Raw genomic sequence first — 56424 nt, forward strand, 5'->3', positions numbered from 1 at the left:
CCATAGCTGTACTATAATTGGAAAAAATCAGCCGAGTCAATGACTCATCGCCATTATTTGAAGGTAAATGCTAAGTATATGGATAATATCAGTCAATTTGTAGATCCGAACGCGAATTTCGATGAAAACAATCCGCTGCGCGAAGACGCCGTGCATTACACCGCTATCAATGCCCGCGGCAAGACGTGTGAGCTGGTTGATAACACAGGAGAAGATCTCGACCCAGCTGAGTGCCGGGATATCCTCAACGGCTTGCTGGAAAACGACATATTCGGTTTCCGCACCCTGTCTGCCAATGGCGGTGACACCATCAGCCTGGATCGACGCGAGTCCACCCATGTGCAAGTCGGCGACGACCTGTACCGTCTCGTCGTATTCCGTTATCAGGCTCGCATCGAGTTGTTTTAATGGCCTATCTGCTCGACTACATCAAATCGCGCTGGGCGCCCAAAGGCAGTGTCGTCACTGCCGGTGTACCGCCCGAGCAGCGGGTGGATCAGGTACCGGTCACCCCTGATCTCATCGCGCGCCATCTGGCAGGTGCGCCATCGTTGCCGCAAAACGATGCGGCGCGAACCATGCTCTACGCCGCCTTGTCCGACCCTCTGTTTATCCAGATTGGCCCGCGCCCGCTGGCTCAACAGCTTATCGCCCGCGGACTGGATGCCGAACTGGAAACGCTGGTCAAATGGCTTACCGTCCTCACGCTGGAAGTTACCCGGGAAATGTACATCAATGCAGCCCGCCATCGCGAGGGCGCCGTAGGTATCCGCTTGTTTCCGGTTGCCACCCAGCCGCAAGCAGATATTGCCGCGCTGTGCAGCGCCGACTCGTACGGACTGGGTGCCGGCATATACCCGTTCGATGCCGTGCCTGCCAATCCCACTCCAGGCCAGACTTGCGGGTTCTATGTTCGTGTCGTGCTCGAAGATTAGCCGTATCGGTTCAATTTCGCTATAATTCGCGCACTTTGTCAGGTGCTGTACGCGTCAAAAGCGCACAGTTAAACGGGAAACTGGTACAAAGCCAGTGCTGCCCCCGCAACGGTAAGCAAGTGTGGGCGCGTCATCAAGCCACTGTGTTATCACAACATGGGAAGGCGGCGCGTCAAATCTTGCGAGCCCGGATACCGGCCTGATAATGAACCGAAACATTGCGGGGAGGCAATGATGACGTGCATCCTCACCGCGCCAGCCGCATGAAGACTCACTGACTGATTTAACTCTCCCGCTGTTTCATTTATCCACCGCAAGCGGGGAGCTTGCGTTTATTTCAGGAATCAACATGCAATCACGTTACACCCTGAGCGCTATTGCGCTCGCCGTCACCACTTATGCCCACGCCGACACCCCAGCTATGTACTGGATGATGTCATCGTCACTGCGACGCGCACGCCCATCACCGTACAACAGGCCACCAGTGACATCACTGTCATTAGCCAGGAACAAATCCGCAACGCCGGTCAATCAACCCTGGTTGAATTGCTGCAAGCGCAAACCGGTTTGGAGCTTTCGCAAAACGGTGGCGCCGGAACCAGCTCCAGCATCTATATCCGTGGCGCAAACGCAGCGCACACCCTGGTATTGATAGACGGTATTCGCGCAGGCTCCGTTACCCTCGGCACAACTCCATTGGAAACGGTTGCGCTGGATCAGATCGACCATATAGAAATTTTGCGTGGCCCTGCCAGCAGTTTATATGGCTCGGACGCGATAGGCGGCGTCATCCAGATTTTCACCAAAAAAGGCCAGGGTGCGCCTAAACTCAATGCCGCAGTGGGTTTGGGTAGCTACGGACGCAATCAGGCGCGCGTGGGCTACAATGGACAAGTCGGCGATACCCGTTTCAGTATGGGAGCAGGCTATGATAAAACCAATGGCGGCTTCTCGACACTACGTCCGGGCAGTTATGGCTACAACCCTGATAATGACGGCGACACAAAATACAGCGCGCATTTCAATCTCGATCAGGCCATCAACGCACAGAACAATATCGGTTTAATCACTTTATACAATCGCGACCGCGTTGAATACGATGCCAATGCAACTGCTTATGATGATGCCATCAATCAGGTTAATTCGGTATCCGGCTACTGGAAAAGCCAGTTCAATCCGATTTGGCAAAGCCGTGTTGTGGTGGGGCGAGGCGAAAACCTCAGCACCAGCTTCAAGAACAACAATGCTATCAATCACTACAATAGCAGCCAAACCCAATATCAATGGCAAAACGATTTCAAATTACCAGTGGGCTCACTCACCGCGATTGCCGAACGCAACGAGCAACAGGTCAATTCCAGCCAGACTTATACGCTGTACCACCGCAACATTGATGCCCTGCAACTCGCTTATCAGGCAAACATAGCTGCACACAGCATACAAGCGTCGATACGCCGCGATGATTATAGCGATTTGGGCGGCCACACCACGGGTACATTGGGTTACGGCTACGCCATCAATCCGAACTGGCGCGCCAGGGCATCTTATGGCACGGCATTCCATGCGCCGTCATTCAACGACATGTATTACCCCAATATCGGCTGGTACACGGGCAATCCCAATCTGCGCCCGGAACAATCGCGCCAGGCTGAATTGGGGCTACGCTACCAGGCCGGCATCAATCAATTTGGCATTACTGCATTCGAAAACCGGGTAAAAGACTTAATCATCTACGACAGCTCGGTTTACCCAAGCACCATGTCCAATATCAATACCGCAAAAATTCGCGGCATTGAGCTCTCCGGCGCTACCGAACTGGCCGGTGTACAGGTCAAAACAAACTACACCTGGCAAAACCCGGAAGACGGGACTACCGGAAATTTATTAGCGCGCCGTGCTCGTCAGCATGGCACTATCGATTTGGCTAAATCGGTGGGTGACTGGACATTCGGCGCACAAGCCATTGCATCAAGCATGCGTTACAACGATGCGGCCAACACCACCCGCCTGGGCGGCTATACCCTGGTCAATCTGCGTACCACTTACCAGGTCAACAAGGAATGGCGCGCCATTGCCAAATTAAACAATGCTTTCAACAAAGACTACCAAACCGTCAGTGGCTACAACACCCCGGGCGCAAATATTTTTGTTGGTTTAGAATGGCAACAGAAATAAGTTGATCCAGGGTTCCGGGTGGCAATGACACGCCACCCGGCCCTTTAACCACCAGGAGTCCATCATGCACCTCACTCACCGCCAGCAAATCAACATCGGCCTCATCCTCACACTCATCATGGCGCTCACACGCAGCCATCACTGGGCGACATTACATGCGTTACCCGATGCTTCCTGGGCGATTTTCTTTCTGGTAGGCGTGTATCTGCGGCCATTATGGATAGCGCCGGGTTTGATTGCAGCGGCAATGCTGATTGATTACATCGCCATTACCCAATTCGGCGTATCCGGTTTTTGTGTCTCCCCCGCTTACTGGCTACTGATACCGGCTTATGGCGCTCTGTTCATTGCGGGACGTGTGTACGCGCAACACTACAGCATGAGCCTGGCCACGCTGCCATGGCTGGCAGGCACGGCGTTAGTCGGTACGGTAACGGCTGAGCTGCTCTCCAGCGGCGGCTTTTATTTCTTCTCCGGGCGCTTCGCTGATCCTTCGCTGGCTGGATTCGTGCCGCGTTTCTTCGAATATTTCCCCACCATGCTGTCATCATTCACTCTGTATCTTGGCCTCGCGGCGATCATACATTTGCTGCTAGCCCCTCTACAGGAAAACACCGCAGCATGAGCCTGACTCCGGAACAAATCGCCGAAAAAAATGCCCGCCACGCTGCCCGCATGGTACGCAAAAAAGCGGTGATAGATGCCTCTATCGCCCGTGCCACGGAAGACCGCGGTTTGCTCATCGTCATCACCGGCAATGGCAAAGGCAAAAGCACCTCGGCTTTCGGCACCATGGCCCGTGCGCTTGGCTACGGCATGAAAGTCGGCGTTTGCCAGTTTATCAAAAGCCGTACCGACACCGGCGAAGAGGCTTTCTTCGGCAAGAATCCCAATGTTGAATGGCATGTTCTGGGCGATGGCTTTACCTGGGAAACCCAAAACCGCGAACAGGATATCGCTACTGCGGAACGCGGCTGGGCAGTTGCCACGCGCATGTTGAACGACCCCGGCTACCAGCTCGTGGTGCTCGACGAACTCACCTATTTGCTCAAGTACGACTATCTGGACAGTGACATGGTGCTGGATACCCTCGCTAACCGCCCCGACATGCAGCACGTCATCGTCACCGGACGCGGCGCACCGGACGCGCTCAATGAACTGGCCGATACCGTCTCCATCATCGCCGATGAAAAACATGCCTACCGTGCCGGGGTCAAAGCACAACGGGGTATCGATTTGTGAGTGCCGCTACTTGCCCCGCATTATTCATTGCCGCACCAGCATCCAATCAGGGCAAAACCACGGTTACTGCCGGCCTGGCGCGCTACCACCGTAATCTGGGACGAACTGTGCGCGTGTTCAAAACCGGGCCGGATTTTCTCGACCCGATGATACTGGCACGCGCCTCCGGTCACCCCGTTTACCAGCTTGATTTATTCATGGGCGGCGAGGCGCACTGCCGCCAGTTGCTCTGGCAAGCTGCGCAAACTGCCGATTTAATCCTGATTGAAGGTGTCATGGGCTTGTTCGACGGCGCGCCCTCATCGGCCGATTTGGCCGTGACATTCGGCATTCCGGTGTTGGCTGTCATCGATGCAGGGGCAATGGCACAAACCTTTGGCGCAATGGCGCACGGCTTGGCAAGCTACCGCACTGATTTGCCGTTTGCGGGTGTATTGGCGAACCGGGTTGCCAGCGCCGGCCACGCACACATGTTGCAAAATAGTGTGCGACAAGGCACCCGTTACTACGGCGCATTATTTCGCGATGATGCAATCACGCTGCCCGAACGTCACCTGGGTCTGGTGCAAGCCAACGAAATCGCTGATCTCGAAATCCGGCTTGATACCCTCGCCACCAAATTTGCCGATACTGAACTGGCGCAATTGCCACCTGCCGTCACATTTACCGAACCGCCTGCCGCACCGGCTACCCCTGTATTACTCAGCGGCGTGCGTATTGCGGTTGCACGTGACGATGCATTTGCTTTCATTTATCCCGCCAACCTCGACGTATTGCGCGAACTGGGTGCCACGGTCGAATTTTTTTCCCCGCTGACGGACAGTTCTTTACCAGATGCTGATGCGCTCTACTTGCCAGGCGGCTATCCTGAGCTACACCTGGATGCTTTGCAAAACAATACCGCCATGGGTGACGCAATCCGCCGGCATCATGCCGCGGGCAAACCCATCGTCGCCGAATGCGGCGGCATGCTGGCATTACTGGACAGTCTCAGCGACAAGCACGGCAAGCAGGCTTCCATGTTCGGGCTGCTGACAGGTGATGCGGTGATGCAGCCCCGCCTGACTGCACTGGCGTTGCAAAGCGTCGACCTGCCAGAAGGTACATTGCGGGGCCACACCTACCATCACTCGCGCCTGACTACTACGCTGACTCCGCTTGCCAAGGGTCTCTGTCCAAATGGCTACGCTACCTCTGAGGCTGTTTACCGGGTGGGACGGTTAACAGCCAGTTATATCCACACATATTTTCCCAGCAACCCACCGGCCATTGCTGCACTTTTTACGCCGTGAGCACGAACAAATTCAGCCAGGCTGAGTGTGATGCCGTATACCGCGTTATTCGCGAGCGGCGCGATATGCGTCATTTTCTGCCTGACCCGATCGATACCGACACCCTGCACCGCCTGCTTGCAGCCGCGCATCAGGCACCCAACGTCGGCCTGATGCAGCCCTGGCGTTTTATTCGCATTACCCAGCCGGTACTGCGTCGCAGCATCCATGCACTGGCCGAAACCGAACGTATGCGCACAGCCGAAGCACTCGGCGAACGCCACAATGAATTCATGCGCCTCAAGGTAGAAGGTATCCTCGATTGCGGCGAACTGCTGGTCGCCGCGCTGATGGATGGCCGCGAGCGTTATGTATTCGGCCGTCGCACCCTGCCGGAAATGGATCTGGCCTCAGTCGCCTGCGCGATACAAAATATGTGGCTAGCCGCAAGGGCAGAGGGATTGGGTTTGGGCTGGGTATCCCTGTTCGACCCTGATGCGCTGGCGCAATTGCTGACCATACCTGCAGGAGGAAAACCGGTTGCCATTTTGTGCCTGGGCCATGTCGCAGAATTTTATCCCGCCCCCATGCTGGAACTGGAAGGCTGGGACACACGTCGCGCGCTGGACAATATGCTGTTTGAAAACAATTGGGGAAACAAAACCCCATGACCGGCGACTGGCTGATGCCGCTAGGCGTACTGCTGGATGTTTTGCTGGGTGAGACGCGCCACTGGCACCCGCTGGTCGGCTTTGGCCGACTGGCGAATCACCTGGAATCGCGACTGAACCGGCAACAGCCACTGTTTTTCAATCGTCTGCTGGGTATTCTGGCACTGATGCTGGTAGTTATACCCTGGGTGTATCTGGCATATCTCCTGGCGGGGGTCCCCCTTTACGGCAACCTGTTCAGCGTGCTGATTCTCTATTTCACCCTGGGTTTGCACAGCCTGGCCGCACACACCCGCCCCATTGCCACCGCGCTAAGCGCTCATGATGTGCCCACAGCTCGCGAGCAATTGGCCCGTGTTGTCAGCCGCGACACCACCACGCTGGATGAAACCGGTATTGCCAAAGCAGCGGTTGAAACCGTGCTGGAAAACGGCAACGATGCAGTGTTTGCCGCCCTATTCTGGTTTGCCCTCGCCGGTGCGCCCGGTGCGCTGGCGTATCGGCTGGTCAACACGCTGGATGCCATGTGGGGCTACAAAACCCCGCGTTTTTACGCCTTTGGCTGGGCCGCCGCGCGGCTGGATGATGCGCTGAACTACCTGCCCGCCCGCTTGACGGCGCTGACGTACGCCCTGTTCGGCAAAACACGGCAAGCCCTTTCCTGCTGGCGCAAGCAAGCCCCGCAATGGGACAGTCCTAACGCTGGTCCGGTCATGGCAGCCGGAGCCGGGGCTTTGGGTGTGCAATTAGGCGGCGTAGCGGTCTATCACGGACAAGAAGAAATTCGCCCTCAACTCGGTGCCGGGCCAGCGCCTGTAGCAGCCGACATTGATCGTGCACTAACACTGATACACAAAGGGGTATGGCTTTGGCTGGTACTCCATGCGGCAATGGGGCTGTGGCATGCTTGAGCATGGCGGCCGCCTGCGCCTTGCCGCGAGCGAGTGGGGCATCGCCGTGGAAAGCTGGCTGGATTTATCCACCGGCATTAATCCCGATAGCTGGCCTGTGCCTCCGATCCCACCCCATCTCTGGCAGCGCCTGCCAGAAGACGACGATGGCCTATTAGTCGCCGCGCAACACTATTACCAAGCCCCCCATATTTTGCCCGTGGCCGGCTCGCAAGCGGCATTGCAGGCCTTGCCGGCACTGCGCGCCCCTGGCCGGGTGGGCATGTTTTTCCCAAGCTATGCCGAGCATGCACACGCGTGGGAAAAAGCCGGCCATACTGTCGTCCCCCTGACAGCCGATGCCATGCAACTGGACGACATCGACGTATTGCTGCTTATCCATCCAAACAACCCGACCGGAACCCGTTATGACAGCGCCCAGTTACTCGACTGGCACAGTCAGCTAGCCGCCCGTGGTGGCTGGCTGGTCGCGGATGAAGCCTACATCGACGTCGATCCCATGCACAGCCTGACACCTTACACTAATCGCAGCGGGCTTATCGTCATGCGCTCGCTGGGCAAGTTTTTTGGGCTGGCGGGTGCACGCGTCGGCTTTGTCATGGCGCAGGCCGAGTTATTGCAGCGTCTGCAAGCCGAGCTTGGTCCGTGGACCATTGCCCACCCCGCACGCTGGCTTGCCATACAGGCTTTGCAAGATAGCGCCTGGCAGGCATACAGCCGGGCTCAGCTTGGGCAATCAACGGAACGACTGGCTGGCCTGCTACAACAGCATAAACTCGCCGTGCACGGCCGCACAGCGTTATTTCACTGGCTCATTACCCCGCATGCCGCTCGGTTATACCAGCATCTCGCACAATGCGGCATATTGACGCGCCTTTTTACCGAACCCGTCAGCCTGCGTATTGGCCTGCCCGGTACAGAGGCTGACTGGCAGCGTCTGGAACAAGGATTAAGCACATGGCAACGCTAATGGTGCAAGGCACCACCTCCGACGCCGGCAAGAGCACACTGGTAACAGCGCTATGCCGCTGGCTGATGCGCCAGAACGTAGCCGTCGCCCCGTTCAAGCCGCAAAATATGGCCTTGAACAGCGCCGTAACCGCAGACGGCGGCGAGATCGGCCGCGCACAGGCCGCGCAAGCCCGCGCCTGTGGCCTGTTCCCGCATACCGACATGAACCCCGTGCTGCTCAAACCCAATTCAGATACCGGCGCGCAGGTCATCATTCACGGCCACAGCATCGGCAACATGGAAGCACTGGATTATCATGCCTACAAAGGCACCGCGCGCGCTGCGGTACTGGCTTCGTACCAGCGCCTGAACGCCCAATATCAGGCCGTTATCGTGGAAGGTGCCGGCAGCCCCGCTGAAATCAACCTGCGCGAAGGCGACATTGCCAACATGGGCTTTGCCGAAGCCGTGGATTGCCCGGTGATCCTGATTGCCGACATCGACCGCGGCGGCGTGTTCGCCCATCTGGTCGGCACGCTGGCATTGCTGTCCGCATCGGAACAGGCGCGCGTCAAAGGTTTTGTTATCAATCGTTTCCGTGGCGATTTGAGTTTATTGCAGCCCGGTCTGGACTGGCTGGAAGCCAAAACCGGCAAACCGATATTCGGCGTGTTGCCGTATTTGCCCGGCCTGAATCTGGAGGCGGAAGACGCACTGCCACACAAAGCCGAGCAGCCGCAGGGACAATTCAACATCATCGTCCCCGCCCTGCCGCACATCAGCAATCACACCGATTTTGATGCATTGCGCCTCAACCCATACGTCAATCTGCAATTCATTGCGCCCAACAGTTCACCCTCGCCCGCCGACCTCATCATCCTGCCCGGCTCAAAGTCCGTGCGCACCGATATCGCCTGGCTCAAACAAAAAGGCTGGGACAGCGCCATCGCCAGACACCTGCGCTACGGCGGCAAACTCATCGGCATCTGCGGCGGCCTGCAAATGCTGGGCACAGCCATCCACGACCCGCTGGGCATAGAAGGAGAAGCTGGCAGCAGCGCCGGACTGGGTCTGCTGGAACTGGAAACTACACTGGCGGCGAGCAAGCAGTTACGCAATGTCAGCGGCATCCTCAGCCTCAACCATGCCGCCATTGCCGGCTATGAAATCCACGCTGGCATCAGCCAGGGTGCAGCGCTGCAACATCCCGCGGCATGGCTGGACGGCAACCGTCCGGACGGCGCCATCTCGCCCGATAGGCAGATACTCGCTACCTATGTCCACGGCATTTTCGACATCCCCGCAAGCTGCGACGCGCTGCTGGCATGGGCCGGTTTGCATCAGGCACACAGCCCGGACCTGGATGCACTCTATGAAGCCAGCCTGGACAGACTCGCCGACAATGTCGAACAGCATCTGGACACCTCAAAATTGAAAGCCATGCTCAACCTATGACCCATCTCATCCTCGGCGGCGCCCGCTCCGGCAAAAGCCGCCATGCCGAACAACTCGCGATAGCCAGCCAGCGGACTGTCAGCGTCATCGTCACCGCCCAGGCGCAAGACGACGAAATGGCCCAGCGCATCGCCCACCACCAAGCCAACCGCCCCTCACACTGGCAAGTCATCGAAGCGCCGCTGAATCTGGCCGCGGCACTGCAAATTCACGCCCGCGACGGCCACTGCATCATCGTCGATTGCCTCACCCTCTGGCTCAGCAACCTGCTATGCCAGACACCCGAACAACTGCAACACGAACGCGACGCACTGCTGACCCTGCTCCCCACCCTGCCCGGCACCGTATTGCTGGTCAGCAACGAAGTCGGCATGGGCATCATCCCTCTAGGCGAACTCACCCGCCGCTTTGTCGATGAAGCAGGCTGGCTCAATCAGGCGGTAGCAGGAGTATGTGAGCGGGTGACGCTGGTGGCGGCAGGGTTGCCGCTGGTGTTGAAGCAAGAAATAACTAGTACAGACCATGCAAATAACCCCGAGACTGCCGGTTTTCGAGAATTGCCTCGACCCGACTTCCAGCGGTAGCAGCCTTGCGCAAAACCGCCCGGTTGCTAGATGGCTCATTCGGTAATCCCCTCACCCAATAGAAGCATTTACACAATCTAAATTTACAGCTTCCATAGCGTTATTTTTGTTGTTTTCTTACGTATTTACCGTCAGCAATAACTGCGTGACCAAAACCGCAACCGAAATTGTAATCATCTGTTTTTTCTTCAACTAAAACATATTTTTTTGTAAAAACCATCTTAATTTTGCAAGATGGGTCATCATCATGCGGTTCATAAATGGCTGTATTATTTTTGTAATTCAATGTGGAAATAAAAGAGCCTGAGTTATAACTAGAAAGTCCTTTGTTTACATCGAATTCAACGTGAACGCTCCCTTTGCTAATAAGTTTTGCTTTGATGTTCCCAGAATAACCATCAAAGCCGATTACTTTACCCTTTGAGGTTTTTATATACTTTGGTGGTGGTGTTAACTCATAAATTCCTGTCGGATTAACATATAATTTTTCTATGTTTGTGCTGGCGTTTACAGAGGATATTAATGACATCAAAACAAATGCTTTAATGAATACCTGAAATCGTTTAGTGATCTGCATCATAGCTTTCCCCCATAAACATGGTGGCTTCTTGCCTTCTTCTGCGTACATTTCCGTGACTAGCTCTATAACTTCTAATAAAATTAGGCATCTCAGTATAGTTTCCAGCATTCACAATGCTGATAATTTCTGGTGTATGCCCAATACCATTGTTAAATACTAAAGATACGAGTGAATCGTACTCGTATTGATGCAGTGGTACATGAACAGAGTTATTAACAGGCTCGATGTTAATAATGGGGGGGATTACCATTCATTGCCATGTAGTAGATAAAGCTTTCATGTTCTCCCACTCTTCTAAACTTAAATCTAAATTCTGCTTTTTATTAAGTCTTATCAATTTGATTTTAGTGGAAGTCCCTTTTTCTGAAAGGTAATAACCGTCTTTTTGAACCATTGTACCGATAACAGCATTAGAGGTTATTTTTCCTGAAAATTCAAGTAACTCTTTGGAAGGTCTGTCTTTCTTTATAATCCCAGGCACAGATTCAGAGCCAGCGGAAAGTTTTGCTTTAAATGATAAATAATGGCGTTTAGGCTCGTATTTAATATCGTATAGCACTCCAGATGCTGGCTCCTCCGATCCGTTAGCCATACCTATACGCCCGACAATTTCCTTATTGAACTTGTAGAGACCCAGATTGAAACCAGAAAGGCAATGAGGGTCTTCACCAGCATCCCAAAACATATTAGAGTATTCGCCAATTGAAACCGCTTTAGACTCATTTGCAAATGCACTGTTAACAGAGAGCAGCATAAACAACGAAAATATAAATAATTTCATCTTAGTGTCCTGTCGCTGACCAGTGTGGTCTATCTTGGGTACCGCCAACAAATTTTATGACTCCATAGCTACGTCCTACTTCTTTTAGTTGTAAATTCATTCCATCTCTTGGTGTTGTTGTGATTGTGACCATTGTTCCATCTTGTTTAGCTATACATAAATTACCACTCCATGAAATAGACATATCAATAGCTATGCGCTCCATATGCAAAGTATGCAATGAGGGTGGAGTATCTTGAGCTAAGATTTGTATGCCAAATCCATATACCATCTTACGGGCTGCTTCAACTGAGGCTTGATGAGTAGTGTGTACCCATTCTATATTTATATTATTCATGTGCGGTACGTTTGCCGGATTAAAACCATTCCGATAAATTTTATGCGCCCAATGCATTAAATAAGCTCTTTCTGGCGGTCGGTATGTCGAACTAATATTTTTATGTCCACCAGCTGCTTCAATCGCAGCAATAAAAGCATCGCAAGAAGCTTTAAACTCCGGTGTCAGTGTATTAGTTGAGTTACTTCCGGGAAATCGTGAACACCATTGAGGACCACTTAATTCATCGTGTACCTCAACAACCACAGGGTTCTGAATTGTTACAGGTGTTAGTTGTGCTGTCGTCATAATATGGAACCTCTATTTTTGCTATTTGGGCTGAGTTTGAAAAGACTTTTTCGGTATGCCCGTTTTCATCCGTAACACCTTCAAACTCACGTCCATCATCTAACGTTATTTTGTATCTGGCATTCGAGGCATTCCTTCCTGTTTTTGCGTATTTAGCATGAAAAAATAGATCGTACTTAATCCCCACATCATCTTCTTCAGCCACATAAGGACTGAACAAGGACGCAAACGCATCGCTGCTGTTATTGCTGCTCGCATTACCGCCGCCCATGTCCTTGTAGGTAGGTTGTTGGCTGGCAATCAGGACTGCTCCGCACGAAGTTTTGTAGCCATCCAGTGCTACGGGTGCGCCATCCACTATCATAGTGGGGTCACCCTCAATAATGCTGGTCGCCCTTTTGCAGTGCGGACAATAAACCTTATCCCCCAATCTTGCGATTCTGCGTCCGTTCGTCGTTGAGAATGCTGAACCCTCTAGTACCGTTCCGCCATGTGAGGTTTTGTCGCCTTCGACAATAAATGCTCTACCCATCTTGCCCCCAAAGTAAGTTATTTGCGTATCCGACAGGGCGGATACAGTTTTTAGTATGATTAAGAATAATGTTTGTGATTATTATGTCGCAATTTTCTTGCGTATAAGACGGCGTTTATCTTACATTATTTGGCGCAATGATTAAAGCCGAAAAAACATTGCAATGGGGATTGCCTAACTTCAGCTATTTGCTTTATACGGTTTTAGAAGAACTCCAACGCGTATATATCAAAGGTCGTACCGATACACCCCGCCACACTCTGACTGAAATGCAAAACTGTCCACCAGCGAAATATCATTTAGCAACGCATGCGCAACGCGTATCACCCCCGCATGGGTTACGACCACAACACGATCATGCTGTGCCATATCCTCCAGAAAAGCACCTACCCGCTGTGCCAGCTGTAGATACGATTCGCCCTGTGGCGGCTGCAGATTCACAAAGTCATTTGCCCAGACGCTGATGGCTGGTTCGCCGATAGCATCCCAGGTCATGCCTTCCCACATACCGAAGTCCATTTCGGCCAGACGAGGATCAATCTGCGCGTGCGACGCGAGGTGTTGCGCCAATACCTGACAGCGCTGCGCCGGGCTGGTGTAATACACCGCTTCGCCCATATCCGCCAGTTGCGCTTTGATCTGGCTAGCCTCGGCATCAAAACTGTCGGCCAGCGGTACGTTGATGCGCCCATAGCACACGCCCGCCACGGCAACACGGGTATGCCGCACCAGTATCAGTTCGGTAGTCATAGCAGGGCCACCACCCCCATATAAAACACGGTTTCGCTCAACTGTTGCGCCGCACCCAGCGCGTCGCCGGTGTAGCCGCCGAGCTTGCTGGAGAGGGTGCGCGCCAGCCACAGACGCAACAGTAGCAGTGGCGGTAACAGCCACACCATGCTGACGGGCAACCACAACAGCGGCAGCAATCCAATTAACAAAGCCAGCCCCAGCGCGGGCAGGCTCAAGCCCTGTGCCACCACCTGCACTTTGCCGCCGCTGCTGCGGGCGTAATCGTGGGTGTAGATGAAGCTCACGGCAAAGGCGCGGCTGAGGCCGTGACCGGCTATCAGTATTAACGGCACGGATGCCGACGGCGCACTCAGCAACGCGGTGAATTTCAGCCCGAGCACCGCCAGCAACGCCAGCACGCCATAGGTGCCAACACGTGAATCCTTCATGATTTCCAGTCGGCGCTCCACGGTCAGACCGCCGTAGACACCGTCGTAAAAATCGGCCAGCCCATCCTCATGAAACGCGCCAGTGAGCATCAAACCAAAAGCCAATGCCAAGAGTAACGCCAGTGCAGGCGGCCAGAATAATGTAGCCAGGCTATACACGCCCGCCAGCAGTGCGCCGACCAGCAAACCAATCAAGGGGAAATAGCGTACCGACTGGTTCAGCTGCGTGTCGACAAAGCCCACCCAGGCGGGAACGGGAATGCGCGTCAGAAAGGCCAGCGCAGTAAGGATGAGACGAAGCTGCTTAAATAACATGCCAGGTTAAACTGCTTCGTGTCCACGAAAAACACAACGATGGTTCACACCACTCCGTATCCGGCCGATATTTGCCAACAGCTCATAGCAGTGCATCAAATAATCTATTCCCGAATTCATTTTTCGTGCCTTTCGTGTTTTTCGTGGAAAAAACCTAAGCTTGCAAGTGCTCACTCACGCCCGCCGACTCAAATGTGGCCATATCGTTCAGAAAGGCAACGGCAGCCACCAGCAACGGATACGCCAGCGCAGCGCCGGTGCCTTCGCCCAGACGCAAACCCAGATCCAGCAGTGGACGCGCTTGTAAATGATTGAGCAGCTGGCGATGGCCATGCTCATCGGAACAATGGCTGAATACCGCATAATCGCGTAATGCCGGTTGCATCGCGCTGGCTGCCAGATAGGCTGCGCTGGCGATAAAGCCATCCACCAGCACGAGCATGCCGCGCTGGGCTGCGCCGAGCATGGCGCCTGCCATCATCGCGATTTCCAGCCCGCCATAACAGCGTAAGGTTTCCAGCGCATCAGCGGATTTGCCGTGCAAAGCGACCACATCAGTCAATATGCTTAATTTGCGCACCAGACCGGCATCGTCCAGCCCGGTACCGCGACCGACGCAATCGGCCAGCGGCAGACCGGTATAGACATGCGTGAGCAGAGCCGCCGAGCTGGTATTGGCGATGCCCATCTCGCCCAGCCCGAGCACGTTGCAGCCCTCGTCGGCCAGACCTTGCGCCAGCGCCGTACCGTGAGCCATAGCCTGCTCGCACTGCGCTGCGCTCATCGCCGGCTGCTCGGTCATGTTCGCGCTGCCCAGTGCTACCTTGCGGTCGATCAAACCCGCCACACCGCCAAAATCGGCATTCACGCCGGCATCGACCACACGCAAATCCAGACCATGAGCACGGCAGAACACATTGATCGCCGCGCCGCCACGCAAAAAATTAAGCACCATCTGTTCGGTGACTGCCTGAGGGTAAGCGCTCACCCCCGCATTGGCGATGCCATGATCGGCAGCGAATACCAGCATGGCCGGCTTGTGCAATTGCGGTGTGAGCGTGGCCTGCACCAGGCCGACTTGCAGCGCAAGCGCTTCCAGTTGTCCGAGTGCGCCCAGCGGTTTGGTCTTCTGGTCGATCTTGCTGCGCAGCGCTGCTGCCAGCCCGCGATCCAGAGAAGGAATAAAATTCGACATCATCGTCACGCAAAACTCATATTGTCGCATAATACGGGTTCACAGAATTCTTGAGGAATACCCCATGCCTAATCTATCGACCTCGCAACGCCTGAGCGTACTGCTCGCCCTGGTGGCCATGATCGCTTCGACGCGCATGAGCCATTTCGGCAGCGCCAATCTGCTCCCTGACGCTAGTCTGGCGATGTTCCTGCTCGGAGGCCTCATGCTCGGCGGCGTATCCGGCTTTATCGTACTGATGCTTGCTACATTCGGGCTGGATATCTACATGGCACAATCCTCCGCCGAAGCAGCCTGGTGCTTCAGCCCCGCTTACACCGGGCTCATCCCCACCTACGCCGTGCTCTGGCTCACCGGCATGGGACTGGCGCAGAAGCAACGCTTTGTCCGGCCGCTGCTTGCGCTCGCGGCCAGCAGCGCTGCAGTCGGCGTGGCTTTCATCGTGTCCAACGGCTTCTTCCTTGCGCTCAGCGGCACCGCTGCCCCGCTTAGCCTCGGCGAATTTGTGCTGGCCGTGGCGCCTTACTTCCCTGCCTATCTGGCGTCGGCCATGCTCTATCTGACCCCGGCACTGATAGCGGCGGCGCTGTGGCAGAAATCGCGGGCCATCGCAGAATAACGCAGATTTTACGAGCGATAACTAGCATCGGCCAAAATGGAATGCAATAGGATATATATTCGACAGAAAAGGTGTCAATTACTTATACAATACAAGCCATTAACTCATTAATCATAGCGCCGGGAGCTCACATTATGAATACCATCAGACGGCTGTCATCCGGGTATCTGCATCTGTGTCTCATGCTGTGTTTGTTGACCGCCGTATCGCCCAGTATTGCTGCCGCCCCGCTTCCCGGGGCGAAACAACAAAATGTAACCCTGGCTAACGGCACCGAGATTCCGGTCACGATGTTTCCGGGCCGCAGCAACGCCATCCTGCTCTGGCTGCCTTCTGAAAACGGCCTGGTTCCGGCCGAATTCAATGCCGCGAGTGAAATCGCCAAATCCGGTGTCGAAGTGTGGCTGGCAGATTTGCATGCCGCCTATTTCCTGCCAATAGTCCCAGCAGCCTGCAGCAGATACCGGTGGACAATGTTGCCCGGCTCATTGCTGCCAGCGCCCGCCGCAGCGGCAAGAAGATTTATCTGGTCAGCGAAGGTAATGGCGCCGCACTGGCACTGACAGCCGCGGCTGCATTGCACGATGACCGGCGCGACTTGCGCGGCGCGATCCTGCTATCGCCCAACCTCTATGTCGCTACCCCCGAGCCGGGTGAAGATGCACGGTATCTGCCGGTAACCACGGCCACTCACCTCCCGCTTGCCATCCTGCAGCCCGAACTCTCGCCCTGGCGCTGGCACCTCGATCAGCTCCAGACCCTGCTCAGCCGGGGCGGCGCAAGCGTCGCGATCAAACTGTTACCCAAGGTGCGCGACCGTTTTTATTTCCGCGACGATGCCTTGCCGGCGGAACAGGCACTCGCGCCATCCCTGCCGCAATTAATAATAAATGCCTATAAACAACTCGGAGGAAAGCAACCTTGAAGAATATCTGTCTATCAATCCTGCTCAGCCTGGCCCTGGCCACGAGCGTCGCCCAAGCGCGCGAACTCAAGCCTTATCAGGGCGGCGCTACCCCGCCGCTCGCGCTCAAGGATCTCGCCGGCAACACGCACAAGCTCGAGGACTACCGCGGGCGCGTGGTACTGGTTAATTTCTGGGCCAGCTGGTGCCCGCCCTGCCGCGCCGAGATGCCGTCGATGCAGCGCCTGAAGGAGAAGCTAGCCGGCAAGCCCTTCACCATCCTCGCCGTCGACATGGGTGAAACGCCCGATGTCGTCAGCGCCTATATCAAAACCGTCCATACCGACTTTACCGTGCTGCTCGACAGCGACGGCCATGCGCTCAAAAGCTGGAAAGTGTTCGCCTTCCCTACCAGCTACGTGATCGACGGCACCGGCAGGATACGCTATGCGCTGTTCGGCTCAACCGAATGGGATGAAGCGGAGACGCTGCAAAAGATCAACGACCTGCTGCCCTCCGCCACACCCTGATGAATGCACCCGCTCCTGCTGCTGAAATCAGCATAGTCGCTATCATCGCCGACCTTCCTGCGGCCCAGTGGGACGCGCTGACCGGCGGCAACCCGTTTCTGTGCCACGCATTCCTGGCGGCATTGCAGGAATCGGGCTGCGCGACCCAGCGCACGGGATGGCAGGCGCAATTTATCACGCTGTGGCAGGACGACCAACTGATCGGTGCGCTGCCGCTTTATCTCAAGCGCCACTCCTACGGCGAATATGTGTTCGATTGGGCCTGGGCGGAAGCGTACGAACGCCAGGGACTGGACTATTATCCCAAGCTGCTGTGCGCCGTGCCCTTCAGCCCGATTACCGGTCTGCGTGCACTTGGCGCGACAGCGGGGGTCCGTGCCACGCTGATTCAGGCCGCCCTGCAGATGGCGCAACAACTGGAGGTATCCTCTCTGCACTGCCTGTTCCCCGACGAGATGCAAGTCCGGGAATTTCAGCAGGCGGGCATGATGTTGCGCCAGGGTGTGCAGTTCCACTGGCAGAATCCGGGCTATGCCGATTTCGACGCCTATCTGGCGGCAATGAACAACGACAAGCGCAAGAAGATCAAGCAGGAACGCCGCCGCGTGCGCGATGCCGGCATCAGCTTTACCCATCACACCGGTCAGAACATTACGTCTGCGCACTGGGCGTTTTTCGTGCGCTGCTACGACAGCACTTATATCCAGCACCGCTCGACGCCGTATCTGAATCTGGATTTCTTCCAGCGCATCGGCATCACCATGCCGGACAATGTGCTGCTGATCATCGCCTGGCGCGACGGCCAGCCTATCGCCAGCGCGCTCAATATCTACACGCCGGACACTCTGTATGGCCGCTACTGGGGCGCGCTGGAATACCATCCCGGCCTGCATTTCGAGACCTGTTACTATCAGACGATAGAATTCTGCATCGCCGAAAAAATCGCGGTATTTGAAGGCGGCGCGCAAGGTGAACACAAGATTGCCCGCGGCTTTCTACCAGTCACCACCTGGTCAGCACATTGGCTGGCACACCCCCGATTCAGTCGCGCGGTGGAAGATTTTCTGGCGCGGGAAACCGAAGGCATGTCTCGTTACACCGATGAGCTCAATGAGCACAATCCGTTCAAGCAGCTGCCGTCAGACTGATTTGCGCCATGCCAGCAGCCGGTTGTTGGACGGCATCGCGATATCCTGCACCAGACTCAACCCTTGCGCCGCCGCCAGCTCGCACACAGCTTCAAAATCGCGGATGCCGATGTGCAAGTCACGCGCTTTCAGCCAAGCGTCAAAATCGGCATTGCTCGCCGATGTATAAGCACCGCCATAATTGAACGGCCCATACAGGCAGAGCACGCCGCCCGGCTGCAACACCCGGCCGATACCGGCGAACATGCGCTGCACCGCCGGCCACGACACGATATGCACGGTATTGGCGTTAAACACGGCATCTACGGCAATCACCGGCCACACGGCGTCATTCACGTCCAGCGCCAGCGGCGGCAGCACATTAGGCAATCGCGCCTCGGCCAGCCATACCCGGATACCCGCGTGATTGGCCGGCAGATCGCTGGTCTGCCAGCTCAGATGCGGCAACGCCCTGCCAAAATACACTGCGTGCTGGCCAGTGCCGCTGGCGATTTCCAGCACGTGGCGGCGCTCGGCAAACAGCATTTGCAACTGCTCGAGTATAGGCGCCTGATTGCGCTCGCAGGATTCGGAGTAAGGTTTCATTATTTCCAGTTTATCTCGTAAGCGGTTTTGGCGCCGATCACGCAGGCTGCCAGGCTTTTCGGCATAACCGCCCGCCTAGGTGCGACCGCAATGCGCCCGGCCATGATCTCCGCCAGTTTCTGCGGGTAACGGATGCCGTTTTCAGGCTCGGCAAAACCGTCAGGATATACCGGCTGCAGATTGCCATCGTATTTATCCGTAGCACCGAGGGTATGCAGCAGCTCATGGGCAATCACCACATTGTTCTGCCCATCCTGAGCGGGCCGCGCATAGGCATGGATCACGCCGAGCAGACCTTTCTGCATTCCCAGCGAATGTTCCAGCGGTATGCCGTCCTCGCCCTGATGGTAGACCACAAACAGTTTTATCCGCCCCAGACTGTGCCAGAACGAAGTGTTATGAAACACGTAATAACGCAGTCGCAAGCTCCACCACAGCGTATCCAGCATGCTGCCATTCACCGGCTGCGGCGGTGGTGCGCTCGCCACCACGTTGCCCAGCGTCATCTGCGGCAGTGGCAGCGGCTTGAGCCGATAACGCTCACTCTGGCTGCGCATGAATTCGGGAATCGCCCGGAACCGGTCCGCACTCAATCCCGCGATATATTCCGCAACCGCTTCCGTACCATCGCCGTTGACCGGATATATCACCACTTGCAGCGGCTGCTGCCACTGCGCCACCGACCACCGCTCCCAGAAAGTAACGGCCGTTATGGTGCCCAGCAGTGACAACAGGATTAATATGCGCAAACGGCGGAATGACAAGATCATCTTTCAAAATCAGGGGAAGGCAGGCTGGCTCATATTAGATCAGCGCAGCACGATTGACCAGCCTTGGCGTAACACAACTGCGGATAGCAGATGCGGTGACTCGCGTACACCGCCATGGAAACGGGCGCCTTGCAGACGCCCGCTTGCAGCAGATACCGCAGCATTTACTGCGAAATTGTCGACACATACGCCGCAACAGCCTTGATTTCATCCGGCGTGAGGTCATGAGTAATCACCTTCATCACTGCACCGGCAGGGCGCATTTCAGTGTCCTTGAACACCCGCAGCTGCTTGGCGACATAGTCTGCATGCTGTCCTGCGATACGCGGGAATATGCCATTGCCCTGACCGCGGGCACCGTGGCAAGTCTCACATGCCGGAATATTCTGGCTGGTCAGCCCCTTCATGAAGATCGCTCTGCCGTCCGCTTCCAGTCGGGGATAGACGGACTGATCGGCAGCTGGCTTCTGTTGCGCGAAATACGCGGCCAGCTGCTGGATTTGCGTATCGGTCAGATGCCGGGAAATGCCCCACATGTATTCCGAGCCTGCCGGATCGGAGCGCCCATGGCTTCTGAACTCGGTCAATTGCGCAATCAGGTAGGTTTCCTGCTGCCCTGCCAGCCTGGGGAAAGTAGGGTTAGTGGAATTACCATCAGCGCCGTGGCAGATCGAGCATACCTGCTGCGCCAATGCCTTGCCCGGGACAGCGGGATCGGCCAGATTGCGGGAACTCTGCGTCTGCGTCGTCGTGCAACCCGCTGCGATTGTGGTCAGCGCCAGGATGAAACCGATCGTGACTTTATGCATGATGCTATCTCCCATTTTCTGTTATTCATGTCAGGCCTGCGCCCTGCGACTTCAGCATTAATCAGCAGAAAGCGCCTAATATGCGCCCCATACATAGAACAGCAATGTGTTGTCATCGCTGGCTTTTCTGCCTGCCCCATCGGTGTTGGTGGATACGCCATTCACCTTGTCAAACAGGGTATATTGCACGCCGAGTCGCAGATACTGCAACGGCATCCAGAATATTTCCGGGGTCCAGCCTTGCGTGCCGGTTTGCGTCGCTCCGGCATTATTTACGCTATTGCTGACATCGAAGTAGGAAAGCGTCGCACCGTACTTGGCCTGATAGACATAAGATGCCTTCGCCCGGAACGAATCGACGCTCTCCGCCAGCGTCCCCAGTGTGCCGGAATCGATGGTTTCATGGATGCGGGTCACAGTTGCGGTGACCGTATGCGGATCGAGCAGATACTGATACTGGAAATCGATGCTGTTATCGCGATAGCGGTCGGTCGCTGTCGTCAGATTAGTCGGATCCGGGTATTGCTGCACATCCAGATGCGTCACTCCGAGCATCGCATTATGCGCTCCCCAGGCATGGGTCAGCGCCAGCCGCAGATAAGGGTTAGTGCCTTTGATTACCGTCTGCGTGCCGTTACCCTGAGTCATGAAGGAAAACACGCCATCGCCGGTACGGTAACCGGTCAGCTCCGCATAGACGGTCTGATTCCAGTACACATAAGCCCCTGCGCCGACCACTTGCTGTCCCAGCCCGCCATCCAGCATCGGCGTTGTCGCCGCACCTATGCCCGTGCTGCCAGGCACCACACCGTAACCCCAGGCCGGTGTGCTATTCCATACGTCCTGTACGCCAGGATTGTTATGCACCGTGACGCCGTAAATCAGATCGGTTTTGTTATCGACCAAACGGTCGGCATAGCGAAAATCCATGTTGTCCGCGCCGGTATGCCCGGAGAAACCGATTTTATCGGAAGGACTGGCGTAATTATCGTAAGTGATCTGGGCGAACACACCGGTCTTGTCGGTGATCTTGCCGGCGAGGAACAGGCTGCCGGTATTGAAGGTAAGCGTACCGTCCTGAGTGTGCCCGGCGGCGGAATCGGCCACTTTTACCCTATTCGAGGTAAACACGCCCATCACTGAAAGCGGCACGGTGCGCTCGCCGATGGTATAGCCGGTGAGCTTGAACATGCGTCCGTATGGCGTCAGCTCGGGAAACTGGCCGCCGGCATGACAAGCAAGGCAATTCTGCCCTGTTTGCCGCACAAAAGCGGGAACGGCCTCGGCATTGAATGACATAAGCGCCGTAAGGAAAGATAGCAACAGGGTGACCAACTGCATGGTCCTCATGGACTTGTATTCCAATATTTTCATACCACCCCCTTATAAGATATATTTATCTTGAATTCAGTCTAGGCTACTCAGCTTACAACACACTGACTGATTTCCGGCAGCACACCAGATTCAAGGATAGTTCAAACATCGGGAAATGGTAGAAATACTCGCAAGTCCGGAAAATAGCGTATCTCTGGCATAATGGCATCATGCCGACATACGCAGTTAAACAGGAAAAATAATGACCTACGAAGAATATCTGGACGAAGTAACGACACTTATCGCGGAAAGATACAAACTGATAGATGCGGCCGCGATCCGTCTAGTAATGCAGGCGCAGGAGGCTGATTTCTTTGTGGCCCACGATGAAAATTCCGCCTTGCGCACCAAACAGCAGGCGAAGCTGGATGCACGCACTATCTTTGAGCAACACCAGCAGCGCAGTTCATGAGTTAGCGCCAAGATAAACGGCGAACTCGTCCGCAGGCATCGGGCGGGCAAAATAATAGCCCTGTATCTCGTCACAATACTGCAGACGCAGCAACGAAAGCTGACGTTCATCTTCTACACCTTCGGCGATGGTCTTGAGATTGAGGCTCCTGGCCATCTGGATAATGGCTCTAACGATTGCTGCATCGTTGGGATCATCCGCCATGTCACGTATGAACGACTGATCGATTTTCAGTTTATCGACTTCAAAGCGCTTCAGATAGGACAGGCTGGAATAACCCGTACCGAAATCGTCAATGGACAGCTTGACGCCCAGCGCTTTCAGCCGCCGCAGCCTGCTCAACACCTTTTCTGCATCCTGAATCAGGATCGATTCGGTCAATTCCAACTCGAGCAACGCCGGATTCAGGCCGGATTCGGTCAGCGCCCGCGTCACACTTTGTTCCAGATCGCCACGTTTGAATTGTACCGCAGAGAGATTCACCGCAATGACCAGCTCCGGCAGACCCGCCTGCTGCCAGGCCATTGCCTGTCGGCAGGCTTCCTGCAATACCCAGTCGCCGATCGGCACGATAAGCCCGCTGTCCTCGGCTACCGAAATGAAGCGCCCCGGCGGCAACATGCCTAACTGCGGGTGCTGCCAGCGCAGCAATGCTTCTGCGCCGACGACTGCCCCGTTACTCAGGCTGATCTGGGGCTGGAAGTAGAGTGACAACCCGCCTTTTTCCAGCGCCTGGCGCAGGCCGTTACGTATCTGCAAATGATCGACCACATTGATGTTCATTTGCGCTGTATGGAAGCGATAGGCATTGCGCCCCGATTCCTTGGCCTGATACATCGCCGTGTCGGCTTTCTTCAGCAGGGTATCGAAATCATCGCCGTCGTTGGGATAGACGGCGATGCCAATCGACAGCGAAGTGGATAATTCGTAATGCTCGATATGGAAGGGCTGCGCCAGATTCTCCAGTATCTTCTCGGCTACGACCATGATCGCATCGTCGTCATGGATGTCGGTGAGCACGATCAAAAACTCGTCGCCGCCTTGCCGGCTCAGAATATCCGTGTCGCGCAGGCATTCCCGCAAGCGCGAGGCAACCTGCTTCAACAGCGCATCGCCGACCATATGGCCCAGCGAATCGTTGATGGTTTTAAAATTATCCAGATCCAGGAACAGTAACGCAGACTTGGTTTGCGTGCGATCGGCTGCCCGTATCGCGAGCTCCATGCGGTCCTTGGCAAGCAGCCGGTTAGGCAGCTGCGTCAGCGCATCGTGATAGGCCAGAAATTCGATCTGGGCTTGCGCCTGCTTTCTTTCCGTCACATCCAGCGCCATGCTCACAACATATCTGCGTCCGTCAGCCAGTTTACCGACGGGCGCCGCACTGATGTGCCAGATACGCGTACTGCCATCCTTGCAGGTAATCGTATTCTCACCGCGATCGGCCCGCTGCGTGGTCGCATACAATTTGGAGATGCTCTGCTGCACCAGCCACGCCTCTTCTCCATACGCCCTTTCAGTCCAGTGCCTGATGGTCGGAATGTCCGCATGGACATAACCGGTGACCTCCGCCCAGGCTTTATTGATCCCCAGCACCTCGCCATCTTCGGCATGGATAATCATCGGTAACGGCGCTTCCGCCATGACACTGCGAAAGCGATCTTCGCTCTGGCGTAATTTGTCCTCTATTTTTCGCGCGTGGCTAAGGTCATGCATACTCATCAGGATGCCGCTGGCGGCGCCGTGATCGTCGCGGATGATTTTGACGGTGATTTCGATAGGAAGACCGGGGGCAGGATTGTCCGGATGATCGGCTTCCATCGTGATCACCGCGTCCAGCTTTTCTTCCTGAGCCAGGCATACCGGGCAAGGGACGGGCTCACCGGATGGATGGGCCACATCGCGCATAAGCTTGCCTATCGCCTGTGCTGGCTCGATTCGCATCAGCGAATAGAATTTCTTGTTCGCCCTGACCAGGCGGCGATCGGCGTCCAGCAGACAAATGGCATCCTCGAAAGAATCCATCACCTGAGTCCATTCGGAGGCTTCGCGTTTCAGCGAGAGATCAGCCTGCCTGCGTTCGGCAATATTGCGAGCAATGACAATCACACTGGGTTGCAGTTGCTCTGCCTCCAGCAACTGCAGAATAAGCTCTACCGCAATGCTTCCCGCATGTTTGCAGCGCTGCAAGGTTTCCAGACGGATAGTGCGTACCGCGCCTTGAACCAGCGGCAGCAGCATTTGACGAAAACTCTCTTCATCAAATTCCGGCTTGATATCCAGCGGGGTCATTCCCAGCAATTCGGCTTGGGCATAACCTGTCTGACGGACGGCGCCATCATTCACATAACTGAAACGCAGCGAATCCAGCGCAAAAATAAACACGCCGTCCTCGATCACATCCAGTATGGGTAATGCTTGCTCAGATAACCGATTCACTTAAATCTCCAGACAGCCTGACTCCTGCGGATTAGATGGCTTAATCTCATTCAGGCTTATCAATGCCATCCTGAATTTTACGGGAGAAGCTGCGGAGTTAAACTGGTAGATTTGGCTAATCGGCACAGGAACAATCAACCACTGCCGGCTATACCGTAACGGTCATGTTGCGGCCTTGCGCTTTGGCTTGATACAACGCGTGGTTGACCCACGCAAAAAAAGCATCTATCGATTCTTCCGGCAGATACTACGCAATCCCTAGGCTCACCGTGACCGCTTCCTCGGTCTGATCGAAAGCAAAATCATGCGCAGATACCGCAAGACGCAATTGCTCGGCAACCCGCATGCCTGCTCCCGGTTACAGTCAGGGAACATGATCAGGAATTCCCCACCGCCCCAGCGCGCAATAACGTCGCCAGTGCGCACACAGCCATGCAGTTAATTTTGCTATGGTGCGGATTACGTCGTAGGAAAACCGATCAGCAGGATTCCACTGAGCCAGCCCGGAAGGCGGGGTTTTTCTGAAGCGAGAGGCATAAAACGGGATCCGGTTCAGGAATCAGGATGGTTGGAGGCGAACAATCTACCGCAACTCAATTCAACCGCACTCGGCATTCGCTCGGCGCTGATGCTGCAATTACGACTGCGACATCAACGCCTTTATACAGCACTGGCTCAGGCAGCAGGCTGACGCCACACCAGATCCAGCTCGCGGGCAGCCTTGACGTCGTCGAGGCGGCGCACCGGCTGGGTGTACGGCGCGCCCCTGACCAGCTCCGGCGTCGCGTAGGCTTCGGCCAGGATGGTCTTCATCGCGGCCACGAACGCATCCAGCGTTTCCCTGGATTCGGTTTCAGTCGGCTCAATCAGCAGGCATTCCGGCACCAGCATCGGGAAATACGTAGTCGGCGCATGGTAGCCGTAATCCAGCAGGCGCTTGGCAAAGTCCATCGCGGTGACGCCGGTTTCATCCTTGAGCTTCTTCAGGGTGACGATGAACTCGTGGCTGGCGCGACGCGTCGGGAACGCGATGTCGAATCCGGCTTTCTGCAACTCTGCCAGCAAATAGTTGGCATTCAGCGTGGCAAATTCGGCGACGCGATGCATACCTTCCGCACCCAGCATACGGGCATAGATGTAAGCGCGCAGCAGCACGCCAGCATTGCCATGATTGGCGCTCATGCGACCGATAGTGGCGGGAATGTCGCCTTCCACCAGCAAGCGGTACTGGCCATTTTCCCTGGTCACTACCGGCACCGGCATGTACGGCAGCAGACGTGCAGCCACACCCACCGGACCCGCACCTGGTCCGCCGCCGCCATGCGGAGTGGAGAAGGTCTTGTGCAGATTCATGTGGATAACGTCAAAGCCCATGTCGCCGGGTTTGACACGGCCGAGGATGGCGTTCAGATTGGCACCGTCGTAATACAGCAGGCCACCCGCATCGTGCACGATCTTCTGGATCTGCTGGATTTTCTTTTCAAACACGCCCAGCGTGGACGGGTTGGTCAGCATCAGCCCGGCGGTATGCGGCCCCACTGCAGCCTGCAATGCTTCCAGATCAACGTCGCCTTCCTTGTCGGTCGGGATCTCGCGCACGGTATAGCCGCACATCACTGCGGTAGCCGGATTGGTGCCGTGCGCTGCGTTCGGCACGATGATCTCGCGCCGCGCATCGTCGCCGCGGGCATCGTGATAAGCCCGGATCATCGCCACGCCGGCGAATTCACCTTGTGCGCCGGCCATCGGTGCCAGCGATACGCCGGCCATGCCGGTGACGTCCTTGAGCATTTCCTGCAGCTCGTACATCGACGCCAGAAAGCCCTGACCGGTCGTTGCCGGTGCGAACGGGTGCCGCGCCAGAAAACCCGGCAGCATCGCCAGACTATTGCAGGCACGCGGGTTGTATTTCATGGTGCAGGAACCCAGCGGGTAGAACTGCGTATCGATGGAAAAATTCTTCTGGCTCAGGCGCGTGTAATGGCGCACCACATCCATCTCCGAGGCTTGCGGCAGCAGCGGCTCGTCCTGACGCAGCAGACTGGCAGGCAGATCACTGATGTCGGCGGCATGAGCCGGCATTTGTGCATGGGCGGCACGATGAGGGCGGGAATGTTCAAATATCAGCATGGTCGTCTCTATGTTTATTTGCTCAGGATTTGGCTCAATTGCTGCGCATAGCGCTGCAGATCGGCGGCGGTCTTGGTTTCCGTGGCACAGATCAGCAGCGCATTACCCAGTTCCGGATAGTCCGCACTGAGATCATGCCCGCCCAGTATGCCCTGCGCCTGCAATGCAGCCAGCACCGGCGCGACCGGACGATCCAGCTGTACCACCGCTTCATGGAAATAATATCCGGCAAACGCCTGCTTCACACCGAGAATGGCGCTTAACTGAGCGAGCAGGCTGCGCATATTCGCATGCGAGCTTGCCGCTACCCGCTTCAAACCCTCCGGCCCCAGCAAGCTCATGTAAATGGTGGAGGCCGTCACCACCAGCCCCTGATTGGTACAGATGTTCGACGTGGCCTTGGAACGGCGTATATGCTGTTCGCGCGCCTGTAATGTCAGCGTGAAACCCTGCTTACCTTCCAGATCGACGGTGCGCCCGACGATGCGCCCCGGCATCTGCCGCACCAGCGCCTGTTTGCACGCCATGAAGCCGTAATACGGCCCGCCATTGGACAGCGGCGCGCCCAGCGGTTGGCCGTCGCCGGTGGCGATATCCGCACCTGCCGTACCCCATTGGCCGGGTGCCTTGAACAACGCCAGACTGGTCGGATTGGTGAGTGCAATCACGCGACCGCCATGAGCGTGCGCCCAGTCGGTCAGCGCATCGACATCTTCCAGCGCACCGAAAAAATTCGGCTGCGGGATAACCAACGCGGCAAAGTCGCCCATGTCGGCGCTCGGTACCGGCGTGGTGCCGCTGACAGGATCATAGTCCAGCTCCACCAGCTCGATGTGCTGATTCTTCACCATGCCACGCACCACCGCGCGATACAGCGGCGATACGGTTTTCGGCATCAGCACGCGCATCGCGCCCTTGTGTGCGCGCACCGCCATCAGCACCGCTTCGGCCAGTGCCGAACCGCCGTCATACAGCGACGCATTGGACACATCCATGCCGGTCAGGCTCGCCATCATGGTCTGGTATTCGTAAATCAGCTGCAGCGTGCCCTGCGAAGCCTCGGCCTGATACGGGGTATATGCGGAATAGAACTCGCCGCGCGTGGTAATTTGCCAAACCGCTGCCGGAATATGGTGCTCATACGCGCCGGCACCGATGAAATTCAACTGCCGTCCATCCAGCTCGGCGCGGTCCTGCATCAGCCGGCTGATTTCCATTTCGGTCATCGCCTCGGGCACTTGCGTCAGCTTGCCGCTGCGCAGCGCTTCGGGGATTTCATCAAACAAGGCGTCTATCGACGGTGCGCCGATAGCAGCGAGCATCTGGGTTACATCTTCATCGGTATGCGGAATAAATGGCATGGCGAGTCCTGTTATTATTCGATCTTAATGTGCTTCGGATTCAACCAGCGCCTGATAAGCCGCGGCATCCATCAAGCTGTTGACATCGGCGCTGTTGGCCGGTTTGAGCTTGAACATCCATGCCGCATAGGCATCCTGGTTAATAGCTTCCGGTGCAGCCTCGATGTCGGCGTTAGCGGCGACCACTTCGCCGGCGATAGGTGCGTACACATCGGACGCAGCTTTAACCGACTCCACCACAGCGCACTCTTCTCCAGCAGCCAGGGTACGGCCAACAGCCGGGTTTTCCACGAACACCATATCGCCCAATAAATCTTGCGCATGCGCGGTGATGCCTACGGTGACTGTGCCATCCGCATTAGTTTTAACCCACTCGTGGGAGGCGGTATATTTCAAATCTGCAGGGATACTCATGTGTGTTACTCCTAGGTTATCTGTCTAAATTCAGGAAATTAATGAATGGCCAGTACGCGCGAACGGGTAGCTTACCACTTTCGCTCTAAGCTGTTTGTCACGCACAGCCACCTCGACTTCTGCGCCCGGCGCAATGCCTAGCGGGATACGTGCCAGCGCGATAGATTGCTGTAATGTTGGGGAAAAAGTGCCGCTGGTGATTTCGCCTGCACCGTGTTTGGTCTGCACCACCTGGTGTGCGCGCAACACACCTTTGTCCAGCAGCACCAGGCCGACCAGTTGCAGATTGATGTCGCGCGACAGCAACGCGGCTTTACCGATGAAATCGCGCTCGCTTTTCAGATCGATGGTCCATGCCAGGCCGCATTCCAGGGGGTTGGTGGCTTCGTCCATATCCTGCCCGTACAGGTTCATCCCTGCCTCCAGACGCAAGGTGTCGCGCGCGCCTAATCCTATCGGTTTCACGCCCAGGCTGGCGAGCCGGTGCCACATCGCTTCGGCTTCTGCCACCGGCAGCATGATTTCGAAACCGTCTTCGCCGGTATAGCCGGTACGGGCAATAAAGTATTGCTGAAATTCCACCGCGTTAAACGGCTTCATCGCCTCACTCACTGCTTGCGCACCGGGGATGGCCTCCCACACCTTGGCACGTGCATTAGGGCCCTGCACAGCGATCATCGCCAAATCACGACGTGGCGTGACAGTAAGCGCTCGCCCCTCCGCCTGTTTAAGCATCCAGGCCACGTCTTTGTCTGCGGTACCGGCATTCACCACGATACGGAACCAGTCCTCAGTCATGAAATAAATGATCAGATCGTCAATAACGCCGCCTTCGGGATTGAGCATGCACGAATACAGCGCCTTGCCGCTCACCGTGAGCTTGTCCACATTATTGGCCACCAGCCCACGCAGGAAACCGCGTACGTCGCCACCCTTCACGTCCACTACCAGCATGTGGCACACGTCGAACATGCCGACGTCATTGCGCACCTGATGATGTTCTTCGATCTGCGAACCGTAATTGACCGGCATATCCCAGCCGCCGAAATCGACCATCTTTGCACCCATGTCACGGTGTGCTGCATTCAGTGGAGTCTGTTTTAACATGTGTATCCTGTCTGTAAAATTTCAGCGGTTAAATTGAGTGCTGCTGTATTTCTTCTGCATAGTAACTGCTGCGCACCAGCGGCCCGGCCTTGACCCAGTCGAAGCCCATGGCGCGCGCATCATTTTCGTATTCGGTAAAAGCGTCCGGGTGGATGTATTCGATCACCGGCAAATGATCCAGCGACGGCCGCAAATACTGCCCCAGCGACACCCGCGATACGCCAGCGTCACGCAGGTCGCGCAACACGGCCAGCACCTCGTCGCGGGTTTCGCCCAGGCCCAGCATCAATGCTGATTTGGCGGCGACGCCCGGCTGCTGGGCGGCCAGCGCCAGTAAACTTAATGAACGCTCATATTTGGAACCGCGGCGCGCGGTCTGATACAGGCGCGGCACCGTTTCCACATTATGCCCCCACACCAGATCGCGGCGCACAGCTTCAGGCAAATCAGCCAAGGTCGCCATCACCGTGGCAACTGCGTCACTCTGATTCTGGCGAAAGTCGGGGGTAAGAAATTCCACACCGATCTGGGCATCGCGCAAACGCAACTGGCGCAAAGTTTCCGCGAAGATGCCCGCGCCACCATCGGCCAGGTCATCCCGGTTTACCGAGGTCAGCACGATATAGCGCAATTGCAACTCCAGCACCGCCTCGGCGACGCGATTGGGTTCATCAGCATCCAGCCAGTCCGACTTGCCAGTTTTCACCGCGCAGAAGCCGCAGGCGCGCGTGCAGGTATCGCCCAGCAGCATGAAAGTTGCGGTGCCGCGACTCCAGCATTCGCCGCGATTCGGGCAGCGCGCCTCTTCGCATACGGTATGCAGGCGATGCGCATGCACGGCCGCATCGGTCTTGCCGTAATGCATATCCTGACCCAGATTCTGACGAATCCAGATCGGCATACGCACAGCATTGGGCTGACGGCCAGACTCGGAAATAATATTGATGGTATTGATAGTCATGGTCGGTAAATAAAAAAAGTGGTAACGATGTGCCATCATCACCCCCCTGTCCTATTTACCTGAGAGATTACAGCACGATGATCGCGCCGTGTGCCCCTTCGGTGGACGCTGTTCGCGTCGCTCTCCAGAGATGCCCTGTGATTTGCGGTTCGGGAGCCTGAGCGATTCTGGGTGAATTACGCCTTCGGCGGCTGTCGCTGACAATTTGGTCAACGATACGCACTCTCCCGCAAACACTGCGGACAAGCCCGGACTATACCTGAAATGCGCACAAAATAAAATACGCAGTCCCCTGTACCTGCCTTCATATTAGTGCAGCATTTGCCATTTAGAATCGCAATCTTTGATTGCACCGATACCGATGCCATGCCCCACAACCCGCAGCTTGTCTACTGCAAAACCGCAAAAGGCCACGAAGAAATTGCCGGTCGTCACCACGGCCTGCAATCCCGTCAGCGCAGCACCCTGATATTGATGGATTGCGCAAAAAGTCTGGGCATCATTGCTACCGCCATACCGCTGCCCGAGCTGGAAAAGACCATCCCCTTCCTGCTGCAAAGCGGATTCATCGTGTTAGCCGACGAACAGCGCGAACAGGCGACGCGGATTAACGCAATGCAGAATCGGGTGGTGACGAATGACATCAATCTGACGTCTGCCGCCCTCAAACCGGCCGTCATCACCCCATCCCCACAGCCCCGCTCACCTGCACTGACCCAGGATCCCGCCGTGATCGCAGAAGTGAAACACTTCATGACCACGACAGCCAATACCTATCTCGGGCTCATGGGTGCGGAAATAATCAGCCGCATCCAGCGTTGCCACAGTGCGGAACAGCTCATGGCCGCAGTTGCTCACTGGCACATGGCATTGCGCGATTCCAAGACCGGAGTTGCATTTGCCGCCGATTTTCTGGAACAGGTTCGATTCGAGCTGCATAACGGCAATTGAATCGACAGCTATCTGAAGCCGCAATTCCGCTATACAATCCGGCTAAATGTCATAAATATTCGTTAGCAGAGATGGTCATGGACACAGCCCCTGAAGATAAGAATGCCGAGCCCACTCGCACTGAAATCAATGCGCTGCAAGGGCCGGCTGTATTGGAATTCGGCGCCGCCTGGTGCGGACACTGCCGGGCAGCACAACCGCTGATCGCCCTGGCGTTTGCCGGACAACCACACATACGCCACATCAAAATCGAAGACGGCAAGGGACGCCGTCTGGGACGATCATTTACCGTCAAACTCTGGCCGACACTGATCTTTCTAAAGGATGGCCGGGAAGTAGCACGGCTGGTGCGCCCGGATGACGCGACATCCATTGCTGACGCGCTGAACAGGATAAGTATCCTGCGCAATTAAAGTCGTAAATAACGATTCCCATAACATATAAATTTATGACCTATAAATTTCAAACCAACCTTTGGTAAAGTCATAAATTCAACATTTTTAAATTACTTCAACCAAATCAGAATATCCTGCTAATAAGCTATCAGCCGTTACAAATTTAAGTGGCTCACTCAAAGCCTGGGCAAGCAACATTCGATCAAACGGGTCCTGATGCATGTCAGGAAGCAGCATAATTCTAGCAGCGTGTTTTGGCGTTATGTCTAACACTTGGTAACCATTTTTTTCTATTTCTTCACAATAAGTGTTCTGCACAATTAAAGTCGTAAATGACGAGTCCCATTTTATATGGGTTCCAGACCTACCAATTTCACACTAGCCTTTAGTAAAGTCGTAAATTCAACCCTGTATCTACTATGTCTATTTTACGACTCCGCGTAAATGCCCGATAACAACCCGATGCGGGCATTAATGCTTCTAGTTGAAACCATAAGGTGTAGTAGTCGCGATCTGATCTGACAGTTCCCCGGTTTGACAGATGCAGCTGTCAGTTCAGATTCAGTTGTTCAATGTGGTGATTTTATCGTGCCATGCCTCCTTTCCGTCAATAAGTGTTTGCGTCGGAGTGCGGCCGCAGCACATCTTGCCCTGATGGGTGCGGTCATTGTTGTAATAAACCAGCCATTCATCCAGATCCGTTTGCAGCTCCGCGATTGACCGGTAAATCTTGCGCCGGAACGCGACCTGATAGAACTCCTGCAGGATGGTCTTGTGGAAGCGTTCACAGATGCCGTTGGTCTGCGGATGATTGGCTTTGGTCCTGGTATGCTCGATGTCATTCAAGGCCAGATAGAGCTGATAGTCATGGGATTCCGGTTTGCCGCAATATTCGGTGCCGCGATCCGTCAGGATGCGTATCATCCCCATGTTCTGCTCGGCGAAGAATGGCAGCACCCGGTCATTAAGCAGATCGGCTGCGGTGATCGGCATTTTGGTCGTGTAGAGTTTGGCCGCTGCCCACTTCGAATAGGTGTCAACGAAGGTCTGCTGGTAAATCCGGCCGACGCCTTTGAGGGTGCCCACATAGAACGTATCCTGGCTGCCGAGATAGCCTGGGTGAGCCGTTTCAATCTCGCCATGCGCCACATCGTCGTCCTGTTTCTTTTCCAGGGCGCCTACTTGCGCTTCGGTCAGCACCTCGCCCGTTTCAGCAACATGCCGTTCCAGTGCAGTCAGGCGCTTCTTGAACGATTCGAGATCACGCCGCAGCCAAACAGAGCGTACACCAGAGGGAGAAACAAAGATGCCGCGTTTGCGCAGCTCATTGGATACGCGCACCTGACCAAATGCCGGTTGTTCCAGGGCGAAGGCGGCAACCGCTAATTCTGTGGCCTCTTCAACCCGGTTCTTGTGGTTCGGCTTTCTGCGATTAGCATCGATCAGGGCGTCGACACCACCGTTTTCCATAGCCGACTGATAACGGTAGAAGGTATCGCGGGAAAAGCCCATCACCTTGCAGGCGCGGGACACATTACCGAGTTCAGCAGCCAGATTCAGCAGGCCAACCTTGTGTTTGATAACGTTTTGGTGAAAACTGTTCATGGGGTTACTCCTTGGCGCTTGCGCGCTTTGTTTGATAAAGATTCGCACCTATATCAAACCGGGTAACCTCACCTTTGGCAAGGCCATACTGTCAGATCAAGTCGGAACTACTACACCTACACTATTAAGAAGGTCGTAGAAATTGTGCCGCCATCACGTCCAGAGCAATCGTGGTTGAACCTCTAACAATTCGTTGCAGGCACGACGACCCTAACGGGCCGTAACCTGAACTCAAACGTTGATTGTCTGTTTTCGAAATCCGCGAATGTCACTTATAAGTGACATTCGCGGATTTCGAAATGTTCAAATTGAGGGGCTGGCCGCCACGAAACGTGACCGGAGCCTAGAAAATTCAATAACCGCAGGCCGCAAAGAGAATGCATACGGCCAGTCCCTCTCGAATGCAGGGTTAGGCGCTGATGTGTGTAACTAGATTTGTGACCCACTGTTCTTTGTCCTTTTGCAGCGTGGGTAATGGATGGAAATATTTATTTTCTGTGCTTGGCTTCATCAGTCCAGTAAGCTCAAACGAGCTAGCCACCTTACTCAAACACCTTTCAATAAGCGGGTCTAAATCAGAGCTGACACCCCATGCGCAAACGATAGGTGCTTCTGGTTTCTTGTTCAGCTTGCGTCTTAATTCAACGGATCGGTTGTCAGCGAATAATGAATGAGCAGAAAACCCAGTTCGGTTTTCAATATCGTTATAGCGTTCAACAAAGCTCCCACTTTTTGGGTCCCTCATGTCTGAGATATTCAAGACTCTGACATGATGCCAGCCGCAATAGTGCATGACTCGCATTACTTGATACTGGGTGGTATCTGGTTTTGTTGGCACTAACGACACCTCAAGTTGATTTATCAAGCCCTCTGAAATGAAGTTATTTACTTCTACAAGCGGTCTCGATGAGCCTGGGTTCATCATGATAAAAATTGCGTCAGGGGAGTCGTCTAGCAACAAGCCAATATCCGATGGTTTTCTTTGACTTGATACGATTTCTAAAACACTTCGGCAATCAATTTTCTCGCCAGACTTCAAATCCACCGAATAGAAATGACCGAACACTTCAAAGTATTTCTTAAGTTGCTCGGCAGGTATGAATTCAAGCAATTTCTGATACCTCATGGAAGCCTAACGTCAGAGCTCAGGGGAAGCGCCGCTTGCGGCGCGTTCCCTGGAGCGCAGTGTTAGGGTCAAGGCGGACATAGGCTCTAGCCACTTGATAAACGACAGCAATGGCCTGCCTTGCCGATACCTCAAACCCTCCTTTCGCAAAAATATAGTCAGCCATCGAGAGAGCATCTGGCGCTCGGAGATAATGAGCTATATCGTTTCTAGTGGATTTCAGCCACGCAATTTCGTCTTTGATGTAGTCAAGCTGTTCATGAATCTCGTCTCGCGCCCCCTCATTCACATCCTGTAGGAAGAGTTCCACTATCGCGGCCGCGAAGACCACACAGGCAAGGTATGCGCCACTGCAATAGCTACGCTCCAACTCACGCTCGAGAACTTGAAATTTCTCAGGCGGGCTGTTCTTGCCAAGGCTGTCGTAGTACTTCACTCCCAGGCCGGTAACTACATCTCGACGAGCCATCCATTGCTCGTAGGTTGGCGGTGCAACACAGAACGCTTCGTTGAGTGCAATAGCGTGTTCAATGCTCATGACGGCTCTTCGCTGACCCTAACAGTTATTAGACGGACCCAGCGGTCAGCAATATTGTTAATAATGAGGCGAGTTGTTTTTTGATAAGTTGTTGATTCATATTCACTCCATCAATTTCTCTGTCCGTATAAGATGTAACAATACGGCAAATCAATGACGCTCGCCTGACTGGAATGGAACAGTGGGAATTCATCAGTCTGGTGGCTGCTGTTGCTCGCATTACTGACATTTGATGATTAGATTGTGACCGTCCGCTGTGGCCGAATAACGGATATTCGACATTTAGAATTAAAAAACGGTGCAACCAGGGATGCAATTCCAATCATGTTCGTAAGATATCAAAAATGAATTATGGCGAATTATTACAATTACAATAATTTATTATTTTTGGATAATTTAGCATAATTGCACACTATCAAATTGATTATAAATATATTTTTCTATTTATATCATCTGCAAAAAAGATTGGGTTAATAAATTTAAAATTATTGTTAATTATATCCACATGGATATAATTAACAACTCACATCAGTGTTTTTGATTAACCCAATGTGCCTGCAATAAACAAAGCATGAAACTGATTTCATAGTTAGCTAACATGGTTGTAGCCACGCAGAAAGTATATTGAAATGACTAAAATCGAACTAGGAAGCGATAACGTTTATGCTGATATTGGGATGCAAGATGCTGAAGCCATGCTGTTCAAAGCCAAGTTATCCAGCAAAATTACGGAAATCATAAAACAACGTAACCTGACACAAAACGAAGCTGGCGCTATTGTTGGAATGCCTCAATCAAAGCTATCAAACATACTTCGTGGACAGTTTAGAGGTATATCTGAATTCAAAATGCTTCATTGTCTAAACAAGCTTGGTCAAGACATAGAAATTGTGATTACAAAGGCTCCTCCGAATGAAACCATTGGGAAAACAAGTATCGTATTTGCGTAATGGCGTGCCCACCTAATTATGATAATGGAGTGGTTGGTTTCATTAGAATATGCAACATTTCAATATCAAATCAAATAATACTGACTGGTAAAATAGTTGAAATACCCTAAAAAGAAGAGAAGTGCATCGCAATGTCAAAATCGAAAAAAGAACAATTTGCAAAATTAAAACAAGCCGTAGCAGAGACGGCTTCATTGCGAGCACAGGAGGCGGTGAACAATGGCATTGTTTTTGAATACTTCAAAAAAATTGCTGATGATTCTGTTATACCAGAATCGGAGTCTGTTCTTGCAGGATACAAGAAGTGATCGTGAGTCTGATATTTTAAGGAACTCCGGGTTAGGTTATCCACCAATCCTTATGTGTAGTAGTTCCGACTTGATCTGACAGTATGGCCTTGCCAAAGGTGAGGTTACCCGGTTTGATATAGGTGCGAATCTTTATCAAACAAAGCGCGCAAGCGCCAAGGAGTAACCCCATGAACAGTTTTCACCAAAACGTTATCAAACACAAGGTTGGCCTGCTGAATCTGGCTGCTGAACTCGGTAATGTGTCCCGCGCCTGCAAGGTGATGGGCTTTTCCCGCGATACCTTCTACCGTTATCAGTCGGCTATGGAAAACGGTGGTGTCGACGCCCTGATCGATGCTAATCGCAGAAAGCCGAACCACAAGAACCGGGTTGAAGAGGCCACAGAATTAGCGGTTGCCGCCTTCGCCCTGGAACAACCGGCATTTGGTCAGGTGCGCGTATCCAATGAGCTGCGCAAACGCGGCATCTTTGTTTCTCCCTCTGGTGTACGCTCTGTTTGGCTGCGGCGTGATCTCGAATCGTTCAAGAAGCGCCTGACTGCACTGGAACGGCATGTTGCTGAAACGGGCGAGGTGCTGACCGAAGCGCAAGTAGGCGCCCTGGAAAAGAAACAGGACGACGATGTGGCGCATGGCGAGATTGAAACGGCTCACCCAGGCTATCTCGGCAGCCAGGATACGTTCTATGTGGGCACCCTCAAAGGCGTCGGCCGGATTTACCAGCAGACCTTCGTTGACACCTATTCGAAGTGGGCAGCGGCCAAACTCTACACGACCAAAATGCCGATCACCGCAGCCGATCTGCTTAATGACCGGGTGCTGCCATTCTTCGCCGAGCAGAACATGGGGATGATACGCATCCTGACGGATCGCGGCACCGAATATTGCGGCAAACCGGAATCCCATGACTATCAGCTCTATCTGGCCTTGAATGACATCGAGCATACCAGGACCAAAGCCAATCATCCGCAGACCAACGGCATCTGTGAACGCTTCCACAAGACCATCCTGCAGGAGTTCTATCAGGTCGCGTTCCGGCGCAAGATTTACCGGTCAATCGCGGAGCTGCAAACGGATCTGGATGAATGGCTGGTTTATTACAACAATGACCGCACCCATCAGGGCAAGATGTGCTGCGGCCGCACTCCGACGCAAACACTTATTGACGGAAAGGAGGCATGGCACGATAAAATCACCACATTGAACAACTGAATCTGAACTGACAGCTGCATCTGTCAAACCGGGGAACTGTCAGATCAGATCGCGACTACTACAACTAATGCGACCGATGCTGTCTGGCTTGTCTGCGGTTCATCCTAAAAATATCATCGTGTCTAGCATTCTGTCTGCAGAAATGGTAACAGCCACTCCTAGCGGCAAACTTACCAGCACTAATGCCTATAAAGCGGCAAAGCGCTTCCTGTCTGGCGACCACTCGCCAGTCAAAGGGCACCACTGCAAACGCTGTACATACATGACTATCTGCCCATCGAACCCAAGCTGAGTTCATAGTATCTGCACCGGCTCGGCTCGCACTCTCCTATCTTCACCACATAACTCCTCAACTGTTTTCCTTTTTCGTCAGTCATCTCGGTTAAGTAAGTATAAGGCCGTGGTGTACACGGTCACGAGAATGAAGGAGTTTTCCATGACGATCCAAATATTTTTGCAATCTGAGCTTTTAGCTGACATTGAGGTGATTGAATTGGCATTGAATGCCAGCGAAAAAGAACTCCGCGAGGCATGTCTTGCGAAGCTGCCTGAAGGTCATGAAGCAGAAGAATTTCATCTCTTCATTGAGGATGAAGATGACGACCAGCCGTTTCAAAAACTTCATGGCATACCTGGGGGGTTACGAGTACACCTGCACCGCCAGAAAGGTATCGATGTGATGGTGCGTTATGCTGGAAGCGACGTGCGGCGTTCATTCCGCCCAAGTTCCACGGTGGGACGCATCAAGCACTGGGCTACGCAAGAGTTGGGTATTGCAGCATCCGATGCGGCAGAACTGATGCTTCAGGTCAGCGGCACTGATTCCCGCCCTGATGCTGACATCCACATTGGAGCACTCGTCCATGAGCCTGCAAAGTCGCTGTCGTTTGATTTAGTTCCATCACCCCGTGTCAACGGCTAAAGGAGTTGGTATGTGTGACGGAAAAGCTGAGATCGAGGCTCATCTACGTTCTGGTCGATTCCTGTCTGGTGCAGCCAAGGGACGTTGGAGGCTCGTCGAACTGCAATGGCCACTGGCATTCATTGAGGTTGGCGCAAGAGATGGGCGTCGATTTACGTTGCGCTTCGATTGCATAGGTTATCCAGATCAACCAGTAACGGCGACCCTGTGGGACTTACCAGCGAAACGACAGTTGCCCACCGCCTTGTGGCCTAGTGGAGGGCGAGTGTCGCAGGTATTTAACCCGGGCTGGAAAGGTGGCTCCGCCTTGTATATCCCGTGTGATCGACAAAGCATCGAGGGGCATGCCAACTGGCTGTCGGAACACCCCTGGCTTATTTGGAATCCAACACGAGGCCTCCTCCAGTACATCGAAGCAGTCTGCGAAATATTACATAGCCATGAACTCAACTACCAAGCTGCTTGAATTTCGTCCAGGCGTATGGACAGCGCTCATAGCCGACCTGCGCAATAGGGGGAACGGATGCCGTGAGTCTGGCGCCTTTTTGCTGGGGAACATTGTAAATGGCATTAGGGTCGCGCAAACATGGTTGCCATATGACGAGCTAGATCCATTGTCTCTTAACTATGAGTACATTCGGCTTCGCTCAGAAGCGTTCTCCAAGCTTTGGGAGATTTGTGAGCAGCACCACATGCAGGTGGTAGCAGATGTGCACACTCATCCACGTGGGCCTGGTCAGAGCCCGTCAGATCGCGCTAATCCAATGATTGGGCTGGCCGGACACATGGCACTGATTATCCCGCGATTCGCGCAAGGAAATGTAACCCCTGCGGATGTAAGCGTAAACGTGTACTTGGGTGCAAAGAGGTGGGAAAGCCATTTTGGGCAGCAGGCTGTAGTGCTCATTAAATTACCTTCAGGAGAGATTTGATGGATGCAGATTCTTTTCATCGCCTAGCAAAAGTTTTAGCGGACAGCGGCGAAGCAATCAGTCTACAGGATATGGATGCCACTTTCAGCCGCTATGGAGTACGCATCCTGCTTGATGATTTATTCTCTTCCAATATCTGTGCACAGGTCATAGCTCTGACTGCGATTAATTCCGCAGCGCGCAGCTTTCGCGGCAATGTCGAAGTGATTGCACCGTTCAATTCTATACTAATAGCACCTGGCTTCGAGGGCATATCCTTGACCGAGTTCATGTCTTGGCTTGGAATCGGTGACATTGCAATGGAAACAGCGGCTTCCTGGCCGACGATAAATATAGGCAATCCGTCAGACGCAGGGCCTACGCCAACAATTAGGCCTTGGGCAGATGGTTGGTGTTTCGGTATAGGCAATAACGGAGCATGTACCACCAACTTCTTTGCTCCCGCATGTGTAGCCGCTGGAGGACTGGCAGTTAGTGAAGCCTTTTCCATACTGCGCCAAGACAATCCTTATGCCGGACGACGCAACATTACACTTTCGTTGTGGTCAGTTGCATCAGGTACTGCTGACGTGAATCCTCCTGAAGAGGAAGTGCCATCAGTATCCTCAGCATGGCTTGTGGGTTTGGGGCATCTCGGCCAAGCGTATGCCTGGATATTAGGATTCATGAGGCCAGCCCAGAATGCGACGCTTTATCTACAAGATATCGATGTAGTGACCAAGTCCACGCTTTCCACGTCCATGCTGTCCGTGACGAGTGATCTCAATAAGAGGAAGACGCGGATCGTGGCTAAATGGCTCGAACAGCGTGGATATTCCATAGCACTTGTCGAACGCAGATTTGATGGCGCTCAACGTGTTGGTTTGAACGAACCGCAACTGGCTTTATTTGGAGTAGACAATGCCGCTGCACGACGAATATTGGAAGGAGCTGGCTTACGTTTTGTGATCGACGCCGGACTTGGATCAGGTTACCGTGATTTTCGCGCCATTCGAGTGCGAACTTTTCCAGGGCCATCAGAAGCCGCACAAATTTGGGCTGCGGATAACGTTACAACGAACTCGTCACAGGCCATCGCCTACAAAACCTTGCTTGCGGCAGGAGCTGATCCGTGTGGTGTTACTACGCTCGCTACGCGCGCTGTCGGTGCGCCGTTTGTTGGTTGCGTTGCAGCAGCCTATGTCGTTGCTGAGTTCATACGTCACGAAATGGGCGTGAGGCCTGTTGGGTTTATTGACCTCAACTTACGAAATCCTCATGACATAGATGCGGGAACCGTACAGATTTTCGCGCCAATTAATTGATAGAAAGGATGTGACGTGTTGGAACGATTGGAAAACTATTTTTTAACTGAGCCGGAAAGACTTATTGAGCTGGGAAGAGCTTTAACTTTTATGGGCGTATGGCTTATCCTGCTCGGCTTCGTAGGCAACGTAGCAACGAGTGCAATAAACGGAATAGGAATTATCGGCGGCCATGCGGGCGCGACGAAAACACTGGCTGACATTTATCCATCCTTACCTACGTGGTGGGTGCCAGAGACTTTCGTCGGCGCATTACCAGCAATGGCGCTCATGTCCATTGGAGTCTGGTTCAACCTCGAAGGTAGGCGCATTCGGCGCTTTATGGGTAATTACAGATAGGGAGTACTCATCAGCAGTTTCATAAAGCGGACGCTCGCACTGCCCTTTATTCAACACCGCCATGGAATACTGAGTGACCGCAAGGGCCGAGCAGTTGACATCTGCGATAGCCGAACTATACGGCTTGCATACATTTTTTTGGGTACCGGAATATCGGGCGTTATGGGTGGCGTGTCTAGCCAGAATCCGTATTCGATTTTTGCCACGTGCAAAGGGGACAAACCTCGGTAGCAGGCGAATGCCGGCTATGAAATCTACCCCCTTCAATTTACGACTTTAATTGCGCGGAATAGATAGGCAGTTTCGAAGCCTATTTCGTCGTACTTTAATTTATGACTTTAATAACCTATTTACGACTTTATTAACCTATTTACGACTTTAATTGTGCAGAACAATAAGCGGCTAACGTTCGCTAACTACTCCACCGTCACCGACTTGGCCAGATTACGTGGTTTATCGACGTCCGTGCCTTTTTGCAACGCCGCATGATAGGACAACAGTTGCAGTGGAATGGTATGTAATATCGGCGACAACCAGCCGGCATTATCCGTAAGCTGTATCACATGCACTCCTTCGCTGGCGCTAATGTGGGTATCGGCATCGGCGAACACATACAGCTCCCCGCCGCGCGCGCGCACTTCCTGCAAGTTGGATTTGAGTTTCTCCAGCAATGCATCGTTAGGTGCGATGGCGACGACCGGCATGTCTTTGTCCACCAGCGCCAGCGGGCCGTGTTTGAGCTCCCCTGCCGGATAGGCTTCGGCGTGGATGTAGGATATCTCCTTGAGCTTGAGTGCACCTTCCATTGCGATCGGATAATGCATGCCGCGGCCGAGAAACAAGGCGTGCTGTTTGTCGGCAAAACGCTCGGCCCATTGCGCTACTGCAGGCTCCAACTCCAGCACGCGCTGGACTTCTGCGGGCAATGCACGCAATTCGGCGACATAGGCGGCTTCTGCCGCAGCAGTCAGGCGGCCGCGCTGTTTGGCGAGCAGCAAGGTAAGCAGGAACAGCGCGGCTAACTGCGTGGTAAAAGCTTTGGTCGATGCCACACCGATCTCGGGACCGGCACGGGTGAGAAAGCGCAGCTTCGATTGGCGCACCAGCGCAGATTCAGGAACGTTGCAGATCGACAGGGTATATTCATGCCCCAACGCTTGGGCATGATTCAGTGCAGCGAGCGTGTCGGCGGTTTCACCCGATTGCGACAGCGTTATCACCAGCGCATGCGAATTGGGCACGCTGTCGCGATAACGGTATTCGCTGGCGATCTCGGCTTGACAGGGAATGCCCGCCAGCGACTCTATCCAGTAGCTCGCCACTTTACCGGCGTGATAGCTGGTGCCACACGCGAGGATCGTGACGGCATTGATTTCGGCGAAGACCGCCGCTGCATCAAAACCGAACAATTCCGGCAATAAATGCTCTCCCATTACCGCATCATGCAAGGTATCGGCCAACGCGCGCGGCTGCTCATGGATCTCTTTTTGCATGAAGTGACGGTAATTGCCCAGCTCGGACATGTCCGACGACTGCTCGGAGATGAAAATATTGCGCTCGACACGCTGCCCGGCGGCGTCATAGATAGCGACTGCTAACAAGCCCAGGTCGGCGATATCGCCCTCTTCCAGATAAATGACTTTTTGCGTCACCGGCAGCAATGCTGATACGTCGGAAGCGATAAAGTTTTCTTCTATACCCAGACCGATCAGCAACGGGCTACCGCGCCGAGCGCAAATCAAACGCTGCGGTACATCGGCAGCAACCACGCCGATCGCAAACGCGCCTTGCAAATCGGCTACGGTTCTGCGCACCGCTGTCAGCAGATCGCCGTCTATCTTGTAATAATGGTGTATCAGGTGAGCGATGACTTCGGTATCGGTTTCTGACGTGAAGATGTAGCCCAGCTCACGCAGACGCTGGCGCAGTATTTCGTAGTTTTCGATAATGCCGTTATGCACTACAGCGATCAAATCATGACTCACGTGCGGATGCGCGTTAGCTTCATTGGGTGCGCCATGGGTTGCCCAGCGCGTGTGGGCGATGCCCCACTGACCCTGCACCCGCTGCTGTTGCACGGCTTCGGCCAGCGCCGCCACGCGACCGATGCTGCGCACGCGGTGCAGGCCATTATTAATCACCACCAGACCGGCCGAATCGTAGCCGCGATATTCCAGGCGACGCAGACCTTCGAGCAAAATGGGTACAACGTTACGTTGCGCTACCGCCCCTACGATGCCACACATGGCTATCCTTTCAACTTTTTGACCGGGCGCTGCCAGCCGGAAATGGTTAATTGTTTGCTGCGCGACAACGTCAGCTCCCCGGCTGGCGCATCCCTGGTGATGGTGGAACCGGCGCCGATGGTCGCGCCTTTGCCGACGGTGACCGGGGCCACCAGCTGGGTGTCGGAGCCGATGAAGGCATTATCTTCGATCACGGTACGGTGCTTGTTGGCACCGTCGTAATTGCAGGTAATCGTGCCGGCGCCGATATTCACCTGCTTGCCTACCGTGCTATCGCCGACATAGGACAGATGATTGATCTTGGAGCCGCTATCGACCTGACTGTTTTTAATCTCGACGAAGTTGCCCACATGCACGTCGGCGGCCAGTATCGTTCCGGGGCGCAGCCGTGCAAACGGGCCGATGTGGTTATCCGCACCCACAACGGCATCGGCCAGATGGGAAAACGGCGCGATTTGCGCGCCTGCCCCCACTTTTACGTTTTTCAGCACGCAGTGAGCGCCCACACTCACGTTATTGCCCAATTCCACGAGGCCTTCAAACACACAACCGACATCAATCATGACATCGCGCCCGCATTGCAGCGCGCCGCGCACGTCGATGCGTGCCGGGTCGAGCAGGGTCACGCCGTAAGCCATGAGCTGGTTGGCCAGCTCGCGCTGCTGCAGCCGTTCCAGTTCGGCTAGCTGCGCCTTGCTGTTGACTCCAAGGATTTCGCGATGATGCGCAGGCTGGCAGGCCTGCACTTCGATGCCATCGGCAACCGCCATCGCGATAATATCGGTCAGATAATATTCGCCCTGGGCATTGGCGTTACTCAAACGCGACAGCCAGCCTGCCAGTCTATGCGTGGGCAGCGCCATCAGCCCGGTATTCACTTCGGTAATCGCGCGTGTTTGCGCATCGGCATCCTTGTGCTCCACGATAGCGATAACCTTGCCTGCAGCATTACGCACAATACGCCCATAACCGGTGGGGTCGGCCATGCTCACCGTCAACAGAGCCAGCCTGTCCTGCACCGCAACCGTGGTCAATGCACGCATGGTGTCGGCCGTAGTCAGTGGCACATCGCCGTACAGGATCAGGGTCACGCCGAAATCCGCCAGATGCGGCAATGCCTGCTGCACGGCGTGTCCCGTGCCATGCTGTTCGGCTTGCAGCACCCAGGTGATGTCCGCTGCATTGATTGCTTGCGGCACCTGCTCGCCGCCGTAACCGTAGACCACGCAGATTTGCAGCGGGTCCAGACTGCGTGCGGTATCCAGCAAATGCGCCAGCATGGGTCTGCCTGCCAGCGGATGCAATACCTTGGGTAAATCGGACATCATGCGCGTGCCTCGCCCAGCGGCGAGGATGATTATGTTAAACGGGGAAATCATGGTGATTGTTATGCCTTATCGAGACTGCGCTAGTATAGCAAATCCATGTAATCAGCGGCCTAGCCTGTCATGATCTTCACGCCGGAATTCACCTTCGATCACATCGGATGGCGTCGGCGCTTGCGCCTTGCGCCCGAACAGTCCCGCCGGTATCAATAAAATCAGCACAGCCAGCACATCGCTAATGATGCCAGGAAAAATCAGCAGCGCGCCGGCGAGCATGGTGCGGCCGCTTTCAAACAGCGCGCGGAACGGCGAACCGCCGCCCTGCACCGTCATTATCATGCGCGCGAAAAATGCCAGCCGCTCTTCTGCGATCAGCATCGCGCCTGCCAGCGCCGAGATGGCCAATAACGCAATTACCCACCAGCCTATGGCTTGGTACACTTTTACCAGTGTATAAATTTCCAATGCGGGGAAACTCAACACTATAATGAAGCCTATTAGAAAACGCATGGTTACCCTTCGCTCTTACTGTGAACATTTTGATCCATGCCCTGTCCGACCACTACAGACACATAAACCATCTTAACCATATTGGTACGTAATGTATAACAACAAGCTCCCGGAGATTCCATTCATGCGTTTTTTTGCACTTCTCATGCTTTTTTTCAGCCATATTATGGCGATCCATGCCGATGATTTGCTTGAACCTGAACAGGCATTTAAGTTTTCTGCTCAATTAATCGATGCCGGGCACCTTGAAGTGCGCTATCAGATTGCAGACGGATACTATTTATACCGCAAAAAACTCAAATTCGATCTCAAAGGCGCGACCCTCGGCACGCCTCAATTTCCTGCCGGGACCATCAAGCAGGATCCGAATTTCGGCAGCGTTGAAATCTATCATCGCGAAGTGCGGATCAAGCTGCCATTCACCCGCACCGATGCGACCAGCATAACCCTCAAGAGTACGGCCCAAGGCTGCGCCGAGGCCGGGGTGTGCTATACCCCGATAGACAGCAGCGCCAGCTTTACGCTGCCTGCTGCTGCGCCAGCCCAGTCGGCGCCGACGGCGCTCAGCCCTCTCGGCGAGCTTAAACCTCAATCTGCGTCCGATTTCCTCTCGCCGGAACAAGCATTCAAGGCCAAGCTGAGTCTCACCAGTCCGACGACGGCGCAAGCCAATTTCACCATCGCTCCGCAATATTATTTATACCAGAACAAAATCCACTTTACCGTTAAAGCACCGGCAGATCTTACTATCAGCAAAACCGACTTCCCTGCTGCCGATACCAAGCAAGACCCCAATTTTGGCGAGATGAAAGTCTATCATCGCGATTTTGCTGCCAGCTTGACTTTAAGCCGCGTCCTCAAGCCCGATGAATCTGCCCAGATCACCGTTGAATATCAGGGTTGCAGCGAAAAAGGCATATGTTACCCGCCGCAAAACCAGGTGATCACGCTGGGCGCAGGATCGGCACAGCCGAGCATTGCTGCGACCACAGCTCCGGCAACCAGCGGTGACGAAGATTCGCAAATCAGACGCGCCCTGCAGGGCGGGCATTTCTGGGTAGTCGTGGCCACCTTCTTCGGCGCCGGTTTATTGCTGGCATTGACGCCGTGCGTATTCCCGATGATACCGATCCTGTCGGGCATCATTGCCGGCCAAAAGCAGGTCACGCGCTTATCCGGATTTCTGTTATCGCTGGCCTACGTACTGGGCATGGCCATCACCTATGCGCTGGCAGGGGTAGCCGCTGCGCTGTCCGGCACCCTCATCTCCAATGCTCTGCAAAACCCCATCGCGCTATCCGTAGGTGCCGGCATCTTCGTCGCACTGGCATTATCCATGTTCGGCTTCTTCGAATTGCAACTGCCGAGCTTCATCCAGAGCAAATTTTCTGATGCGAGCAACAAGGTCAAAGGCGGCAATTTTGTCGGCGTGTTTATCATGGGCGCATTGTCCGCCCTCATCGTCGGCCCTTGCGTCGCACCGCCGCTGGCCGCCGCACTGGCGTATATCGCGCAAACCGGCAACACCACTCTGGGCGGCTGGGCATTATTCTCCCTCGCCATTGGCATGGGCGTGCCGTTATTGCTGGTGGGATTATCCGCCGGGGCTTTGCTGCCGCGTGCAGGCGGCTGGATGAATGCGGTGAAAAATTTCTTCGGCGTACTGATGATTGCCATTGCGATCTGGCTGATTACGCCGTTAATCCCGATATGGACGCAAATGCTGCTATGGGCTGCATTACTGATTATCCCAGCCATTTATCTGCATGCACTCGATCCGCTGGCGCATAATGCTTCAGGCTGGCAGCGCCTGTGGAAAGGCATGGCCATCGTCATGCTGACCGCCGGCGTAGCATTGATTCTGGGCATGCTGGCCGGCGGCCGCGAATTACTGCAGCCGTTATCGGTGTTCAAGCCTGTGGCAAGCAGCGTCGCAGCTCCCAGCAAACTAACGTTTACCCGCGTACACAATCTTGCGGAACTGGATGCGAAAATCGCTCAGTCGGCCGGCAAAACGGTAATGCTGGATTTTTATGCGGACTGGTGCGTATCGTGCAAGGAAATGGAACACAATACCTTTAGCGATGCCGGTATCCAGCAACGTTTGGGAAACGTAGTATTGTTGCAGGCGGACATTACTGCCAACAGCGCGGATGACGACGCGTTGCGCAAGCGCTTTGGCGTATTCGGACCGCCGGCGATGATTTTCTTTGGTCCGGATGGCAAAGAAATCGCCGATCACGTGATCGGCTATCAAACCCCGGATCAATTCTCACGTTTACTGGATAGCCTGCTGGCGAAAAGCTGATGAAAAAGACATTATTAATAACCGCCATTATCGCCTTGCTAGGCGCAAGCTACTACGGCTATCAAAGCTATATCGGCCATGAACAGGCCTCCACGAATACGCCTGTAGCCGCATTGTCGTCCGAGTCCATTTTCAAGGCGCGCCTGCCGGATTTGGCGGGGGTCAGACAACCACTGGCCCAATGGCGCGGCAAGGTGCTGGTTGTCAATTTCTGGGCAACCTGGTGTCCGCCATGCCGTCAGGAGATTCCCGAGTTTATCCAGCTGCAAAAGCAATTTGGCGGACAAGGCTTGCAGTTCGTCGGCATCGCGCTTGATGAGAAGGCGAAAATTCAAAGTTATGTCGATGAGGTAGGAATCAACTATCCGATACTGGTTGGCGACCTGGAGGCAGTTGCGCTTTCGCAGGCCAGCGGTAACCGCATGGGCGGGTTGCCATACACGGTCATTATCGATCAGCAAGGCAAAATAATTGCAACAGAATTAGGCGGACTAAACAAGCAAAAGCTATCCGCGATTATCGAACCGTTGTTACAAAACCATTAAAGTCAAATCCGGCAATTTTCGTTAAACGTCTGGACAATACTACGTAATTTCGGCAAACTTGCGGCTATGAATGGCAAACCTACTGATTCGAAGCCTGGTAAACGCATCCTTGTGCTGCACGGCCCCAACCTTAATATGTTGGGAACGCGTGAACCGGCACATTATGGTCGCGACACGCTAACCGATATCAATACGCGGTTACAGTTGCGTGCAGACGCGACTAATGTGACATTGACCAGTTTCCAGAGCAATAGCGAAGCAGAGTTGATCAACCATATTCATGATGCCTATAACAACATTGATTTCATACTGATCAATCCGGCCGCGTTTACCCATACCAGTGTAGCGTTGCGCGATGCGCTTGCCGCTGTCGACATTCCATTTATAGAAATTCATTTATCCAATGTATTCGCTCGCGAAGCTTTCCGTCATCACTCTTATTTCAGTGATTTGGCAGTTGGCGTTATTAGCGGCTTAGGTGCACAAGGTTACGAACTTGCGCTCGAATACGCGCTTGCCCAACTCACCCACAAGGTTTAAATCATGGATCTGAGAAAACTTAAAAAACTAATCGACCTCGTACAAGAATCCGGCATTGCTGAGCTTGAAATTACTGAAGGTGAAGAAAAAGTCCGTATCGCCAGCATGTTGCAACATCAGCAGCAGCCATTCTACATGGCCTCGGCACCTGCCGTCGCTCCGGTTCAACCTGCCATTACGGTTGCAGTACCTGCCAGCACCGATCCTGCTGTCATTGAAGGACACATTCTCAAATCGCCTATGGTCGGTACTTTCTATCGTGCCTCCAGCCCTGGTGCAAAGGCTTTCGCTGAAGTTGGGCAAAGCGTCAATGCCGGCGATACCTTATGCATTATCGAAGCAATGAAATTGCTCAATGAAATTGAGTCAGATCATGCCGGCGTAATCAAGGCCATTTTGGTTGAGAACGGTCAGCCCGTTGAATACGGCGAACCTTTATTCATTATTGGCTAACCCACCCTCTCTATACACAGGTCGCTCATGTTTGAAAAAATCCTTATCGCCAATCGTGGCGAGATCGCCTTGCGGATTCAGCGGGCTTGTCGTGAGATGGGCATCAAAACAGTTGCCGTCCATTCCGAAGCAGACGCTGATGCAAAGTACGTCAAACTCGCCGACGAATCCGTCTGTATCGGACCCGCCGCATCATCATTAAGTTATCTGAATGTACCGGCCATTATTAGCGCCGCTGAATTGACCGATGCCGAAGCTATTCATCCGGGTTATGGTTTTCTTTCCGAGAATGCTGATTTTGCGGAACGTGTTGAATCTTCCGGCTTTGTCTTTATCGGTCCGCGCCCAGAAACCATACGGCTGATGGGCGACAAGGTTTCTGCAAAAGACGCCATGAAAGCTTCTGGTGTGCCGTGTGTACCGGGTTCGGATGGCGCACTACCGGATAATCCGGAAGAAATCCGCCGCATTGCGAAGGAAGTTGGCTATCCGATTATCATCAAAGCCGCAGGCGGTGGCGGCGGTCGCGGCATGCGGGTCGTGCATAGCGATGGCGCTTTGCTCAATGCAGTAGCCATGACCCAGGCTGAAGCGCAATCCGCATTCGGCAACCCGGTCGTGTACATGGAACGCTACTTGCAGAGGCCTCGCCATATCGAAATCCAGGTATTGGCTGATGAACATGGCAATGCCATTCATCTGGGCGAACGCGATTGTTCCATGCAGCGTCGCCACCAGAAAATTCTTGAAGAGGCGCCTGCGCCTGGTCTGGATTCAAAGCTGCGCGACAAGATTGGCGAACGCTGCGCTGCAGCCTGCCGCAAAATCGGCTACCGCGGTGCAGGTACCTTTGAATTCCTATATGAAGATGGCGAATTCTTCTTCATTGAAATGAATACCCGGGTGCAGGTTGAACATCCTGTCACCGAGCTCATCACCGGCGTCGATATCGTGCAGGAACAAATACATATTGCTGCCGGCGAGACGCTGCGCTACCGGCAGAAGGACATCGTGTTCCGCGGTCATGCCATCGAATGCCGGGTTAATGCGGAACATCCTTATACATTCATTCCATCGCCTGGCCGCATTACTGCCTATCATGTACCTGGCGGTCCCGGAATACGGGTGGATTCGCATGTCTATCAGAATTATTTTGTACCGCCACATTACGACTCCATGATCGGCAAGTTGCTGGCGCATGGCGCGACGCGGGAGCAGGCCGTTGCCAGGATGCGTACGGCTTTGATGGAAATGATCGTGGAAGGCGTCAACACCAATATTCCCCTGCATCAGGATTTAATGCAGGATGCTAATTTTATTCAGGGCGGTACCAGCATCCATTATCTCGAACAGAAACTGGCCAAACCCACTCATAATTAAGGATTTCCCATGCCATGGCAATCAGTCACGCTACCGGCTACCGCAGAGGAAGCAGATCGCTTATCTGATGCCTTAATGGTATTAGGTGCGATCTCCGTGAGTATCGAGGATGCCGCGGCGGGAACGGTGATTGAAACGCCCATTTTCGGTGAACCTGGCATGCCACCTGATGCACTGTGGCGTGACAATTATGTTGTTGCGCTGTTTGAACAACATGCCAATGTTGCGCAAATCATCCAGACAGCGGCAGCTGAAGTTGCTTATACCGTGCCGAACTACCAGATTGGCCATGTGGCAGAACAAGACTGGGTCAGATTGACTCAGGCCGAATTTGATCCGATACGAATATCAGATCGTCTTTGGATCATTCCAAGCTGGCACCAGGCGCCCGATGACAAGGCAATCAATCTCCGCCTCGATCCTGGCCTGGCTTTCGGTACCGGATCTCACCCCACTACCCGCTTATGCCTGCAATGGTTGGATCAAAATATCGTTGGCGGCGAATCGGTGCTGGATTATGGTTGTGGTTCCGGCATTCTGGCGATTGCCGCATTAAAATTTGGTGCAGTCAAAGCCTGGGGGATCGATATCGATCCGCAAGCAATTACTACTGCCAAAGGTAACGCCGCTAACAATCAAGTCCCGGATGATTTTTATTTGCCTGATGCCGATGTGGCTGCACGTGCAAACATTGTCGTTGCCAATATTTTGACCAATCCATTACTCGCGCTGGCTCCATTACTTGCGGAGCGCTGTTTGCCTCGTGGCAAACTGGTTTTGTCCGGCATCTTGGTTGAGCAGGCCGAAAAAGTGATCTCGGCCTATGCTGATTGGTTCGACATCACGGAATGGCGCTCAGAAGACGGATGGGTCTGTCTGATAGGCGATAAACGTACGTGACTTCACATACCACCTGCCCCATCTGCCATACCGTTTTCAGGATATCACCCTTATCCTTGGGTGAATCCAAAGGTATGGTGCAATGCGGGGTGTGCGGCATGGTATTTGATGCTCTGCAAAATTCCGATCACTCCGACGATATCGGCGACGCATCAAATCCGCCCGTTGAACAGACCGACATTTCTGTCGGCGACCTGGCTGCGCCATTAATTGAACCTTTATCCGAGGAGCCAACTGCTTCAAGCGAGCCCGCCAAACCTGTCGAGCAGTTACAGGAAATCAATCCAGTAAGCCTGCACTTGGATACAGTAGACTCAAATATCGAAGAATCCGTTGATGTGGATTTAAGTGATCTTGACATCGACACACGGCATGCTGATAGCAGCGATCCTCCCCAGCCAAACGTAACGCCTCGAGAGGTCAATTTCGTCACCAGACCGTCGCACCAGCGCCAATATTTATGGTTGATGACGTCATTTGTGTTATGCGTCTTGGTGGCCGCACAATTCACGATTTTATACAGGGATAAGCTTACAGCCAATTTTCCAGACGTTGCGCCGGCAATTGATGCGCTTTGCCATTTATCCAATTGCCAGGTACAACTACCAACAGATTTGAATCTGGTCAAGATTACATCAACAGCATTCGAAGCTGATACCGTTAACCCGAATTTGATTTCCATGCATATTGGACTGGAGAATCAGTCGGATATCCGTATCGCATTCCCGAGTCTGGCTTTATCGCTCACCAATGACGAGGATGAGATTGTGGTGAAAAGAAATTTTCGTCCCAGTGAATATCTATCCAGGCAGAATAATGTAACTGAGGGCATTGCAGCCCATGAGGAAGTTTCTGCACATCTAATTATTGATGTCGACGGCGTTTCGGTATCCGGTTATAAAATCTCAATTTTTTATAATCAACAATAAAAAGGCAATCCGAAGATTGCCTTTTTTGTAGTAGTTCCGACTTGATCTGACAGTATGGCCTTGCCAAAGGTGAGGTTACCCGGTTTGATATAGGTGCGAATCTTTATCAAACAAAGCGCGCAAGCGCCAAGGAGTAACCCCATGAACAGTTTTCACCAAAACGTTATCAAACACAAGGTTGGCCTGCTGAATCTGGCTGCTGAACTCGGTAATGTGTCCCGCGCCTGCAAGGTGATGGGCTTTTCCCGCGATACCTTCTACCGTTATCAGTCGGCTATGGAAAACGGTGGTGTCGACGCCCTGATCGATGCTAATCGCAGAAAGCCGAACCACAAGAACCGGGTTGAAGAGGCCACAGAATTAGCGGTTGCCGCCTTCGCCCTGGAACAACCGGCATTTGGTCAGGTGCGCGTATCCAATGAGCTGCGCAAACGCGGCATCTTTGTTTCTCCCTCTGGTGTACGCTCTGTTTGGCTGCGGCGTGATCTCGAATCGTTCAAGAAGCGCCTGACTGCACTGGAACGGCATGTTGCTGAAACGGGCGAGGTGCTGACCGAAGCGCAAGTAGGCGCCCTGGAAAAGAAACAGGACGACGATGTGGCGCATGGCGAGATTGAAACGGCTCACCCAGGCTATCTCGGCAGCCAGGATACGTTCTATGTGGGCACCCTCAAAGGCGTCGGCCGGATTTACCAGCAGACCTTCGTTGACACCTATTCGAAGTGGGCAGCGGCCAAACTCTACACGACCAAAATGCCGATCACCGCAGCCGATCTGCTTAATGACCGGGTGCTGCCATTCTTCGCCGAGCAGAACATGGGGATGATACGCATCCTGACGGATCGCGGCACCGAATATTGCGGCAAACCGGAATCCCATGACTATCAGCTCTATCTGGCCTTGAATGACATCGAGCATACCAGGACCAAAGCCAATCATCCGCAGACCAACGGCATCTGTGAACGCTTCCACAAGACCATCCTGCAGGAGTTCTATCAGGTCGCGTTCCGGCGCAAGATTTACCGGTCAATCGCGGAGCTGCAAACGGATCTGGATGAATGGCTGGTTTATTACAACAATGACCGCACCCATCAGGGCAAGATGTGCTGCGGCCGCACTCCGACGCAAACACTTATTGACGGAAAGGAGGCATGGCACGATAAAATCACCACATTGAACAACTGAATCTGAACTGACAGCTGCATCTGTCAAACCGGGGAACTGTCAGATCAGATCGCGACTACTACACCTTTTTATTGATAAGCATTTGCCAGTGGATCAAGTATGCTTCCTCAATTTCTGGATAGCTGCAATTTGCGCAACTGCCTCAGCGAGTTCAGCCTGAGCTTTAGCATATTCCATTTCAGAAGAATGATTCTTCATAGCTTCTTCCGCCTGACGCTTTGCCTCCAATGCGCGCGACTCATCCAAGTCCTTACCACGAATGGCGGTATCAGACAGAATCGTCACCACATTTGGCTGCACTTCAAGCATTCCACCCGATACGTAAATCAGCTCTTCCTCAGCAACATCGGGCTTCTTGATACGTACAGATCCAGGCTTGATTCGGGTAAGCATTTGCGTATGGCGTGGATATATACCAACCTCGCCCATTTCAGCCGGAACGATAACATATTCCGCTACACCCGAAAATAAAGCCGTTTCTGCACTCACTATATCTACATGTATGGTCATTGCCATAAATCTTTCTTCCCTGCGAACGGTCAGCGGACGTAACGCATATACATTACGCCCTAGCTGGGATTACTGGATGGTCTTGGCTTTCTCGACCGCTTCTTCAATGGTGCCGACCATATAAAATGCCTGCTCTGGCAAATGATCATATTCACCATTGACGATGGCTTTGAAGCCGCTGATAGTATCTTTGAGTGAAACATATTTACCCGGTGCTCCGGTAAACACTTCAGCAACGAAGAAAGGTTGTGACAGGAAGCGCTGGATTTTACGCGCACGTGCCACAGCCAATTTATCTTCCGGTGCCAACTCATCCATACCCAGAATTGCGATAATATCGCGCAATTCCTTATAACGCTGCAATACAGACTGAACACCACGAGCCACGCTGTAATGTTCTTCGCCCACGACCAATGGATCGAGCTGACGCGAAGTGGAATCCAGCGGATCCACCGCTGGGTAAATACCCAATTCAGCAACCTGGCGAGATAACACTACAGTCGCATCCAAGTGTGCAAAAGTCGTTGCAGGTGAAGGGTCGGTCAAGTCATCCGCAGGCACATAAACAGCCTGGATCGAAGTAATCGATCCTTTTTTGGTCGAGGTAATACGCTCTTGCAGACGCCCCATTTCTTCTGCCAGTGTAGGTTGATAACCCACAGCAGAAGGCATACGGCCTAACAATGCAGAAACTTCCGTACCGGCCAGGGTATAACGGTAGATATTATCTACGAACAGCAACACATCGCGACCCTCATCGCGGAAAAATTCCGCCATCGTCAAGCCGGTAAGCGCGACCCGCAGACGGTTACCAGGCGGCTCGTTCATCTGCCCGTAAACCAGAGCGACCTTATCCAGAACGCCGCCATCCTTCATTTCGTGGTAGAAATCGTTACCTTCGCGAGTACGCTCACCCACGCCGGCAAACACTGAATAACCGCTGTGCTCAACAGCGATGTTACGAATCAGCTCCATCATGTTAACGGTCTTACCCACACCAGCGCCACCGAACAGACCAACCTTACCGCCCTTGGCAAACGGGCAGATCAGATCGATCACTTTAATACCGGTTTCGAGTAATTCATTGGAAGCCGCCAACTCATCGAAAGCAGGTGCTTTACGGTGGATGCCCCAGGTCGTTTCATTACCGATTGGGCCCATTTCATCGATAGGGTTTCCCAATACATCCATGATACGGCCTAGTGTCTTAACGCCAACCGGCACCGAAATTGGTGCGCCTGTACCGCTCACCAACATGCCACGGCGCAAACCGTCAGTTGTACCCATAGCAATGGCGCGAACTACGCCATCGCCTAACTGCTGTTGAACTTCCAACGTCAGTTCAGGCGTTTCCATTTTTAGTGCATCATAAACCTTAGGCATTGCATCCCGTGGAAATTCCACGTCAACAACTGGCCCAATGATTTGTACGATTTTGCCTTGACTCATCGTCGTTCCTTGAAATATCAAAATTACTTAAACGGCCGCAGCACCCGCTACGATCTCGGAGAGTTCTTTGGTAATGGCTGCCTGACGTGTCTTGTTATAGACCAGCTTGAGTTCGCCAATTACGTTTTTAGCGTTATCGGAAGCAGCCTTCATTGCCACCATACGCGCGCTTTGCTCACAAGCCATATTTTCCGCCACAGCTTGATAAATCAGCGCCTCAATGTAGCGTGTCAACAAGGCATCCACAACCGACTTCGCCTCTGGCTCATAAATGTAATCCCAGTGATGTACGGGTTTATCATCTTTTGGCGCAGACAATGGCAATACCTGCTGTACCATTGGCTCTTGCTTCATGGTGTTTACAAAGCGGTTGTATACGATATGCAGCGCATCGATCTTGCCTTCCATATAAGCATCCAGCATGACCTTTACTGGCCCGATTAAACGCTCGATATGAGGAGTATCTCCCAGCGCCACTACATGCGAAACCACATTGCCGCCTGAGCGCTGCAAAAATCCCAAACCTTTATTGCCAATTGCAGTCAGGTCAACGCTCACGTTGGCTGCATCCCATTTTTTCATCTGGTTTACAACCA

At 53.8% G+C, this 56424-nt stretch carries 61 protein-coding genes and 2 riboswitches (2 of these 63 only partly in view); of the genes, 33 read left to right on the top strand and 28 right to left on the bottom strand.

All coding sequences use genetic code 11. From position 1 onward, the window contains the following. Positions 1 to 4, bottom strand: partial view of a hypothetical protein gene (locus CAP31_RS14100; protein WP_087448411.1) — the 5' portion only. Its footprint begins 197 nt before the window's first position; the window shows 4 of its 201 coding nt (coding positions 1-4); its start codon is at positions 2 to 4; its stop codon lies off the left edge, out of view. A gap of 74 nt (positions 5 to 78) precedes the next feature. Here CAP31_RS14100 and CAP31_RS14105 point away from each other — a divergent pair, with 74 nt between their 5' ends. The 11 genes from CAP31_RS14105 to cobU all read left to right on the top strand — a co-directional run bounded on the left by CAP31_RS14105 (position 79) and on the right by cobU (position 10195). Next, complete coding sequence (locus tag CAP31_RS14105) at positions 79 to 408, top strand: hypothetical protein (protein ID WP_157662764.1); 330 nt, start codon at positions 79 to 81, stop codon at positions 406 to 408. Then, a complete protein-coding gene (locus tag CAP31_RS14110) occupies positions 408 to 935 on the top strand; it encodes a hypothetical protein (protein ID WP_087448112.1) in 528 nt (175 codons plus the stop codon). Before CAP31_RS14105 ends, CAP31_RS14110 begins: the two co-directional genes overlap by 1 nt. 23 nt (positions 936 to 958) lie before the next feature. Beyond that, positions 959 to 1153, top strand: a riboswitch (cobalamin riboswitch). 244 nt (positions 1154 to 1397) lie between these two features. Further along, positions 1398 to 3110 carry a TonB-dependent receptor domain-containing protein gene (locus tag CAP31_RS14115; RefSeq protein ID WP_223247440.1) on the top strand — a complete coding sequence of 571 codons (1713 nt, stop codon included), beginning with the start codon at positions 1398 to 1400 and terminating at the stop codon, positions 3108 to 3110. A 64-nt stretch (positions 3111 to 3174) separates the two neighbouring features. Then, positions 3175 to 3735 (top strand): hypothetical protein, encoded by a 561-nt coding sequence (locus CAP31_RS14120; RefSeq protein WP_223247299.1) that lies wholly within the window; start codon positions 3175 to 3177, stop codon positions 3733 to 3735. Continuing rightward, positions 3732 to 4352, top strand: a complete 621-nt coding sequence (cobO, locus tag CAP31_RS14125; protein ID WP_087448115.1) for a cob(I)yrinic acid a,c-diamide adenosyltransferase — start codon at positions 3732 to 3734, stop codon at positions 4350 to 4352. Before CAP31_RS14120 ends, cobO begins: the two co-directional genes overlap by 4 nt. Continuing rightward, positions 4349 to 5644 carry a cobyrinate a,c-diamide synthase gene (locus CAP31_RS14130; RefSeq protein ID WP_087448116.1) on the top strand — a complete coding sequence of 432 codons (1296 nt, stop codon included), beginning with the start codon at positions 4349 to 4351 and terminating at the stop codon, positions 5642 to 5644. Before cobO ends, CAP31_RS14130 begins: the two co-directional genes overlap by 4 nt. Continuing rightward, positions 5641 to 6294 carry a 5,6-dimethylbenzimidazole synthase gene (gene bluB, locus CAP31_RS14135; RefSeq protein WP_087448117.1) on the top strand — a complete coding sequence of 218 codons (654 nt, stop codon included), beginning with the start codon at positions 5641 to 5643 and terminating at the stop codon, positions 6292 to 6294. The genes CAP31_RS14130 and bluB overlap by 4 nt, the downstream gene beginning before the upstream one ends. Continuing rightward, positions 6291 to 7205, top strand: coding sequence for an adenosylcobinamide-phosphate synthase CbiB (gene cbiB, locus CAP31_RS14140; RefSeq protein WP_087448118.1), 915 nt, complete (start codon positions 6291 to 6293; stop codon positions 7203 to 7205). The genes bluB and cbiB overlap by 4 nt, the downstream gene beginning before the upstream one ends. After that, entirely contained in the window at positions 7198 to 8175 is a 978-nt protein-coding gene (gene cobD / locus CAP31_RS14145; protein WP_087448119.1) for a threonine-phosphate decarboxylase CobD, read from the top strand. Before cbiB ends, cobD begins: the two co-directional genes overlap by 8 nt. Then, positions 8163 to 9611, top strand: a complete 1449-nt coding sequence (locus CAP31_RS14150) for a cobyric acid synthase (protein WP_087448120.1) — start codon at positions 8163 to 8165, stop codon at positions 9609 to 9611. Before cobD ends, CAP31_RS14150 begins: the two co-directional genes overlap by 13 nt. Further along, positions 9608 to 10195 (top strand): bifunctional adenosylcobinamide kinase/adenosylcobinamide-phosphate guanylyltransferase, encoded by a 588-nt coding sequence (gene cobU, locus CAP31_RS14155; RefSeq protein ID WP_087448121.1) that lies wholly within the window; start codon positions 9608 to 9610, stop codon positions 10193 to 10195. Before CAP31_RS14150 ends, cobU begins: the two co-directional genes overlap by 4 nt. Before the next feature lie 100 nt (positions 10196 to 10295). Here cobU and CAP31_RS14160 read toward each other — a convergent pair whose 3' ends face one another. The 7 genes from CAP31_RS14160 to cobT form a co-directional block, all read right to left on the bottom strand. Further along, positions 10296 to 10883 (bottom strand): hypothetical protein, encoded by a 588-nt coding sequence (locus CAP31_RS14160; RefSeq protein ID WP_087448122.1) that lies wholly within the window; start codon positions 10881 to 10883, stop codon positions 10296 to 10298. Positions 10884 to 11025: 142 nt separating this feature from the next. Continuing rightward, positions 11026 to 11556, bottom strand: coding sequence for a hypothetical protein (locus tag CAP31_RS14165; protein WP_087448123.1), 531 nt, complete (start codon positions 11554 to 11556; stop codon positions 11026 to 11028). 1 nt (position 11557) lies between these two features. Next, complete coding sequence (locus tag CAP31_RS14170) at positions 11558 to 12181, bottom strand: hypothetical protein (RefSeq protein ID WP_087448124.1); 624 nt, start codon at positions 12179 to 12181, stop codon at positions 11558 to 11560. After that, positions 12129 to 12713 (bottom strand): PAAR domain-containing protein, encoded by a 585-nt coding sequence (locus CAP31_RS14175; RefSeq protein WP_087448125.1) that lies wholly within the window; start codon positions 12711 to 12713, stop codon positions 12129 to 12131. The genes CAP31_RS14170 and CAP31_RS14175 overlap by 53 nt, the downstream gene beginning before the upstream one ends. A 228-nt stretch (positions 12714 to 12941) precedes the next feature. Next, positions 12942 to 13463 carry an alpha-ribazole phosphatase family protein gene (cobC, locus tag CAP31_RS14180; protein ID WP_087448126.1) on the bottom strand — a complete coding sequence of 174 codons (522 nt, stop codon included), beginning with the start codon at positions 13461 to 13463 and terminating at the stop codon, positions 12942 to 12944. Further along, complete coding sequence (locus CAP31_RS14185; RefSeq protein ID WP_087448127.1) at positions 13460 to 14209, bottom strand: adenosylcobinamide-GDP ribazoletransferase; 750 nt, start codon at positions 14207 to 14209, stop codon at positions 13460 to 13462. Before CAP31_RS14185 ends, cobC begins: the two co-directional genes overlap by 4 nt. Positions 14210 to 14363: 154 nt before the next feature. Beyond that, the gene (cobT, locus tag CAP31_RS14190) at positions 14364 to 15407 is read right to left on the bottom strand and encodes a nicotinate-nucleotide--dimethylbenzimidazole phosphoribosyltransferase (protein WP_087448128.1); all 1044 of its coding nucleotides are present in this window, start codon (positions 15405 to 15407) and stop codon (positions 14364 to 14366) included. Positions 15408 to 15468: 61 nt separating this feature from the next. Between cobT and CAP31_RS14195 the strand changes: the two genes are divergently transcribed. From CAP31_RS14195 to CAP31_RS14215, 5 genes are all read left to right on the top strand, one after another. Next, positions 15469 to 16023, top strand: a complete 555-nt coding sequence (locus tag CAP31_RS14195) for a hypothetical protein (RefSeq protein WP_087448129.1) — start codon at positions 15469 to 15471, stop codon at positions 16021 to 16023. A gap of 134 nt (positions 16024 to 16157) precedes the next feature. Further along, entirely contained in the window at positions 16158 to 16586 is a 429-nt protein-coding gene (locus tag CAP31_RS14860) for a hypothetical protein (RefSeq protein ID WP_157662766.1), read from the top strand. Further along, positions 16490 to 16948: a hypothetical protein gene (locus tag CAP31_RS14205; protein ID WP_087448131.1), complete on the top strand. Its 459-nt coding sequence runs from the start codon at positions 16490 to 16492 to the stop codon at positions 16946 to 16948. Before CAP31_RS14860 ends, CAP31_RS14205 begins: the two co-directional genes overlap by 97 nt. Next, positions 16945 to 17457 carry a TlpA disulfide reductase family protein gene (locus tag CAP31_RS14210; RefSeq protein WP_087448132.1) on the top strand — a complete coding sequence of 171 codons (513 nt, stop codon included), beginning with the start codon at positions 16945 to 16947 and terminating at the stop codon, positions 17455 to 17457. The genes CAP31_RS14205 and CAP31_RS14210 overlap by 4 nt, the downstream gene beginning before the upstream one ends. After that, positions 17457 to 18605 carry a GNAT family N-acetyltransferase gene (locus tag CAP31_RS14215; RefSeq protein ID WP_087448133.1) on the top strand — a complete coding sequence of 383 codons (1149 nt, stop codon included), beginning with the start codon at positions 17457 to 17459 and terminating at the stop codon, positions 18603 to 18605. Before CAP31_RS14210 ends, CAP31_RS14215 begins: the two co-directional genes overlap by 1 nt. Here the strand turns inward: CAP31_RS14215 and CAP31_RS14220 are convergent. The 4 genes from CAP31_RS14220 to CAP31_RS14235 all read right to left on the bottom strand — a co-directional run bounded on the left by CAP31_RS14220 (position 18597) and on the right by CAP31_RS14235 (position 22143). Then, positions 18597 to 19190: a DUF938 domain-containing protein gene (locus CAP31_RS14220; protein WP_087448134.1), complete on the bottom strand. Its 594-nt coding sequence runs from the start codon at positions 19188 to 19190 to the stop codon at positions 18597 to 18599. The genes CAP31_RS14215 and CAP31_RS14220 overlap by 9 nt on opposite strands. Beyond that, positions 19190 to 19960, bottom strand: coding sequence for a hypothetical protein (locus CAP31_RS14225; protein WP_223247300.1), 771 nt, complete (start codon positions 19958 to 19960; stop codon positions 19190 to 19192). The genes CAP31_RS14220 and CAP31_RS14225 overlap by 1 nt, the downstream gene beginning before the upstream one ends. 164 nt (positions 19961 to 20124) lie before the next feature. Further along, positions 20125 to 20769, bottom strand: coding sequence for a cytochrome c (locus CAP31_RS14230; protein ID WP_087448135.1), 645 nt, complete (start codon positions 20767 to 20769; stop codon positions 20125 to 20127). 75 nt (positions 20770 to 20844) lie between these two features. Further along, the gene (locus CAP31_RS14235; RefSeq protein ID WP_223247301.1) at positions 20845 to 22143 is read right to left on the bottom strand and encodes a cytochrome C; all 1299 of its coding nucleotides are present in this window, start codon (positions 22141 to 22143) and stop codon (positions 20845 to 20847) included. 202 nt (positions 22144 to 22345) lie between these two features. Here CAP31_RS14235 and CAP31_RS14240 point away from each other — a divergent pair, with 202 nt between their 5' ends. Continuing rightward, entirely contained in the window at positions 22346 to 22555 is a 210-nt protein-coding gene (locus CAP31_RS14240) for a hypothetical protein (RefSeq protein WP_087448136.1), read from the top strand. Here CAP31_RS14240 and CAP31_RS14245 read toward each other — a convergent pair. The 6 genes from CAP31_RS14245 to lipA all read right to left on the bottom strand — a co-directional run bounded on the left by CAP31_RS14245 (position 22550) and on the right by lipA (position 31003). After that, complete coding sequence (locus CAP31_RS14245) at positions 22550 to 24991, bottom strand: EAL domain-containing protein (protein ID WP_087448137.1); 2442 nt, start codon at positions 24989 to 24991, stop codon at positions 22550 to 22552. The two genes, CAP31_RS14240 and CAP31_RS14245, sit on opposite strands and share 6 nt — an antisense overlap. 675 nt (positions 24992 to 25666) lie before the next feature. Continuing rightward, positions 25667 to 27121: an aminomethyl-transferring glycine dehydrogenase subunit GcvPB gene (gene gcvPB / locus CAP31_RS14250; RefSeq protein WP_087448138.1), complete on the bottom strand. Its 1455-nt coding sequence runs from the start codon at positions 27119 to 27121 to the stop codon at positions 25667 to 25669. Positions 27122 to 27135: 14 nt separating this feature from the next. Beyond that, positions 27136 to 28482, bottom strand: coding sequence for an aminomethyl-transferring glycine dehydrogenase subunit GcvPA (gcvPA, locus tag CAP31_RS14255; RefSeq protein ID WP_087448139.1), 1347 nt, complete (start codon positions 28480 to 28482; stop codon positions 27136 to 27138). A gap of 24 nt (positions 28483 to 28506) precedes the next feature. Beyond that, positions 28507 to 28896, bottom strand: a complete 390-nt coding sequence (gcvH, locus tag CAP31_RS14260; protein WP_087448140.1) for a glycine cleavage system protein GcvH — start codon at positions 28894 to 28896, stop codon at positions 28507 to 28509. 30 nt (positions 28897 to 28926) lie between these two features. Next, a complete protein-coding gene (gene gcvT, locus CAP31_RS14265) occupies positions 28927 to 30003 on the bottom strand; it encodes a glycine cleavage system aminomethyltransferase GcvT (RefSeq protein ID WP_087448141.1) in 1077 nt (358 codons plus the stop codon). Positions 30004 to 30031: 28 nt separating this feature from the next. After that, positions 30032 to 31003: a lipoyl synthase gene (lipA, locus tag CAP31_RS14270; RefSeq protein WP_223247302.1), complete on the bottom strand. Its 972-nt coding sequence runs from the start codon at positions 31001 to 31003 to the stop codon at positions 30032 to 30034. Beyond that, positions 31001 to 31102, bottom strand: a riboswitch (glycine riboswitch). Its footprint overlaps the gene before it by 3 nt. Positions 31103 to 31330: 228 nt before the next feature. Between lipA and CAP31_RS14275 the strand changes: the two genes are divergently transcribed. Both CAP31_RS14275 and CAP31_RS14280 read left to right on the top strand, forming a co-directional pair. Continuing rightward, positions 31331 to 31915 carry a hypothetical protein gene (locus tag CAP31_RS14275; RefSeq protein WP_157662768.1) on the top strand — a complete coding sequence of 195 codons (585 nt, stop codon included), beginning with the start codon at positions 31331 to 31333 and terminating at the stop codon, positions 31913 to 31915. Positions 31916 to 31992: 77 nt separating this feature from the next. Continuing rightward, positions 31993 to 32328: a thioredoxin family protein gene (locus CAP31_RS14280; protein ID WP_223247303.1), complete on the top strand. Its 336-nt coding sequence runs from the start codon at positions 31993 to 31995 to the stop codon at positions 32326 to 32328. 87 nt (positions 32329 to 32415) lie between these two features. Here the strand turns inward: CAP31_RS14280 and CAP31_RS14870 are convergent, their stop codons facing one another. The 4 genes from CAP31_RS14870 to CAP31_RS14295 form a co-directional block, all read right to left on the bottom strand. Next, a complete protein-coding gene (locus CAP31_RS14870) occupies positions 32416 to 32628 on the bottom strand; it encodes a type II toxin-antitoxin system VapC family toxin (RefSeq protein ID WP_157662769.1) in 213 nt (70 codons plus the stop codon). 243 nt (positions 32629 to 32871) lie between these two features. After that, entirely contained in the window at positions 32872 to 33915 is a 1044-nt protein-coding gene (locus CAP31_RS14285) for an IS481 family transposase (RefSeq protein ID WP_087446117.1), read from the bottom strand. Positions 33916 to 34324: 409 nt separating this feature from the next. Next, entirely contained in the window at positions 34325 to 35026 is a 702-nt protein-coding gene (locus CAP31_RS14290) for a hypothetical protein (protein WP_223247304.1), read from the bottom strand. A 34-nt stretch (positions 35027 to 35060) separates the two neighbouring features. Beyond that, positions 35061 to 35579: a hypothetical protein gene (locus CAP31_RS14295; protein ID WP_087448145.1), complete on the bottom strand. Its 519-nt coding sequence runs from the start codon at positions 35577 to 35579 to the stop codon at positions 35061 to 35063. A gap of 629 nt (positions 35580 to 36208) precedes the next feature. Between CAP31_RS14295 and CAP31_RS14300 the strand changes: the two genes are divergently transcribed. From CAP31_RS14300 to CAP31_RS14330, 6 genes are all read left to right on the top strand, one after another. Then, positions 36209 to 36529, top strand: a complete 321-nt coding sequence (locus CAP31_RS14300; protein WP_087448146.1) for a helix-turn-helix domain-containing protein — start codon at positions 36209 to 36211, stop codon at positions 36527 to 36529. 131 nt (positions 36530 to 36660) lie between these two features. Beyond that, a complete protein-coding gene (locus tag CAP31_RS14875) occupies positions 36661 to 36837 on the top strand; it encodes a hypothetical protein (RefSeq protein WP_157662770.1) in 177 nt (58 codons plus the stop codon). 170 nt (positions 36838 to 37007) lie between these two features. After that, positions 37008 to 38051 (top strand): IS481 family transposase, encoded by a 1044-nt coding sequence (locus CAP31_RS14305; protein ID WP_087446117.1) that lies wholly within the window; start codon positions 37008 to 37010, stop codon positions 38049 to 38051. Between the two features lie 436 nt (positions 38052 to 38487). Continuing rightward, a complete protein-coding gene (locus CAP31_RS14310; protein ID WP_087448147.1) occupies positions 38488 to 38973 on the top strand; it encodes a hypothetical protein in 486 nt (161 codons plus the stop codon). 931 nt (positions 38974 to 39904) lie between these two features. Continuing rightward, positions 39905 to 41209: a hypothetical protein gene (locus CAP31_RS14325; RefSeq protein WP_087448150.1), complete on the top strand. Its 1305-nt coding sequence runs from the start codon at positions 39905 to 39907 to the stop codon at positions 41207 to 41209. 15 nt (positions 41210 to 41224) lie between these two features. After that, positions 41225 to 41548: a hypothetical protein gene (locus tag CAP31_RS14330; RefSeq protein WP_087448151.1), complete on the top strand. Its 324-nt coding sequence runs from the start codon at positions 41225 to 41227 to the stop codon at positions 41546 to 41548. Between the two features lie 416 nt (positions 41549 to 41964). Here the strand turns inward: CAP31_RS14330 and glmS are convergent, their stop codons facing one another. From glmS to CAP31_RS14345, 3 genes are read right to left on the bottom strand one after another with little or no spacing between them, the layout of a single operon-like run. Beyond that, positions 41965 to 43794, bottom strand: coding sequence for a glutamine--fructose-6-phosphate transaminase (isomerizing) (gene glmS / locus CAP31_RS14335; protein WP_087448152.1), 1830 nt, complete (start codon positions 43792 to 43794; stop codon positions 41965 to 41967). A 2-nt stretch (positions 43795 to 43796) separates the two neighbouring features. Next, positions 43797 to 45173 carry a bifunctional UDP-N-acetylglucosamine diphosphorylase/glucosamine-1-phosphate N-acetyltransferase GlmU gene (glmU, locus tag CAP31_RS14340; protein WP_087448153.1) on the bottom strand — a complete coding sequence of 459 codons (1377 nt, stop codon included), beginning with the start codon at positions 45171 to 45173 and terminating at the stop codon, positions 43797 to 43799. Between the two features lie 51 nt (positions 45174 to 45224). Then, positions 45225 to 45629 carry an FxsA family protein gene (locus CAP31_RS14345; RefSeq protein WP_087448154.1) on the bottom strand — a complete coding sequence of 135 codons (405 nt, stop codon included), beginning with the start codon at positions 45627 to 45629 and terminating at the stop codon, positions 45225 to 45227. A gap of 124 nt (positions 45630 to 45753) precedes the next feature. Between CAP31_RS14345 and dsbD the strand changes: the two genes are divergently transcribed. From dsbD to CAP31_RS14385, 8 genes are all read left to right on the top strand, one after another. After that, a complete protein-coding gene (gene dsbD, locus CAP31_RS14350; protein WP_087448155.1) occupies positions 45754 to 47937 on the top strand; it encodes a protein-disulfide reductase DsbD in 2184 nt (727 codons plus the stop codon). Then, positions 47937 to 48482 carry a TlpA disulfide reductase family protein gene (locus tag CAP31_RS14355; protein ID WP_087448156.1) on the top strand — a complete coding sequence of 182 codons (546 nt, stop codon included), beginning with the start codon at positions 47937 to 47939 and terminating at the stop codon, positions 48480 to 48482. Before dsbD ends, CAP31_RS14355 begins: the two co-directional genes overlap by 1 nt. A 66-nt stretch (positions 48483 to 48548) precedes the next feature. Further along, the gene (gene aroQ, locus CAP31_RS14360; RefSeq protein WP_087448157.1) at positions 48549 to 49022 is read left to right on the top strand and encodes a type II 3-dehydroquinate dehydratase; all 474 of its coding nucleotides are present in this window, start codon (positions 48549 to 48551) and stop codon (positions 49020 to 49022) included. Between the two features lie 3 nt (positions 49023 to 49025). Then, entirely contained in the window at positions 49026 to 49475 is a 450-nt protein-coding gene (gene accB, locus CAP31_RS14365; RefSeq protein WP_087448158.1) for an acetyl-CoA carboxylase biotin carboxyl carrier protein, read from the top strand. Between the two features lie 27 nt (positions 49476 to 49502). Then, positions 49503 to 50855, top strand: coding sequence for an acetyl-CoA carboxylase biotin carboxylase subunit (gene accC / locus CAP31_RS14370; RefSeq protein ID WP_087448159.1), 1353 nt, complete (start codon positions 49503 to 49505; stop codon positions 50853 to 50855). A 9-nt stretch (positions 50856 to 50864) separates the two neighbouring features. After that, positions 50865 to 51755, top strand: a complete 891-nt coding sequence (gene prmA / locus CAP31_RS14375) for a 50S ribosomal protein L11 methyltransferase (RefSeq protein WP_087448160.1) — start codon at positions 50865 to 50867, stop codon at positions 51753 to 51755. Next, complete coding sequence (locus CAP31_RS14380; protein WP_087448161.1) at positions 51752 to 52684, top strand: zinc-ribbon and DUF3426 domain-containing protein; 933 nt, start codon at positions 51752 to 51754, stop codon at positions 52682 to 52684. The genes prmA and CAP31_RS14380 overlap by 4 nt, the downstream gene beginning before the upstream one ends. Positions 52685 to 52825: 141 nt before the next feature. Continuing rightward, the gene (locus CAP31_RS14385) at positions 52826 to 53869 is read left to right on the top strand and encodes an IS481 family transposase (protein ID WP_087446117.1); all 1044 of its coding nucleotides are present in this window, start codon (positions 52826 to 52828) and stop codon (positions 53867 to 53869) included. A 93-nt stretch (positions 53870 to 53962) separates the two neighbouring features. Here CAP31_RS14385 and CAP31_RS14390 read toward each other — a convergent pair whose 3' ends face one another. The 3 genes from CAP31_RS14390 to atpG form a co-directional block, all read right to left on the bottom strand. Then, positions 53963 to 54385 carry a F0F1 ATP synthase subunit epsilon gene (locus tag CAP31_RS14390; protein ID WP_087448162.1) on the bottom strand — a complete coding sequence of 141 codons (423 nt, stop codon included), beginning with the start codon at positions 54383 to 54385 and terminating at the stop codon, positions 53963 to 53965. Positions 54386 to 54448: 63 nt separating this feature from the next. After that, positions 54449 to 55828 carry a F0F1 ATP synthase subunit beta gene (atpD, locus tag CAP31_RS14395; RefSeq protein ID WP_087448163.1) on the bottom strand — a complete coding sequence of 460 codons (1380 nt, stop codon included), beginning with the start codon at positions 55826 to 55828 and terminating at the stop codon, positions 54449 to 54451. A 27-nt stretch (positions 55829 to 55855) separates the two neighbouring features. Continuing rightward, positions 55856 to 56424, bottom strand: partial view of a F0F1 ATP synthase subunit gamma gene (gene atpG / locus CAP31_RS14400; RefSeq protein WP_087448164.1) — the 3' portion only. 295 nt of this gene lie beyond the right edge of the window; only the last 569 of its 864 coding nucleotides appear in the window; its start codon lies beyond the right edge, outside the window — the gene reads right to left on this strand; the stop codon is at positions 55856 to 55858.

The organism is Sulfuriferula sp. AH1 (assembly GCF_002162035.1).
Classification (GTDB): domain Bacteria; phylum Pseudomonadota; class Gammaproteobacteria; order Burkholderiales; family Sulfuriferulaceae; genus Sulfuriferula.

Bases quoted from the DNA above. Each gene is read 5' to 3' on its own strand.
- glmS (WP_087448152.1), bottom strand. From the start codon at position 43,794: ATGTGTGGCATCGTAGGGGCGGTAGCGCAACGTAACGTTGTACCCATT.
- CAP31_RS14120 (WP_223247299.1), top strand. From the start codon at position 3,175: ATGCACCTCACTCACCGCCAGCAAATCAACATCGGCCTCATCCTCACA.
- cobT (WP_087448128.1), bottom strand. From the start codon at position 15,407: ATGATGTCGAATTTTATTCCTTCTCTGGATCGCGGGCTGGCAGCAGCG.
- CAP31_RS14240 (WP_087448136.1), top strand. From the start codon at position 22,346: ATGACCTACGAAGAATATCTGGACGAAGTAACGACACTTATCGCGGAA.
- accC (WP_087448159.1), top strand. From the start codon at position 49,503: ATGTTTGAAAAAATCCTTATCGCCAATCGTGGCGAGATCGCCTTGCGG.
- CAP31_RS14875 (WP_157662770.1), top strand. From the start codon at position 36,661: ATGTCAAAATCGAAAAAAGAACAATTTGCAAAATTAAAACAAGCCGTA.
- CAP31_RS14305 (WP_087446117.1), top strand. From the start codon at position 37,008: ATGAACAGTTTTCACCAAAACGTTATCAAACACAAGGTTGGCCTGCTG.
- CAP31_RS14345 (WP_087448154.1), bottom strand. From the start codon at position 45,629: ATGCGTTTTCTAATAGGCTTCATTATAGTGTTGAGTTTCCCCGCATTG.
- aroQ (WP_087448157.1), top strand. From the start codon at position 48,549: ATGAATGGCAAACCTACTGATTCGAAGCCTGGTAAACGCATCCTTGTG.
- atpD (WP_087448163.1), bottom strand. From the start codon at position 55,828: ATGAGTCAAGGCAAAATCGTACAAATCATTGGGCCAGTTGTTGACGTG.
- gcvH (WP_087448140.1), bottom strand. From the start codon at position 28,896: ATGAGTATCCCTGCAGATTTGAAATATACCGCCTCCCACGAGTGGGTT.
- CAP31_RS14160 (WP_087448122.1), bottom strand. From the start codon at position 10,883: ATGCTGGAAACTATACTGAGATGCCTAATTTTATTAGAAGTTATAGAG.
- gcvPA (WP_087448139.1), bottom strand. From the start codon at position 28,482: ATGCCATTTATTCCGCATACCGATGAAGATGTAACCCAGATGCTCGCT.
- CAP31_RS14295 (WP_087448145.1), bottom strand. From the start codon at position 35,579: ATGAGCATTGAACACGCTATTGCACTCAACGAAGCGTTCTGTGTTGCA.
- CAP31_RS14285 (WP_087446117.1), bottom strand. From the start codon at position 33,915: ATGAACAGTTTTCACCAAAACGTTATCAAACACAAGGTTGGCCTGCTG.
- CAP31_RS14300 (WP_087448146.1), top strand. From the start codon at position 36,209: ATGACTAAAATCGAACTAGGAAGCGATAACGTTTATGCTGATATTGGG.
- CAP31_RS14105 (WP_157662764.1), top strand. From the start codon at position 79: ATGGATAATATCAGTCAATTTGTAGATCCGAACGCGAATTTCGATGAA.
- CAP31_RS14150 (WP_087448120.1), top strand. From the start codon at position 8,163: ATGGCAACGCTAATGGTGCAAGGCACCACCTCCGACGCCGGCAAGAGC.
- accB (WP_087448158.1), top strand. From the start codon at position 49,026: ATGGATCTGAGAAAACTTAAAAAACTAATCGACCTCGTACAAGAATCC.
- CAP31_RS14220 (WP_087448134.1), bottom strand. From the start codon at position 19,190: ATGAAACCTTACTCCGAATCCTGCGAGCGCAATCAGGCGCCTATACTC.
- cobU (WP_087448121.1), top strand. From the start codon at position 9,608: ATGACCCATCTCATCCTCGGCGGCGCCCGCTCCGGCAAAAGCCGCCAT.
- CAP31_RS14225 (WP_223247300.1), bottom strand. From the start codon at position 19,960: ATGATCTTGTCATTCCGCCGTTTGCGCATATTAATCCTGTTGTCACTG.
- CAP31_RS14165 (WP_087448123.1), bottom strand. From the start codon at position 11,556: ATGAAATTATTTATATTTTCGTTGTTTATGCTGCTCTCTGTTAACAGT.
- CAP31_RS14385 (WP_087446117.1), top strand. From the start codon at position 52,826: ATGAACAGTTTTCACCAAAACGTTATCAAACACAAGGTTGGCCTGCTG.
- CAP31_RS14325 (WP_087448150.1), top strand. From the start codon at position 39,905: ATGGATGCAGATTCTTTTCATCGCCTAGCAAAAGTTTTAGCGGACAGC.
- prmA (WP_087448160.1), top strand. From the start codon at position 50,865: ATGCCATGGCAATCAGTCACGCTACCGGCTACCGCAGAGGAAGCAGAT.
- CAP31_RS14310 (WP_087448147.1), top strand. From the start codon at position 38,488: ATGACGATCCAAATATTTTTGCAATCTGAGCTTTTAGCTGACATTGAG.
- CAP31_RS14195 (WP_087448129.1), top strand. From the start codon at position 15,469: ATGCCTAATCTATCGACCTCGCAACGCCTGAGCGTACTGCTCGCCCTG.
- cobO (WP_087448115.1), top strand. From the start codon at position 3,732: ATGAGCCTGACTCCGGAACAAATCGCCGAAAAAAATGCCCGCCACGCT.
- CAP31_RS14275 (WP_157662768.1), top strand. From the start codon at position 31,331: ATGCCCCACAACCCGCAGCTTGTCTACTGCAAAACCGCAAAAGGCCAC.
- CAP31_RS14235 (WP_223247301.1), bottom strand. From the start codon at position 22,143: ATGAAAATATTGGAATACAAGTCCATGAGGACCATGCAGTTGGTCACC.
- cobD (WP_087448119.1), top strand. From the start codon at position 7,198: ATGCTTGAGCATGGCGGCCGCCTGCGCCTTGCCGCGAGCGAGTGGGGC.
- CAP31_RS14175 (WP_087448125.1), bottom strand. From the start codon at position 12,713: ATGGGTAGAGCATTTATTGTCGAAGGCGACAAAACCTCACATGGCGGA.
- dsbD (WP_087448155.1), top strand. From the start codon at position 45,754: ATGCGTTTTTTTGCACTTCTCATGCTTTTTTTCAGCCATATTATGGCG.
- CAP31_RS14170 (WP_087448124.1), bottom strand. From the start codon at position 12,181: ATGACGACAGCACAACTAACACCTGTAACAATTCAGAACCCTGTGGTT.
- glmU (WP_087448153.1), bottom strand. From the start codon at position 45,173: ATGATTTCCCCGTTTAACATAATCATCCTCGCCGCTGGGCGAGGCACG.
- CAP31_RS14230 (WP_087448135.1), bottom strand. From the start codon at position 20,769: ATGCATAAAGTCACGATCGGTTTCATCCTGGCGCTGACCACAATCGCA.
- cbiB (WP_087448118.1), top strand. From the start codon at position 6,291: ATGACCGGCGACTGGCTGATGCCGCTAGGCGTACTGCTGGATGTTTTG.
- CAP31_RS14185 (WP_087448127.1), bottom strand. From the start codon at position 14,209: ATGTTATTTAAGCAGCTTCGTCTCATCCTTACTGCGCTGGCCTTTCTG.
- CAP31_RS14860 (WP_157662766.1), top strand. From the start codon at position 16,158: ATGAATACCATCAGACGGCTGTCATCCGGGTATCTGCATCTGTGTCTC.
- CAP31_RS14390 (WP_087448162.1), bottom strand. From the start codon at position 54,385: ATGGCAATGACCATACATGTAGATATAGTGAGTGCAGAAACGGCTTTA.
- CAP31_RS14215 (WP_087448133.1), top strand. From the start codon at position 17,457: ATGAATGCACCCGCTCCTGCTGCTGAAATCAGCATAGTCGCTATCATC.
- lipA (WP_223247302.1), bottom strand. From the start codon at position 31,003: ATGATGGCACATCGTTACCACTTTTTTTATTTACCGACCATGACTATC.
- CAP31_RS14110 (WP_087448112.1), top strand. From the start codon at position 408: ATGGCCTATCTGCTCGACTACATCAAATCGCGCTGGGCGCCCAAAGGC.
- CAP31_RS14280 (WP_223247303.1), top strand. From the start codon at position 31,993: ATGGACACAGCCCCTGAAGATAAGAATGCCGAGCCCACTCGCACTGAA.
- cobC (WP_087448126.1), bottom strand. From the start codon at position 13,463: ATGACTACCGAACTGATACTGGTGCGGCATACCCGTGTTGCCGTGGCG.
- gcvPB (WP_087448138.1), bottom strand. From the start codon at position 27,121: ATGCTGATATTTGAACATTCCCGCCCTCATCGTGCCGCCCATGCACAA.
- CAP31_RS14355 (WP_087448156.1), top strand. From the start codon at position 47,937: ATGAAAAAGACATTATTAATAACCGCCATTATCGCCTTGCTAGGCGCA.
- gcvT (WP_087448141.1), bottom strand. From the start codon at position 30,003: ATGTTAAAACAGACTCCACTGAATGCAGCACACCGTGACATGGGTGCA.